A 56,125-nucleotide genomic window follows, 5' to 3' on the forward strand; every position below is an offset into this window, starting at 1 on the left:
CCATCAACGGCCGCGACATGCCCGGCTTCTTCCTGAGCCGCCAGGACCAGGCCCACACGCTGATCGCCGAGATCGGCGCCGCCAACGTCAAGGTGCAGATGGACCTGTACCACTGCCAGATCGTGGAAGGCGACCTGGCCATGAAGGTGCTCCAATACCTGCCCACCGGCAACGTCGGCCACTTCCAGATTGCCGGTGTGCCCGAGCGCCACGAGCCCGATGTGGGCGAGCTGAACTACACCTATTTGTTCAAGCTGCTGGACAGCCTAGGCTACGACGGCTGGATTGGCTGCGAGTACCGCCCGGCGCGCGGCGCGGCGCCCCATGCCACATCCGACGGGCTAGGCTGGCTCCAGCCCTGGCTGTAAGCCGCACGGCTACCGGCAGCCTACGCGCCATCAATACGCCTTGAAGTTCGCCGCCACCCGCTGGTTCAGGTAGTCGCCCGCGGCAATCGCCGGGTACTTCTTGCCGGGCCCCGCGATGATGGCGTCGCGGTTGGCCTGGGCAAAGAAGGCAATGCTGTAGCGCGGGCCCATGTACTCGCCCGGCAGCGGGTTCTTCACACGGTGGAAGTTGCTGGGCAGTTGGTCGTCGCTCCAGCGCATCAGCATGTCGCCGATATTGCAGGTGATGGCCTGCTCGTCGGGCTCCACCGAGGTCCAGGCCTGGGTGTCCATTTCCTTGCCCGGGCATACCTGCAGGCCGCCCTGGCCCTGGCGCTGAAAGAGCAGGGTCAGGCAATCAAAGTCGGTATGCGCCCCGGCGCGCCACAGGCCCAGGCTGGCTTGTTGCTCGGGCAGGGTCGCAAAGTAGTGCAGCAGGCGCAAGGTGCTTTGGTAGCTGGCCTGTGCAGGGTCGTGCGCGCGGGCAAAGAAGGCCTCGTCAAACCCCAGCTTCCACGCAAAACACGACAGCACCTGCATGGCCACCTGCCAGCACTGGCCCTCAAAGTTCAGCATGGTGGATTGAAAGCCCGCCAGCTCCTCGTCAGTGGGCCAGAGGCCCGCCATGTGCGGGCGGGTGATCTGGTACGACTCCTTCTGGTCCGGTGTGCCGGTGGAGGGGCGCACCTGCGCGCGACTCTCCCAGCCCACGTTGAGCGCCTTCTTGAGCGGGTACTGCGCCTTCACGGCATCCGGCAGCGCAAAGAAGCGCTCGGTCATCGCGAAGGCGTTGTGCACCTCGACCAGGTCAATGCCGTGATTCACGATCTGGAAAAAGCCGACATCGACTGCGGCGTCCCACAGCTGGTTGGCAATCTCGGTCTTGCGCTGAGCAAAGTGGCTGAGGTCGATGCGGCGGATCTCGCGGCTCGCGGTTTCCGAGCCCATCGCGCCCATGCGCGTTTCTTTTTGCAGCTCGGCGAGGTCGTAGGTGGCGGTGGTGGTGGTCATGCAGTTCTCCTGAAGACAAGTGGAAGGAAGAAAGGCCCTCCCGCTGGGTGCTTCAAGAGCGTCTGGCACCACCTGCTGCGGCCGTCCGTTCAACCCTTGAAGCCCCGGTGTGCAAGCGCACACCGCTGTGCGCACAGCGGGCTTCAAGAGCAATTTCCGACTGGCATCGCGTCGTGCAGGACTGCACAGGGGGCAACGCAGTGAACGCTTCTACTCTTGCCAATGGCGATGCAAGAAGAATGCCCACAACGCCTTGCGTTTGTGCCCGCGCAAAGTCAGAGCGCTTGTGTACAGCGCGCCGAAAGCCATGCACACATGTCACTGATTGTGATTGGCATGCCAAATGCATAGCGCCCCGCACCACAACGGCGGGCGTGCAGACGGCCTGGCGTTGCACAACGACAGCCACCAACCCACCATCGACGGAGACACCCCATGCACGCGCTCATGTCTGCACGCCCTGCCAGTTTTGACGACCCCACGTCCATCAACGACACCGACGGCACCTACCTGCGCCAGGCCATCGTCTGGTCATGCACGGCACGAGCGCGCGGCAATCGTCCATTTGGCGCCGTGGTGGTGGGCGCAGGCGGCGAACTGCTTGCCGAGGCCTACTGCAACACCACCGAAACCGGCGACTGCACGGGCCATGCCGAAACCAACGCCGTGCGCCAGCTCAGCCCCCGCGTGGGCCGCGATGCACTGGCCAAGGCCACGCTGTACTCGTCGGCCGAGCCCTGCGTGATGTGCGCAGGCGCAATTTTCTGGTCTGGCATCGGTCGCGTGGTGTTTGGCATTGACGCCGTTCGCCTGCGGGTCTATCGCGGCGAGCGAGCGGAACAACGCGATGCAGAGCTGTCCTGCCGCGATGTGTTCGCAGCATCGCCCCATCCCATCGAGTGCATTGGCCCCGCGCTGATCGAGGAGGCCAGCGTTCCCCACATCGGCTTCTGGAAAGCGTGAAGCGAGCAGTAGCGCGCAAAATCGCTATCTTCTACCTGTTGTCTCTTGCAAGCCGCGCATCCCGCACCCCGCCCGTCCATGACTGAAACCGAAACCGATGTCGCCTCAGGCGCACTCCTGGGCCGCGCCAAACAAGGGCGCGAGCGCATCCTCACCGCCATCCGCGAGGCGGCGGTTGCCGAGTTCAGCCGCCATGGGTTCAAAGGGGCATCCACCAAGGCCATTGCCGAGCGCGCGGGCCTGACCAAGCCCCAGCTGCACTACTACATCAGCAGCAAGGAAGAGCTGTATGAAGAGCTGCTGTACTCGGTGCTCAACGGCTGGTCGGGCGCCTTCATTTTTGACAGCAACAGCGACGACCCCAAGAAGGTGCTGAGCAGCTACGTGCGCAAGAAGCTCGACTACGCGCTGGACAACCCGGGGCTTTCGCGCATCTTCACCACCGAGGTGCTGGGCGGTGGGCGCAACCTGGGCAAATACTGGCCCGTGGCCGTCAAGTCCACCCAGCAGAAGGTGGACCTGATCAACCGCTGGATTACCGAGGGCCGCATGCGCGCCGTGAATCCCACGCTGCTGCTCATGCAGATCTGGGGCATGACGCAGCACTACGCCGACTACGGCGTGCAGGTGCACATCATGCTGGGCCTGGCGCCCGACGAGCCCATCGACCGCGAGCCCATCGTGCGTGAACTCACCAGCTTTGTGCTGCTGGGCTGCGGCCTCGCACCAGACTAAGGCCCCCGCCCCATTCTGGGCATCCCTCGGGTGCCCGAGGGACGAGTCCCGGGAAATTTGCACCAGCGCGCGGCGTCAAAAGCCGCTTTCAGGCCGCGTTGATCCACCACAGAGACGTTTGACCGCTTTTTGTGGCTGGCACAGCCTTTGCAATAGTTTGACCAATCGATCAAATCACATGGTCAAACAATGCAGACAGCCCCTGACACCGCCCGCACAGAACACACGTTCGAGCTGATCCTGCAGCGCAGCCATATGCGCTTGCCCGTTGCCTCCGGCGAGAGCATGGCCGACGTGCTGCAGCTCGCTGGCGTGCCGCTCGAAACCCTGTGCGAGCAGGGCGTGTGCGGCACCTGCGTGACCCGCTGGCTGGACGGCGAGCCCGACCACCGCGACAGCTGCCTGAGCACTGCAGAGCATGCCACCCACGTCGCCGTGTGCTGCGCACGCAGCCACAGCGCCACGCTGACGCTGGACCTCTAGGCCCATCCCCCACAACCCGAAGGACCCCCGCCATGCGCATCCTCGTGATCTATTGCCACCCGGTAGAGACCAGCTACAACGCAGCCCTGCACACCGAGGTGGTGCAGCAGCTGCGCGGCGCGGGCCACGAGGTTGACGACTGCGACCTGTACGCCGAGGGCTTCAACCCCGTGATGACACGCGAAGAGCGCCTGGGCTACCACGAGGTGCCCAGCAACCAGTTGCCCGTGCAGGGCTATGTGGACCGCCTGCTCTGGGCCGAAGCCGTGGTGTTCTGCTTTCCCACCTGGTGCTTTGGCATGCCGGCGATGCTCAAGGGATTTTTCGACCGCGTGCTCATGCCCGGCGTGGCCTTTGACATCAGCGATCCGCACAACGTCAAGCCCTCGCTCACGCACATCCAGCGCATCTCGGCAGTGGTCACCTACGGCCGCCCGCGCTGGACGGCCCTGTTCATGGGCGACCCGCCGCGCAAGTCCATCACCCGCTACATGCGCCTGCTCACGGGCGGCAAGGCGCGGGTGGACTACCACGCCTATTACCACATGAACGTGGCCACACCGCCCCGGCTGGCGGCCTTCAAGGCCCGCGTGGGCCAGGCGATGGCGCGCTTTGCATAAGACAACGTTCTAAGGGCCACGGCATGCACGCATCCAACACCCCCGACCACATCCTGCGCGCCCGGCTGCCGCGCTGGCTGCTGCCCTCCGCGTGGCCGCAGCAGGGCCACCAGCCCGCACTGGCCGATCTGCGCCTGGCCCAGGGCCGCATCTTGCAAGTGCTGCCCCACGGCACCCAGCCTGCGCTACACGGCGCTGTGTGGGACGTGGCAGGCGCGCTGGTGCTGCCCGGCCTGGTCGATGCGCACACCCACCTGGACAAGGCCTTCACCCTACCGCGCATGGGAGAAGTCAAACCCGGCCTGCTGGGCGCCATCGAGGCCATGATGGTGGACCGCCAAAGCTGGACCGAAGCAGACATCCACGCCCGCGCCAGCCGCGCGCTGCAATGGGCCTACGACGCAGGCACCGTGCACCTGCGCACCCACTGCGACTGGTGGGAGCCCGACGCGCAGCCACTGGCCTGGAACGTGTTGCGCGCACTGGCCCACGACTGGGCCGACCGCATCACGCTGGAGCGCGTGAGCCTGATCCCCTTGCACCTGTATGCGGACCGCAGCGCCGCGATGCGGCTGGCCGCCACCGTGGCCGCCAGCGGCCCTGGCGCACTACTGGGCGGCTTTGTGCATTCCACCAACTGGGACCCGCAGGCGCTGCGCCACCTGTTTGAAGCCGCACAACACCACGGGCTGAACGTGGACCTGCATGTGGACGAAGAACTGCACCCAGGCGCCCGGGGCTTGGCGACCACGGCCGCACTGCTCAAGGAGCTGGGTTTCGACGGCCATGTGGTCTGCGGCCACACCTGCGCCCTGGCCGCACAGGACGAGGCCACCGCCCTCGCAACGCTCGACGCGGTGGCACAAAGCCCGATCACGCTGGTCACGCTGCCCATCACCAACCTGCTGCTGCAGGACGCCACCACCGGCCGCACGCCGCGCCAGCGTGGCCTGACGCTGGTGAAGGAAGCCCGTGCACGTGGCATCCCGGTGCTGGTCGCCAGCGACAACGTGCAAGACCCGTTCTGCCCCGTGGGCAGCTTTGACCCGCTGGAAGCCCTGGCCACGGGCGTGCTGGCTGCGCAGCTGGATGCACCTTTCGACCAATGGAGCGAATCGCTGTGCCGCACCGACTGGCTGCGCACCGGCCGCACTGGCACCACGGCGCTGCCGCTGCAGCCTGGCACGGTGGCTGACCTGCTGGTCTTCACGCAGGCCGACCACTGGGGCTTTCCATCGCGCGCACAAAGCCGTGTGGTGCTGCGCCAGGGCCGCGTCGCCAGCGGGCATGCACCGGCTGCCTGGCATGTGCCAACCACCCAATCCGCAAGGAGCCTCGCATGAGCCCCACATCTGCGCCCGTACCTGCGCCAGGTATCGCCCAGCCCCTGGCCCGCTACGCCGCGTGGCGCCGCGCAGGCGACTTCATCTACCTGAGCGGGATCATTGCCGTGGACCCTGCCGCCAGCCGCATCGTGCGTGGCTACGACGACATCCCGCATGAGGCCGCCACGTTGATTGGCCGCACGGGCGAGTTCAGCAGCGACATCAAGGAGGGCCCCATCCTCGCGCAGAGCTGGTATGTGCTGGACCGCATTCGCCAGACCATTGAAGCGGCGGGCGGCCAGATGTCCGACGTGTTCAAGCTGGTGCAGTACTTCAAGAACCTGGACCACTTCCCGCAGTACAGCCGCGTGCGCAAGCTGTTCTTCCCCGGCGAGCCCCCTGCATCCACCGTGGTGGAAGTGAGCGGCATGTTGCCCACGCCCGACATCCTCATCGAGGTGGAGGCCACGGCCTACCTCCCTTTGCGCTGACAACAGCTTCCTTCACGAAAGAACCACCCATGCTGCACGGCTACAACCCGCCCCACCGCTACCTGCCTTACCTGAGCTGGACCGAGATCGCCGACCTGCCAGACAAGGAAAACACCGTCATCGTGCTGCCCACGGGCGCCACAGAGCAGCATGGCCCGCACCTGCCGTGTGCGGTGGACACGGTGATCAGCGCGGGGGTGGTGGGCCATGCACTGGCCCGCCTGCCGGCCGATGTGCTTGCGTTTGCGATGGCCCCCATCACCTACGGCAAGTCCGAAGAGCACCTGCACTTCCCCGGCACCGTCACGCTGAGCGGCGAGACCCTGCTGGCTACCATGAACGAGGTGGGCGAATCGGTGTACCGCGCAGGCTTTCGCAAGCTGCTGTTCGTCAACGGCCACGGCGGTCAGCCGCAGGTGATGGAGATGTGCGCGCGCGAGCTGCGCCTGCGCCATGGCGACTTCATCGTGGTGCCCAGCTTCACCTGGCGTGTGCCGCATGTGGCGGGCAAGTACCTGTCCGACACCGAAAAGAAGCTGGCGATGCACGCAGGCCACGCCGAGACCGCGTTGATGCTGGCGCTGGCCCCCGACACCGTGCACATGGAGCGTGCGGTAGTCAACTACCCGCCCGTTTTTGATTCGCCCCTGCTCTCACCCGACGGCCGCCCGGCCTGCGCCTGGAGTGCGCGCGACTTCGGCCCCAGCGGAATCATTGGCGACCCGCTGCCCGCCACGGCCGAACAGGGGCACGCCATCCTCGACTCGCTGGCCGTGAGCTGGGCCGCCGCCATTACCGAGCTGCATCGGTTGCAGTGGGCGCCACGCCCAGAGCCCACCTGGGGCCGCGCCAATCACACCGGCCACGTGGAGCACTCCAGCGCACTGGCCTGAAACCTGCGAACGCCACCGCAAAACCTTTTCGCCTTCCCCTTCGTTCCACCTCCACCACCCTACCGGAGTACCACCATGATGAAGACCGCCTCCCGCCTTTCCAAACTTGGTGCAGCCGCGCTGCTCGCTGTTGGTGCCGTCGGCACCATGCAGGCCCACGCGCAGGAAAAGTTCACCTACATGACCAACTGGTACGCGCAGGCCGAGCATGGCGGCTTCTACCAGGCGGTGGCCACGGGCCTGTACAAAAAGTACGGGCTGGATGTGACCATCAAGATGGGCGGCCCGCAGGTCAACATCGTGCAGATGATGGCCGCCGGCCAGGCCGAATGCGTGATGGGGTCGAGCGACCTGCAGATGATCCAGATGCGTGAAGGCGGCGTGCCCGTGGTCAACGTGGCGGCCGTGTTCCAGAAGGACCCGCAGGTGCTCATCGCGCACGAGGACGTGAAGAAATTCGAAGACCTCAAGGGCAAAACCATCCTGATCGCATCGTCGGCCCAGCGCGGCTACTGGCCCTGGCTCAAGGCCAAGTACGGCTTCACCGACTCGCAGACGCGCCCCTACACCTTCAACATCCAGCCCTTCGTGGCCGACAAGAACACCGCGCAGCAGGGCTACCTGACATCCGAGCCGTTTGCGATTGCCAAGGCGGGCGTCAAGGCCAATACGCTGATGTTCAGCGACCAGGGCTACCCAGCGTACGCCACCACCATCTCGTGCATGGAAAAGACGGTGAAGGACCGCGGCGCCGCCGTGGCCTCGTTCGTGAAGGCATCGATGGAAGGCTGGAAGAGCTACCTGGCCGACCCCGCACCCGCCAACGCGCTCATCAAGAAGGACAACCCCAACATGACCGACGAGCAGCTCGCCTACAGCGTGGCCAAACTCAAGGAAATGGGCATGGCCACCGGGGGTGACGCGGCCACCATGGGCATCGGCATCATGACCGACGCACGCGCCAAGGCCAGCTACGACTTCCTGGTGGACGCCAAGCTCATCGACCCTGCCAAGGTGAAGCTGGCCGAGACCTACACAACTTCGTTCGTCAAAGACCTCAAGGTTCTGCCCTGAGCCTGACAGCCCTGAAACAGCGGCCGGTGCGACCCTTTGCCCGCCCGGCCGCATCCATCGAAAGGCGACCATGACATCCCCCGCTGACTCTCCGCCGCTGGTGCACACCCCGATGCCAGCCACCTATTCCACACCCGCCGTGGAGGTGCTCTCGGCCGAAAAAACCTACCCCAATGGCACCCAGGCCCTGCTGCCGGTGGACCTGACCATTGAGGAAGGCGAGTTCGTCACCCTGCTGGGCCCCTCGGGCTGCGGCAAGAGCACGCTGCTGAAAATGGTGGCAGGCCTGCTGGAGCCCACCGACGGCCGCCTGCACCTGTGGCGCAAGCCCGTGGCGCAGCTGGAAGAGAGCGGCAAGAAGATGGCGTTTGTCTTCCAGTCGCCCACGCTCATGCCCTGGGCCAGTGTGCAGACCAATGTGCGCCTGCCGCTCGACCTGGCGGGCGTGCCCCGCGCCGAGGCCGATGCGCGCGTGACCGAAGCGCTGGCGCTGGTGGGGTTGTCAAAGTTTGCCAACGCCCTGCCCCGTGCGCTGTCGGGCGGCATGCAGATGCGCGTGTCGATTGCGCGCGGCCTGGTCACCCAGCCTGACCTGCTGCTGATGGACGAGCCCTTTGGAGCACTGGACGAAATCACGCGCCACAAGCTCGACGCCGACCTGCTGGATCTGTGGCGCAAGAAGAAGCTCACCGTGATCTTTGTGACGCACTCGATCCACGAGGCGGTGTTCCTCTCCAGCCGCGTGGTCATGATGGCCGCGCGCCCGGGCCGCGTGGTCGAAGAGTTCCGCATCGACGCGCCCTACCCCCGCACGGCCGACTTCATGGTGTCGCCCGAATTCAGCCGCTACGCCAAGCTGCTGCAGGACAGCCTGCTGCGCGCCAGCGTGGACACCGAGGAGACCGTGGCATGAGCACCCCCTTCCCTTCCGCACCGATGGCGTCGCCCGTGGTCACCGCCCACCCCGCAGCCGCCCCGCGCTCAGCGCCTGCACCAGTCGCTGCCAAACCTGCCGCCAAGGCCACACCCAAACGCCCGCCGCTCATGGCCCAACCCCGCGTGCAGCGCGTGGTCTACCCCGTGCTGGTCGGCCTGGTGCTGATCGCGCTGTGGCAGGGGCTGGTCACGGCCATGGAGCTGCCACCCTACCTGGTGCCCTCGCCCATCCTGATGATGAAGACGCTGTTCACCGACTGGGCCGCCCTGGGCGGCTCGCTGTGGGTCACCGTCAAGATCACGGTGCTGGCCTTTGTGGTGGCCACCGTGGCGGGTGTGCTCATCTCGTTCCTGTTTGTGCAGAGCAAACGCATCGAGACCGCGCTCTTCCCCTACGCCGTGCTGCTGCAGGTCACGCCCATCGTGGCCGTGGCGCCGCTCATCATCATCTGGGTGAAGGACCCGACCGCGTCCATGGTGATCTGCGCCGCACTGGTCGCCCTGTTCCCCATCATCAGCAACACCACGCTGGGTTTGCGCAGCGTGGAGCCTGACCTGCAAAGCTACTTCCAGCTCAACCGCGCCACGCGGCTGCAGACGCTGCTGCGCCTGCGCATCCCGAGCGCGCTGCCCTACTTTTTTGGCGGGCTGCGCATTTCCAGCGGCCTGGCGCTCATCGGCGCCGTGGTGGCGGAGTTTGTGGCGGGCACCGGGGGCCAGGGTGCGGGGCTGGCGTACCAGATTCTGCAGGCCGGCTTTCAGCTCAACATCCCGCGCATGTTTGCTGCACTGCTGCTGATTTCGCTCACTGGCGTCGCCTTGTTCGTGCTGATGGCCTGGCTCACCCGTGTCGCCCTGGGCGGCTGGCACGCCAGCGAAACGTCGCACGACTAGCCCTTTCAACCCCATCGCCAACACACTGCGCGCAGCCACTGGCGCGCGGCAAGGGCTTCCTTTTGCCCAAAACGGCCACCAGCGGCCAAGGAGATACCGACATGACCACCACCGCCCATCAACTGCCCGACCTGCTGCCCGACCTCGACTGGATTGCTGACCCGCTGCGCGTGGGCCGCCTCTCACAGGACTTTGCCTGGTTCAGCCCCGTGCTCAAACGCGACCTGGCGGGCAAGCGCGGCGACATCGCCGTGCGCCCGCGCACCGAAGCAGAAATCCGGCAGGTGGTGGCCGCCTGCGCCAGTGCGGGCATTCCCCTCACCGTGCGCGGTAGCGGCACCGGCAACTACGGCCAGAGCACGCCACTGCACGGCGGCGTGATCCTGGACCTGTCGGGCTACAACGCATTTGGCTGGGTGCGCGGCGGTGTGGGCCGCGCGCAGTCGGGCATCCGGCTGGCAGACTTTGATGCGCAGGCCAAGCCCCATGGGCAAGAGCTGCGCTGGCTGCCCAGCACCTACCGCAGCGCCACGCTGGGCGGGCTGTTTGGCGGCGGCTTTGGGGGGGCAGGCTCCATCAACCACGGCCCGCTGGCCGCGCCTGGCAACGTGCTGGCCGTGCGTGCGATGACGGTGGAGCCCGAACCGCAGATCATCGAACTGCACGGCCCCGAAGCCATGCTGCTGCACCACACCTACGGCACCAACGGCATCGTGCTGGAGCTGGAAGTAGCCCTGGCCCCTGCCGTGGAGTGGACCGAATGCATCGCTACCTTCGACAAGTTTGACGACGCGCTGGAATTTGCCGACCGCTTTGGCAGCGCCCCCGGGCTGGAGAAAAAAGAGGTGTGTTTTCTGGCCGCACCCATCCCGCAATACTTCACCAGCCTGGCCGAGCACTTGCCCGCCGACCAGCACGCGGTGCTGATGCTGGTAGCCCCGCACTCCGAAGCCGGCATGCGCGATATGGTGGCTCAGCACGGCGGCCAGATTACCTACCGCAAGACCGCCGACGAAGTGGCCGGCAGCCACAAGACGCTGCTCGAATACACCTGGAACCACACCACCCTGCACGCCCTCAAGGTGGACAAGGGCCTGACTTACATCCAGAGCGGCTTCAACCCCATGCACCGCCTCAAGCAGGTGAAGGCGCTGGAGGCAGCGCTGAAGGGCGAGGTCATGATGCACCTGGAGTTCTTGCGCACCAAGGAAGGCGCCTTCAACTGCAGCGGCCTGCAGATCATCCGCTACACCACCGAAGAACGCCTGAACCAGATCATGCAGATCTACCGCGACCACGGCGTGCAGATCAACAACCCGCACGTGTACATCGTAGAAGACGGCAAGCAGAACCACCTGGACCCGGCCGTGGTGGGCATGAAGCGCCGCTTCGACCCGCAGGGCCTGCTCAACCCCGGCAAACTGCGCAGCTGGTATGCGGAAACACAACTGGCGCCCGAGACAAAGCCAGCGCGACAAACTGCCTGAGAGCGCCTCACAAACTTCCCTGGCGTCGTTGTCCCACCTTGCCGTACTCCTTGTACGGCCTGAGGCCGAACGCCTAGGGATGGCCGCTTCGCTGAGTTTTTTGAGCCGCTCTAAGTCCATCCCGCCCACCACTGCGCCCTCGTCCACAAGGCGAGAGGAAGGAAGCTCAGGTCAGATCCATCCGCTGCGCGCCAACCACTGCACCAGCAGCCGTGTCACCGTTTCAGGTTGCTCCATGGTCAGCATGTGGCCGCTGTCCGGCAAGAGGTGGTGCTCAGCACCGGGCACCAGCGCCGCAATCTCAGCCGAACATTCGGGCGGCGTGAGCTGGTCAGCCTCGCCGCATACCACCAGCACCGGGCAGGCCACGCCGGGCAGGTGCTGGCGGGCATCGGGCCGATGGATGACGGCGCGGTTCTGGCGAACCAGGTGGGAGGCGCCTGCGTCCAGCACAAAGTCGAGATAGGCCTGCACCAGCTCAGGCCGCGTGGCGTTGTCAGGATGAAAGGCAAAGGCCACGTTGGGCTCGATCACTTCGCGCAGGCGGCCTTGTTCAAAGAGTTCGATAGCGGCTTCGCGCAGCGCCCGCATATCCGGCGTCTCGGGCCGCGCGGTGGTGCCCAGCAGCGCCAGCCCTGCCACACGCTGCGGCGCCTGGCGCGCGGCTTCCATGGCGATCATGCCGCCCATCGACGCACCGGCCAGCACCAGTGGCCCCGCGTGTTGTGCCAGCAGGCGTGCGGCAAAGTCTTCGATGCGGTGCAGGTTCACATCCTGGTGGGCGGTGGCGACCTCGGGGCGCAGCGCGGCGGGCAGCAGCGGCAGCACGCCGCGCCACATGCGTTCATCGGCGGCCAGGCCGGGGAGGAGCAGCAGTTGGGGGGATTGGGACATGGGTGAATCAGGGCATCACCAAGTTGGTGCGCAGTCAGAAAAACAGGCGGCCCCGGCAGCGGGGTACGGACCGCACATTGTGAACAGCCGATGACCGCTTGTCACCGCCCCCGGAATAGTTGCCCGCGATGGCTCGGGACTTGCTAGCATGGCCTGCATATGCCCATCCACGCCGCGCTCCACCACGTCACGCATTACCAATACGACCGGCTGGTAGGCCTCGGGCCACAGACCATCCGATTGCGGCCCGCGCCCCACTGTCGCAGCAATGTGATTTCGTACTCGCTCAAGGTCGAGCCCGCGCAGCACTTCATCAACTGGCAGCAGGACCCGTTTGCCAACTACCAGGCGCGGCTGGTCTTCCCCGAGAAGACGCGCGAGTTCAAGGTCACGGTGGACCTGGTGGTGGAAATGGCGGTGTACAACCCCTTCGACTTCTTCCTGGAGCCCGAGGCCGAGAACATCCCGTTCAACTACAGCAGCGATGTGCAGCAGGAGCTGGCGCCCTACCTGGCTACCGACCCGATGACACCGCTGGTGCAGGCCTATCTGGACAAGGTGGACCGCAGCAAGCAGCGCACCATCGATTTCCTGGTCAAGCTCAACCAGCAGGTATCGCAAGACATCCGCTACCTGATCCGCATGGAACCCGGCGTGCAGACACCCGAGGAAACGCTGCAAAAAGCCAGTGGCTCGTGCCGCGACTCGGGCTGGCTGCTGGTGCAGCTGCTGCGCCACCTGGGCCTGGCGGCGCGGTTTGTGTCGGGCTACCTGATCCAGCTCACGCCCGACGTGAAGGCGCTCGATGGCCCCAGCGGCACCGACCACGACTTCACCGACCTGCACGCCTGGTGCGAGGTCTACCTGCCCGGCGCAGGCTGGATCGGCCTGGATGCCACCAGCGGCCTGATGGCGGGCGAGGGCCACATCCCGCTCGCTTGCACACCCCAGCCCTCGGGCGCCGCGCCGATTGAAGGCGGTGTGGACAAGGCCGAGGTGGAGTTCAGCCACGAGATGCGCGTGACGCGCATCTTTGAATCGCCCCGCGTGACCAAGCCCTACACCGAAGACCAGTGGCAGGCCGTGCTGGCGCTGGGCGAGCAGGTGGACGCCGACCTGGTGGCGGGCGACGTGCGGCTGACGATGGGCGGCGAGCCCACCTTTGTGGCCGTGGGCGACCGCGACGCGCCCGAGTGGAACACCGACGCGCTGGGCCCCACCAAACGCGGCTTTGCCACCGAACTCACGCACAAGCTGCGTGCCGAATATGGACAGGGCGGCTTCCTGCACTTTGGCCAGGGCAAGTGGTACCCGGGTGAGCAGCTGCCGCGCTGGGCGCTGTCCATCTGCTGGCGCGCCGACGGCCAGCCCGCGTGGCAGAACCCCGCGCTTTTTGCTGACGAACGCAACCCCTCGCACTACACCAGCGCCGACGCCGAGCGTTTTGTGCGCCACCTCACGCGCAAGCTGGGCGTGACGGACCGCTACATCCAGCCCGGTTACGAAGACACCTTCTACTACCTGTGGCGCGAGCGGCGCCTGCCGGTCAATGTGGACCCGTTTGATGCGCGCCTGGACGATGAGCTGGAGCGCGCACGCCTGCGCCGCGTGTTCGAGCAAAAGCTCGACAGCGTGGTGGGCTATGTGCTGCCGCTGCAGGCAGGCGAAGGCGCGGGCACGCTGGCGGGCAGCGTGTGGAGTACCGGGCCGTGGTTCTTCCGCGACGACCGCATGCTGCTCATCCCCGGCGATTCGCCCATGGGCTACCGCCTGCCGCTGGACGCCCTGCCCTGGGTGAAGGCATCGGACACCGAGCACCTGATCCCGCAAGACCCGACCGCGCCCCAGAGCCCGCTCGCCGCTGCCACCACGCTGCGGGCGCGATATTCCGTGCCAGCAGGCCCGGTCACTGGCGACCGCGACCTGCCCTACCTGGCAGGCGCCACCGCACCGGGCGAGGCACGCCGCATGGCGCAAGGCACTGCGGGCGGCGACCACGCGCGCCAGGCAGGGCAGCCCGACCCCCATGCGGGCGTGCAGCCCCCGGGCAAGTTCCAGTCGGCCGCAGGCCTGTCACGCACCGCCCTGTGCGTGGAGGTGCGCGACCCGCGCCGCGCCAGCGGCCCCAAGGCCGAGAAGGTGGGCGAAAAGTACGGCGTGCTCTATGTCTTCATGCCGCCGCTGTCGCGCCTCCATGATTATCTGGACCTGCTGGCCGCCATCGAAGCCACGGCCGAAGAGCTGGGCATGAAGATCGTGCTCGAAGGCTACCCGCCCCCGCGCGACGCACGCCTGAAGGTGCTGGCGGTCACGCCCGACCCGGGCGTGATCGAGGTGAACATCCACCCCGCCAGCCACTGGAAGGAGCTGGTGCAGCACACCGAGTTTTTGTACCAGGCCGCGTGGGAGACGCGCCTGTCGGCCGAGAAGTTCATGACCGATGGGCGCCACACCGGCACCGGTGGCGGCAACCACTTTGTGATGGGCGGCGCCACACCGGCCGACTCGCCGTTCTTGCGCAAGCCCGAGTTGCTGGCCAGCCTGCTGCTGTACTGGCACAACCACCCCAGCCTGAGCTACCTGTTCAGCGGCCTGTTCATCGGCCCCACCAGCCAGTCGCCGCGCGTGGACGAGGCGCGCAACGACCAGCTGTATGAGCTGGAGATTGCACTGCGCGAGATCGAAACCAACCGCGCAACCTATGGCCAGGACATGCCGCCCTGGCTGGTGGATCGCACACTGCGCAACATCCTGGTGGACGTGACGGGCAACACGCACCGCAGCGAGTTTTCCATCGACAAGATGTTCTCGCCCGACAGCAGCACCGGCCGGCTGGGCCTGCTGGAGTTGCGCGCGTTCGAGATGCCGCCCCACGCCCACATGAGCGTGGTGCAGCAGCTGCTGCTGCGCGCCCTGATCGCCCGCTTCTGGAAGGCGCCCTACCGCGCGCCCGCCGCCCGCTGGGGCACCGAGCTGCACGACCGCTGGATGCTGCCCACCTTCATCCAGCAGGACATGCACGACGTGGTGGCCGAGATGAACGCCGCAGGCTACGCGTTTGACGCGGCCTGGTTTGCACCGCAGTTCGAGTTCCGCTTCCCCATGGTCGGCACCGTCCAATCGATGGGTGTGGAGCTGACCCTGCGCAACGCGCTGGAGCCCTGGCATGTGATGGGCGAGGAAGGCTCCGCCGGGGGCACCGTGCGCTATGTGGACTCGTCGCTGGAGCGCATCGAGGTGCGCGTGACGGGCATGAACGAAAGCCGCCATGTGGTCACCGTCAACGGCCAGCCGCTGCCGCTGCAAAGCACCGGCACCACCGGCGAGTTTGTGGCCGGTGTGCGCTACAAGGCCTGGAACCCGCCCTCGGCCCTGCACCCGACCATTGGCGCCCATGCGCCACTCACGTTCGACATCGTGGACACCTGGATGAACCGCTCGCTGGGCGGCTGCCAGTACCACGTGGCGCACCCGGGCGGGCGCAATTACGACACCTTCCCGGTCAACGCGTACGAGGCCGAAAGCCGCCGCCTGGCGCGCTTCTCGCGCATGGGCCACACGCCGGGCAAGCTGGCGGTGCCGCCTGCGACGATTGAACTGCCGGGCAGCCGGGAGTTTCCGTTCACACTGGATCTGCGGCGAAAGATGCGGAGGTAGAGAAGCCCCCCTTGAGTCGCTGCGCGCCTTCCGCCCAGGGGGACGACGCCCTTGCTGCAGGGCGGCCCTTGCTTGGCGTCTCTGGCATCGGCCCCGCCAGTTTCGACGGTGCGGGTTACCCGCAGAGTGTTGTCGACCAAATGCCCGAAAATCGAGCGCAGTGAACCACCTCAACGACAGCCTCCCCACCCCCGACCCTTCTGACAGCGCAGCCCAGTTGGCGGCTGCACTGGCGCCTGCTGCGGCGGCCGGGCATTTTGACGAGTTGCGGGGTGCCAGCGTGGCGGACGCCCCCGGCGCTGCCACTGCATCAACCACTCCCAAATCAATAGCAAACAAGCCAGATATCACTAGCGCCTGGGGCCAATTCTTTGATCAATTAGGGCCCGAGGGCTTCCAGGACCTGGACCGGCGCATGCAGAGCCTGCAGCGCCAGGTGCGCGACAACGGCATCACCTACAACGTCTATGCCGACGCCGACGGCCCGCAGCGGCCCTGGTCGGTGGACCTGTTTCCGCTGATCCTCTCGCAGGGCGACTGGGCACACATCGAGCGCGGCGTGCTGCAACGCGCGCGCCTGCTCAACCGCGTGATGGCCGACGTGTATGGCCCGCAGGAGCTGCTGCGCAAAGGCCTGCTGCCCAGCGCGCTGGTGCAGGGCCACCCGGGCTACCTGCGCGCCATGCATGGCGTGCAGCCCGTGGGCGGCACCCATTTGCACATCGCGGCGTTCGACATGGCGCGCGATGCGCAGGGCGACTGGTGGGTGGTGACGCAGCGCACGCAGGCGCCCTCAGGCCTGGGGTATTTACTGGAGAACCGGCTGCTCATCTCGCGCCTGTTCCCCGAGGCGTTCAGCCAGATGCATGTGCAGCGCTTGGCCGCCACCTACCGCGCGCTGCTCGACGGGCTGCGGCAGATGAGCCCTGCGGGAGCGGATGCACGCATCGTGCTGCTCACACCCGGCCCGTACAACGAGACCTACTTCGAGCACGCCTACCTGGCGCGCTACCTGGGCCTCACGCTGGTCGAAGGCAACGACCTCACCGTGCGCGACGCGCGCCTGTACCTCAAGACGCTGCACGGCCTGCAGCCGGTGCACGGCATCCTCAAGCGCCTGGACGACGAGTTTCTGGACCCACTGGAGCTGCGCAGCGACTCGCGCCTGGGCGTGCCTGGCCTGCTGCAGGCCATCCGCGCGGGCAACGTGCTGGTGGCCAATGCGCCGGGCTCGGCGTTCCTCGAATCGTCGGCGCTGCTGGGCTTCATGCCTGCCCTGTCGCGCCACCTGCTGGGCGAAGAGCTGGCCCTGCCGTCGCTGCCCACCTGGTGGTGTGGCGAGCGCTCGGCCATGCAGGCGGTGCTGCCGCAGCTCGCGCACAGCGTGATCCGCCCCACCTGGCCCATGGCGCAGCGCGTGCCCGTGCTGGGCGGTGCGCTGCCGGCGCAAGACCTGGCGCAGTGGTCCGCTCGCATCGAAGCGCAGGGCGATGAATACACCGTGCAGGCCCACCTGCCGCTGTCGCAAATGCCCACCTGGCGCAGTGAAGCCGCTGAGGGTGCGGGCCAGGACAGCGGCCCCATCGCCCCCCGCTCGGTGATGCTGCGCGTGTTTGCGGTGTGCGACGGCCCCGGCTCGTGGCGCGTGTTGCCGGGCGGGCTGGCCCGCCTGGCCCAGGGCGACAGCGGCATCACGTCGATGCAGCGCGGCGGCAGCAGTGCCGATGTGTGGGTGCAGACCGATGGCCCCGTGGACACCACCACGCTGCTGGCCCACAACCAGGCCGCGCCCGCCGTGGTGCACCGCAGCCGCCAGGTGACCAGCCGCGCGGCCGAAAACCTGTTCTGGCTGGGCCGCTACACCGAGCGCACCGAGAACGTCACGCGCCTGGCGCGCATCACGCTGCAATGCCTCAATGGGGAGGACCAGACCTCGCAGCCGCTGCTGACCTGGCTGAGCGCCATGGGCGTGAGCCAGGGGCTGGTGCTGCCGACCGTGCCTGCGGCCGGGCAAGCACGGCGCGTGTTTGAGCGCTCGCTGATCGCCGGGCTGACGCAGCCCGCGCAGGTGACCAGCGTGGGCTACAACCTGCGCGGCATTCTGGGTGCAGCCTCGGCCGTGCGCGACCGCCTGTCGCAGGAACAATGGAACCTCATCGTGCGCGCCGAGGCGGAGTTTTTTGCGCCCCGCACAGGGGCCGAAGACGACGGCGACTATTCGCCGCTGGACGCGCTGCGCCAGCTGGAAGGGCTGAGCGGCCACACCGCAGCCATGACGGGCCAGCAGACCGACCGCATGACCCGCGACGACGGCTGGCGCCTGCTGTCCATCGGGCGCCATCTGGAGCGCCTGGGCTTTCTGGCCTCGGCGCTGGAAAGCGGCCTGCAGACCGGCGCCGTGCACGATGAAGGCGGCTTCGAGGCCATGGTGGCGCTGTTTGACAGCACCATCACCTTCCACGCGCAGTACCAGCAGCGGCGCGACATGCCCGCCCTGCTGGACCTGCTGGTGATCGACCGCGACAACCCCCGCTCGCTGGCCTGGGTGGCACAGACGCTGCGCGGGCGCATTGCCAAGATCGAAGCGGCCGCGGGCACGCCCGGCGAATCCGCCGCCACGGGCATCCCCGAAGCGTCCGACCTCTCGCTGGTGGCGCTGTGCGCACAGGATGCCGAGGGGCGCCATGCCGCGCTGGAGGAATATCTGGGCCGGTGTGTGCGGGGCGTGATGGGCTTGTCGGATGTGCTGGCCACGCGCTACTTCACGCATTCGGCGGATGCACTTCGGCACAGCGTAGGAGCTTGACCATGAAGCTGCGCGTCATCCACGAAACGGTGTACCACTACAGCCCGGCGGTGCAAAACGCCCAGCACATGGCCCATCTGCGTCCGCGCACCGGTGTGGTGCAGCGCGTGCTGACCCACAGCCTGCAGGTGGACCCCGCCCCAACACAGTGCAACATGGTGCAGGACGTGTTTGGCAACACCCGCGCGTTCTTCAGCCTGCCGTTCACCCACGAGCAACTGCGGGTGCGCGCCGAAAGCCTGCTGGAGACCCTGCCCGTGCCCGCCGCACCGCCCGGCGAGCCCTGGGAGGCCGTGCGCGAGCGCCTGGGTTATCGGCGCGGCCAGCCCTACCACGCGGCCACCGAGTTCAGCTTTGCCTCGCCCTACATTCCCCGGCATGCCGACTTTATGGCTTATGCCGCCGAGAGCTTTGCACCCGGCCGACCGCTGATGCAGGCCGCCCGCCACCTGATGTCGCGCATCCATGCCGACTTTGCCTACACCGCCAACGCCACCGACGCGGGCACGCCCGCGCTCGAATCGTTGCGGCTGCGCCGGGGCGTGTGCCAGGACTTTGCCCACGTGATGATCGGCTGCCTGCGCAGCCTGGGCCTGGCGGCGCGGTATGTGAGCGGCTACCTGCTGACCGAGCCCCCGCCCGGACAACCCCGGCTGGTGGGGGCCGATGCCTCGCACGCCTGGGTGTCGGTGTGGTCACCGGCAGCCGACGAAAGTAATGGCGCATCAGACGACAACACCTGGTTTGACCTGGACCCCACCAACGACCGCGCGGCGGGCGAGGACTATGTGACCCTGGCCATCGGCCGCGATTTTTCGGATGTGTCGCCGCTGCGCGGCGTGATCCACGGCGGCGACCACCATGTGCTGCAGGTGGGCGTGACGGTGGAGCCGGTGCCGGCCGCTATGGCCGCTGCGCCAGACGCACCAGATACACCCCTCACACCGCCGCAGGCACCAGAAAGTCCCGGCTGATCCGCGCGCCCAGGTCGTTCACCCGCTCCAGGAACTGGGTGAGGTAGGCGTGCAGTCCATGGGTCAGGATTTCATCGATGCGTGCGAACTTCAGGTGCGCCAGCAGCCGCCCCGCGTGCCGCTGGGTCTCGGCCGACTGGCCGCTGCCCAGCATGTCGAGGTTGCCCAGCACCTCTTTCATGCAAGCGTGCAGTGAGCGGGGCATGTCGGCCCGCAGGATCAGCAGTTCGGCCACACGTTCGGGCGTGATCACGTCGCGGTATACCTTGCGGTAGGTCTCGAAGCCCGACACGCTGAGCAGGATGGCGCTCCAGTGGTAGAAGTCGTAGTCTTGGTCCTGCGCCGTGGCCGCGCCCATGAAGTCGCTTTGCACCGCGTGAAACTTCACATCCAGCAGCCGCGCCGTGTTGTCGGCCCGCTCCAGAAAGGTGCCCAGGCGCATGAAGTGCAGCGCCTCGTCCTGCAGCATGGTGCCCACCGTCACACCCCGCGAGAGGTGCGAGCGGAACTTCACCCATTCGAAGAATCGCGCCGGGTCCTGCTCCAGTGCACCGCTGGCGATCAGGCGGTTCACTTCGAGCCAGGTCTGGTTCTGGATCTCCCAGGCCTCGGTGTTGAGCGCACCGCGTACGGCCCGCGCGTTCTCCCGCGCGGCCTGCAGGCAGGCCAGAATGGACGAGGGGTTGGAAGGGTCCTTGACCATGAAGTCCAGCACCTTCGCCGGAGTCACTTCGCCATGCTGGGCGGTGTAGGCGGGCAGCAGCTCGCTGATGGACAGCAACCCTTGCCAGCCCTGCTTGGCGACCTCGGTCGATTGCGGCAGCAGCGCGCTCTGGTAATTCACATCCAGCATGCGCGCCGTATTTTCGGCGCGCTCGGTATAGCGTGCCATCCAGAAAAGATGGTCAGCGGTGCGGCTCAGCATGGTCGCGCCCTCCCTTGGCGTCGTGTGTGGCTCGGTACTGGCTGCTCAAGGGGTTTCAACAGCCCCATGGCAGACACCTAGCAAGTTCCAGGCCGCCACCCTTGCCGCTCTTTGATGCAGGCAAAAAACCAAGGAAAAAATGGCGCTAGCGCACGTCCTTACTGGTTGTTTTGCTATTTTTTTTGACGTTTTGTTTGGGAACCGGTGCGGGCTGCGGAGCCGGAGCGGCGACTGGGGCGGGCCGCCGGGCGGCTTCGCGCACCACGTCATGCACAAACCGCAGTTTGGCCAGCACCTCGCCTGCCAACGCAAACGGATAGGCATCTGGCTGCCCCAAGCTGCGGGTGAGGCTGTTGAGCAGCAGTGTCAGCGGCACCAGGTGCTGCACCATCGACTGGAAATCAGGCGCCGGGCTGGCAAACGGGTCGATGGCGCTGCTGCGCTGCGCCCCATAAATGCCCGGGATCGTGACCTCGGTCGCGTAGCTGGCCGACGTCTCCAGCAGATCGATCATGTGCAGATAATGGGCCCATGTTTCGGCCCAGTCTTCCCAGGGGTGGGCAGTGGCATAGGCGCTGACATGGTGGTCAGCCCAGTCGCCCAGGTCGTTGCCCTTGGCGTAGTGAGCCTCCAGCGCGGCGGCGTAGTCCTGGCGCTCATCGCCAAACATCTGGCGAAAATCTTCCAGGCGGCCGCCGTCGCGCACCAGCTGATCCCAATAAAAATGGCCGGACTCATGGCGCAGGTGGCCAATCAGCGTGCGGTAGGGCTCACCCAGCGCGATGCGGCGGCGTGCGCGCTCATCGTCATCGGCCTCGGCCACATTCAGCGTAATCGTTCCGCTGTGGTGGCCCGTCAACACCGGCGGACCACCGGGCACCTCGGCCAAAAATTCAAAAACGGGTCCGGTGCGCCCGGGGGCGGGCTCCAGGCCCAAGCGGGCCAGGCTGTAAAACAGGCGCCGCTTGGCGGCCTCGATCTGCATCCAGCGGCCCATGTTCGCGGGCTCCGACAGATCGGGCAACACCCGGGTCTGGCGGCACGAGACACACAGTTCTGCATAGTCGTTGGCAGGCACGGCAAAGTTGCAGGCCTGGTGTTCGGTATGGTTGCGGCACATACGGTACAAGCGACCGCTGTAATCCGAGCCACCGCGCCCGCCCCGGCGGCGCCACAGGTCGGCGCCATCCTGCGGCGCAGGCGCCAGGGCCGCGATGGTCAACACATCGGGCAAAAATGCCAGCGCGCTGCCACAGTGCAGACACTGCACGCTGTCGAAAAAAACCAGATGACCGCAATGGTCGCAATTGAATACCCGCATGGTGTGGAGCTTATACCCGGTGGGGTGTGGCAAACGAGCAAGACCCAGGGGTATGCCTGCTGGCGCCCCATGAAAAAAGCAGGCCCCAGGAGGTACCCGGAGCCTGCTCAGCGGTCAGTGCCTATGCGCTACCGGCAGGAAGCCCGCAGCGCAATGTTCAGGCATCCGGTCAGGGACGAACCACGATGCTGTTGCGCACTTCACGCACATTCTTGGTGTTGCGTGCGATGGCTTCAGCCTGGTTCTTTTCAGCTTGCGACTTGGCAAAGCCCGAGAGCTGCACCGTGCCGTTGAGCGTTTCCACGCTGATCGAGGTGGCGGAGACGGATTTGTCTTCAGCCATTTTTGCCTTGACGGCGGTGGTGATGCCGGCGTCATCTACATAGGCGCCAACGGTCTGTTGTTCACGGGCCACCGAGCAGCCCGTGGCCGTGATGATGGTGATGCCAGCGACAGCGGCAAAGGCGAGTGCACGTGCGTATTTCATGGTGTTGTCCTTGTTTGAAAATGGTTGGGAACGCGGGTGCTGGAAGATTGCAATCTGCCGGTCTGTTGCACCCTCCGCGACCGGCGGACTGTAGGGATAGAGACAGGCTTCAGTAGGCGTGCTTGCGGCGCGACATCCAGAGCACCAGGGTTGCGAGCACGGCACCCGATGCTGCGGCGATTACGATCGATTTGCCGGGTTGCTCCGCCACATACTTGGTGGTGGCGTCTGCTGCATGCTGCATCTGGCGACGGGCACGGGCACTGGTTTCTGCGCAATAGCCGATGCTGCGGGCTGCCAGATCCTGGGCACGCGCTGCCAAGTCGTCAATGACGGGGTCGGTCTGGCTGCGGAGGGCACGTACGCCTTCTTCGGCTTTTTCCAGCGAGGTGTTGGCGGCCGTGCGGGTGGACTGCACGGCGTCTTGGGCGCTTTGCAGCACATCATCTGCGAGATGGCGTGCGCCGTTGGCAACTTTGTCGGTAGCGGTCTGGATACTCATGCGGAAACTCCTTGAAGGGGTGGATGCGGAATGCTTGGTTTCACGGCCGGGGCGTCAGCCCTTTTTGAGCAGACCCAGTACGAAGGTCACAACCGCCATGATGACGAACACGAAGAACAGAATCTTGGCGATGCCCACGGCACCGGCAGCAATACCGCCAAAGCCGAACAGGGCTGCGATCAGCGCGATCACCAGAAAAACAACTGCGTAGTGCAACATTTCTTTCTCCTTCTCCTCTTGAGGGGGCCGGTTGCCGGCGGGTGGGTTGGCACATGAATTTCAGCGCCTGGAATCGACTGTAAGGAGCATGGAGAGTCAAAGATGCCGGTGCCCGGCGCGCCAGCCTGTCGGCGGCACAGCGGGCCGCCTGTAGGACGGCGCGCTGCGGCTCGCTATCCCTGGCCCAAGGCCGCTAGGTCAAGCGGCCAGAGAGGGCGGCTGCGACGACGCCTCGGCGCCATGGCGCTGCAGCGGGAGCACGGCAGAGACCAGGGTGCCGTTGCCCGGGCGCGAGGTGATGGACAGCCTGCCGCCCGCAGACTCCACGCGGTGGCGCATTCCCGACAGCCCGTGCGAGGTAGGACGCACCGTGGCGGGATCGAACCCCTCGCCATCGTCGCGCACCTGAACTGCCACATGCGTGGGGTAACCGTGTACCGACACCAGCACCTTGCTAGCTTTGGCGTATTTGCCGATGTTGGTCAACGCCTCCTGCACCATGCGGTACACCGTGAGTTGCGAGGCATCAGGCAACTGCACGGATTCCAGGCTCGTTTCCACTTCGATACCTGCGCGTTCGGCATATTCGCGGGTGAGGATCTCGATCGCGGCCGTCAGTCCGAGGTTGGAGAGCGATGAGGGCCGCAGGTCTTCAATGATGCGGCGCTTGAGCGCAATACCGCTGTTGAGCGTTTCGGTCAGGTGCTTGAGCCGCTCTGCCACCTCGGGAGCGTTGGCGTCGATCCTGGACTTGAGCCGCGCAACATCCAGCTTGGCCGCAGTGAGCAGCGCACCCAGCTCATCGTGCAGCTCGCGCGCAAGGTGCCCACGCTCATCTTCACGTACTTGCTGCAGATGGTTTGCCAGCTCGGAAAGAGTTGCGGTACGGGCCTTTACAAGGCCTTCGAGGCGGTCCCGTTCGCGCTCCAGCAGGGCCTGTTCGCGCTGGTTAACGACCTGCAGCGCCTGCGCCTGGCGCAGATACATGTAGAACGCCAGCAAGCCAATGACCGTCACCGTGGCAATACCAATGCGCGACAGCATGAGCGACTGCTCGATCTGGTCCTGGCCTTGTTTCACGTGCATGTCGCTGCGGGCAATCAACTCCAGCGCGTGCTTGCGGATGGCCTCCATGTGCTCCTTGCCCACGTCGGTATGCAGGATGAACTTCCAGGCATCTTCATTGCCCTGCCGGCGCAAACGCAGGCTCAGTTCCATCTCCGCGAGCTTGCGGGATATCTGCCGCGACAGCAGCGCAAATTCCTGCATGTCTTCGGGGGCATCCATGAACAGCCCGCGCAAGCCGTCCAGGTTGGTCTGCACGGTAGCCACCGCCTTGTCGTAAGGCTCCAGATAAGTCTCGTTGCCGGTGAGCAGATAGCCACGCTGCCCGGTTTCTGCGTCCAGCATGCTCTGCAGCAACAGGTTGACGGCCTTGCGCGTGTTCTGACCGTGGCTCATCTGCTCCACCGCATCTTGTGAGCGCATGTGACCCGTTTCGTTGATACCCACCAGCACCATCGCCGCCAGCAACGCCATGGGCAGGCTCAAGGCCATCTTGCGGACCTTGGGCAGCCAGATGCGGGTGTTTTCTTTAAGACTCATACGCGGTATTCTGGATAATGTGTGAAGACCGGGCACCACCCTGCCAACAGGGATGACGTGCCGGAGAAGCTTTCCAACCAACAAACATCAGGAGCGGCATCACCGCCCTGCGAAAGAAAGATCGATGATCAAGATTGGCATTGTGGATGACCACGCGATAGTTCGTTCCGGGCTGCGGCAGTTCCTGTCCGAGCATGTGGATCTGCGGGTGGAGGGTGAGGCCTCCAACGGCCGTGAAGCCATCGACCTGGTGCGCAACAAGGAAATTGATGTCCTGCTCATGGACCTGTCGATGCCCGGACAGAGCGGGCTGGATGCGCTGGCCATGCTGCGGGCCAAGGCCCCGGACATGGGTATCCTGATTCTGAGCGGCTACCCCGAAGAGCACTACGCGATCAACCTGATCCGCCAGGGCGCGAGCGGCTACCTGAACAAGGAGTGCGAACCCTCTGAAATCGTGGAGGCGATCCGCACTATTGCGCTGGGCCGCCGCTACCTGACGCCTGCCGTGGCCGAACTGCTGGCCCAGCAACTCAATCGCAAGGACGACGCACCGCCCCACGAGCAGTTGTCGGAACGCGAGTTCCAGGTGTTCCTCAAGCTGGCCAAGGGAGAGACGGCAGGCGATATCGCCAAGGCCTTGTCGCTCAGCGTCAAGACGGTGAGCACCTACCGCACGCGATTGATGGAAAAGATGAGCCTGTCGTCCAACAGCGATCTGACCTACTACGCGCTCAAGAACCGCTTGATTGACTGACATGGAGCAGTGGCCTCAGTCCGGGGTCATTGGGCCTGACTCAGCCCGCTGGCGAGAAGAGTAGAAAATAAAAAGCCCCGCCGCGCGCGCCCGCACTGCAGGGCGCAGCATCACAGCGAATGGCCAGGCGACGACAGGGACTGGCCAGCTTCCATTCCCGCAGGACTGCTGCTGTGCTGGATGCAGTAGTCCACCAGCGCATCAATTTCGTTGGATTTGTCGAAAACCGCATCTACCCCCAGCTGTGCGCAGCGCATGCGCACATCGGGTGTCGCGTAGTTGCTCAGCACCACCATCTTCTGGCCAGGGCGGCGCGAGCGGCATGCTGCCAGGACCCCCAGCCCACTGCCTTGGCGTAGAAAAAGATCCACTATCGCCAGATCCCACTGTTCACCATGGGTGGCGAGCCAGTTCTTGCCCTCGTCCTCGGTCTCAGCGACCCCTACCGCCTCTACGGACGCCAATTCTTCGAGCGTCCCGATCAGGTTCTCTCGAATGGTGGCGTTGTCTTCAACGATATAGGTGCGGAGTTTCACAGAAGGGTCCCGTTTCACTACCAACGCACATTTACGCTGGTCGAGCCTCAAATTTAGTGGCTCAGCTGAGCGGATTCTGCCAGCCGCCGCACGCGGACGCTGTAGGAGTAATCCTACCGAGCAACACACACCGTGCAGTGCGGCGCACGCGCCACGTTCATCGTGCTCCACTCCATGGACCGTCCATCCAGCATCAACAAACGCCCAGCCAGTGACGTCCCAATGCCTGCAAGCAGCTTGAGCGCCTCGGCCGCCTGCAGGGCACCCACCACGCCCACCAGCGGGGCAAACACGCCCATGGTGGAGCAACGCACCTCTTCAAAATCCGCCTCAGGCGGAAAAATACAGGCGTAACAGGGCGACGCAGCCTGGCGCGGGTCCACCACCGTGATCTGGGCATCAAAGCGGATGACGGCCCCCGCAACAAGGGGCTTGCGATGGCGCACACAGGCCGCATTGACGGCGTGGCGTGTTGCGTAGTTGTCGCTGCAATCGAGCACCACGCAGGCGTCTTGCACCAGGGTATCGAGCACAGCGGCATCTGCGCGCGCCTGGAGCACGGTCACCTGCACTTCGGGGTTGATAGCTGCCATGGCGCTGGCTGCAGACGCCACCTTGGGCTGGCCGACGCGCGCGGTGGTGTGTGCGATTTGGCGTTGCAGGTTGGTCAGGTCCACCACATCGTCGTCCACCAGGGTGATGTGCCCCACACCGGCAGACGCCAGGTACAGCGCGGCAGGCGAGCCCAGGCCACCCGCACCGATGATGAGGGCATGGGACGCCAGCACCTGCTCCTGCCCCTCGATGCCCATCTCATCGAGCAGGATGTGGCGGGAGTACCGCAGGAGCTGGTCATCGGTCATGGCGAGAGTCTCAAGAAAAGAAGAGCAAGAAGGACAAGAAAAAAGGCCGGACTTCGCTGGAAATCCGGCCTTCAGCACAGGGAGCGAAAGCTCAATTTTCTTTCTTTTCGTCCTTGCGTTCCGTCAGTGTCTTGCTGACCAGCACGGGGCGGCCCTTGAGCTGGTTGAGCGCCTGCACGAGCTGGAAGTCCTTGTCCGAACCGAACTCTGGAGCCTTGCGTTCTGCTGCAGGCTTTTTGGCTTCTTCTTCCATGCGCTTGAGGGCGCTTTCACGGGCCTTTTCACGGGCCTCATCCTTCTTTTCCTCGCCTTGGCCGCTACCCAGGTGCTTGTCCAGATCGGCCTCGCGCATGCGCAAAGCAGCGAAGATGTTGCCTTCTTCCGATTCGTCGATCATCACGTCGGGCACGATGCCCTTGGCCTGGATCGACTTGCCGCTGGGGGTGTAATAGCGAGCGGTGGTGAGCTTGATGCCGGTATCAGGCCCCAGCGGACGCACGGTCTGCACCGAGCCCTTGCCAAAGGTCTGGCTGCCCATGATGGTGGCGCGCTTGTGGTCCTGCAGAGCGCCCGCCACGATCTCGCTGGCCGACGCAGAGCCTTCATTCACCAGCACCACGAGTGGCACGGACTTGAGGGCTGCGGGCAGGCGGCGCAGCGGGTCACCCCCGCCACGGCGCTGGTAGAAGTCGGGCGAGGCCTTGTAAGTGGCCTTGCTGTCCGCCAGTTGGCCGTTGGTCGTGACCACCGTGACGTTTTCTGGCAGGAACGCGGCCGACACGGCCACAGCCGCATCCAGCAGGCCGCCGGGATCGTTGCGCAGGTCGAGCACCAGGCCCTTGAGGTTGGGTTCCTGCTTGTAGACCTCTTCCACCTTGCGCACAAAATCATCGACCGTGCGCTCCTGGAACTGCGACAGGCGGATCCAGGCGTAGCCGGGCTCCACCACCTTGCCCTTGACGGACTGGGTCTTGATCTCTTCGCGCGTGATGGTGACCGGGAAGGTGCGGCTCTCGTCCTTACGGAAGATGGTGAGCGTGACCTTGGTGTTGGGCTCGCCACGCATGCGCTTGACGGCATCGTTCAAGGACAGCCCTTTGACCGCCGTTTCGTCGATCTTGGTGATCAGGTCATTGGTCTTGAGGCCAGCGCGGAAGGCGGGAGAACCTTCGATGGGCGACACCACCTTGATCAAGCCGTCTTCCTGGGTGATTTCGATGCCAACCCCCACAAAACGGCCCGAAGTGCCTTCGCGAAATTCCTTGAAGGACTTCTTGTCGAAATACTGGGAGTGCGGGTCCAGGCTGGCGACCATGCCGGAGATGGCGTCGGTGATGAGCTTCTTGTCATCCACCGGTTCGACATAGTCGGTCTTCACGAGGCCAAACACCGCCGACAGCTGCTGGATTTCTTCCAGCGGCAGCGGAGTCATCGCACCACGCGCGACCGTCTGCAACGAAACCGTCGTCAGAGCCCCAGCCACGACACCAACCGATACCCATCCCGCAATTTTGAGTTTGTGGCCCATACAACACCTTTACCGCTTCAAAACCAATATACACCTTGGAAGGACCAAACCCGCTGCAGTTCCGCGCAGGCACTCACTTTAGACAGGGTATCGGCGGGTTTTCCCCGTCTTTACCCAGGCTTTACGCCTTGCCTTGCGATGCCACTGCCGCAGCTGCCTTGGCAGCCGCTTCTGCATCGCCCAGATAGTAGTGGCGGATGGGCTTGAGGTCGGCGTCCAGTTCATATACCAACGGGATTCCGTTGGGAATGTTCAGGCCCACGATGTCCGACTCGGAGATGTTGTCCAGGTACTTCACCAGGGCGCGGATGGAATTGCCGTGCGCGGCGACCACCACGCGCTTGCCTGAGCGGATGGCCGGTGCCATGGCATCGTTCCAGAACGGCAGCACGCGGGCCACGGTGTCCTTCAGGCATTCCGTGAGCGGCACGCTGCCTTCGGCCAGAGCGGCGTAGCGGCGGTCGCTGCGCTCGCTGCGGGGGTCGGTGGCTTCCAGCGCTGGCGGCGGGGTGTCATAGCTGCGGCGCCACACCAGCACCTGCTCGTCGCCGTACTGCTTGGCCATGTCGGCCTTGTTCAGGCCCTGCAGGGCACCGTAGTGGCGCTCATTCAGGCGCCAGTCCTTGACCACGGGCAGCCAGGTGCAATCCATTTCGTCCAGCGTGTACCACAGGGTGTGGATGGCGCGCTTGAGCACGCTGGTGAACGCCAGGTCGAACTCGTAGCCCTCGGCCTTGAGCAGCTTGCCGGCCGACATGGCCTGGGAAACACCGGTGGGCGTGAGATCCACGTCGGTCCAGCCGGTAAAGCGGTTTTCAAGGTTCCAGGTGGATTCGCCGTGGCGAATCAGAACGAGCTTGTACATGGTTTCCCCAGGAAAGGCAGGTCAAAAAAATGCGGGCCAAAACCCAGCATTCTAGAATTACGCTGTTCGCCAACCCAAGGAAGCTTCGTGAAATTCATTATTGATAACTGGTATCTGTTCCTCGTTGCACTGGCTTCGGGCAGCATGTTGCTGTGGCCGGTCCTCAAGAACGCCAGTGGCGGCTCGCTGACGCCAGCGCGCGCCGTGCAGCTCATCAACCGCGAAAAAGCGGTGGTCATCGACGTCTGCGAAACCGAGGAATTCGCCGCCGGCCACGTGAACGGAGCCAAGAACGTGCCCCTGGGCCAGCTCGAAGAGCGCCTGCCCACCGTGGTCAAAAACAAGGCCCTGCCCGTGGTGCTGGTGTGTGCCAGTGGCGCCCGCTCCAACCGCGCCGTCGCAATTGCCAAAAAGCTGGGCTACGAAAACGCCCAGTCGCTCGCTGGTGGCCTGAAGGCCTGGCGCGAAGCCAGCCTGCCTGTGGAAAAAGCCTGATCCGCCCCCAGTTATTGGGTCCGCGATAGTCTTGCCACTGATTTTTAGCCCCACAGGAAGAAAGAGGAAGCTCCGCCATGCAACCCGTGAAGATGTACACCACCGCCGTCTGCCCCTACTGCATCCGGGCCAAGCAGATCCTCAAGTCCAAGGGTGTGGAGCAGATCGAGGAGATCCGCATCGACACCGACCCCGCCGCGCGCAGCCACATGATGGAGATCACCGGCCGCCGCACGGTGCCGCAGATCTACATCGGTGACACCCATGTGGGCGGCCACGACGATCTGGTGGCGCTGGACAGCCGTGGCGAGCTCATGCCCTTGTTGGGCGCCTGACCCCCTCCCCGGGCGCTGCATAATGCAGCCCCATGTGCCCGCTGCGGGAGCTGCTCCCCGGCGGGTTTTGTTTTGCTAGCAATTTTGTAAGCTCAAAGAGACTTCACCATGGCCGATCAAGAAAACCCAGTGTTCCAGATCCAGCGCGTCTACCTCAAGGACCTGTCGCTGGAGCAACCCAATTCCCCCGGCATCCTGCTCGAACAAGAGCAACCCAGCGTGGACATCCAGCTGGGTGTGGAAGCCACTCCCGTGGCCGAAGGCATTTTTGAAGTGGCCGTGACGGCTACCGTGCAGACCAAGATCAAGGACAAGACCGTGTTCCTGGTCGAAGCCAAGCAGGCCGGCATCTTCGAAATCCGCAACGTGCCCGAAGACCAGATGGGCCCCATCATGGGCATCGCCTGCCCACAGATCGTGTACCCCTACCTGCGCGGCAACGTGGCCGACGTGATCAACCGAGCTGGCTTCCCGCCCGTCCACCTGGCCGAAATCAACTTCCAGGCCATGTACGAGCAGCAGCAAGCGCAGGCTGCCGGCCAAGCCTCGCCCATCATCACGCAATAAGAAGAGAACACCCCCTGAGGCGCTTCGCGCCTTCCCCCTCTCTCGTCGCGCTACGCGCTCGGGAGGGGGACGCAGCCAGCGGCCTGGCGAAGCCAGTTCCGCGGCTACCTCGCTTGGGCCGCGCCGGTGGCATAGGCAGTAGGCGACGCGTAGCGCGGAGATCATCAAATCAAAAACCTTTTTGGCCTCCAGCGCTTGATAGATAAGCGTAAGCAGCTATGAAAATCATAGTATTGGGTGCAGGCGCCTGGGGTTCTGCGCTCGCCATGAGTGCGGCAGAGCACCCTGCCGGACATGCGGTCACGCTATGGGCGCGCGATGCGGGCCAGGCAGAGGCCATGCGCGCAGCGCGCCAGAATGCGCGCTACCTGCCAGGCATCGGCTTCCCCCCTTCTCTCACCGTGGCTGACGGCTCCTTTGGAGCATTGCTGCCGGGCGCCGACCTCGTCATCTTGGCGACTCCCATGGCAGCGCTGCGCGGCATGTTACGGGCGCTGACGGGTTGCGCGGCACCGGTGGCATGGCTGTGCAAGGGGTTTGAGGCGGTGCCTGCCGGTGCCAATTCAGCATCTTTTGGGCTGCTGGCGCACGAAGTACAAGCCCAAGTAGCTCCTGATTTAATAGCAGGCGTATTCAGCGGCCCGAGCTTTGCGCAGGAAGTCGCCCTGGGGCAGCCCACAGCCCTGGTGGCCGCCAGCGCCCATGCCGCCGTGCGCGATGCGCTGGTCAACGCCTTTCACAGCCCGAGCGTGCGCGTGTATGCCAACGAAGACATCGTGGGCGTGGAAGTGGGCGGCGCGGTGAAGAACGTGCTGGCCATTGCCACCGGCCTGTGCGACGGGCTGGCGCTGGGTCTCAACGCCCGCGCCGCACTCATCACGCGCGGCCTGGCTGAGATGACGCGGCTGGGCCTGGCGCTGGGCGCGCGGCCCGACACCTTCATGGGCCTGTCCGGCCTGGGCGACCTGGTGCTGACCGCCACCGGCGACCTGTCGCGCAACCGGCGCGTGGGCATGCTGCTGGCACAGGGCCAGACCCTGGCGCAGGCGGTGGAATCCCTGGGCCATGTGGCGGAAGGCGTCTACAGCGCCCGCACCGTGGTGCAGCGCGCGCAGACACTGGGTGTGGACATGCCCATCGCCGAGGCCGCCGTGGCGTTGCTTGACGGCCGCCTGCAACCTGCCGAGGCCGTGGCGCAGCTCATGGGGCGCGGCCCCCGGGGCGAGCTCTGACGGTAGAGGCCCCGCGCAAGACCTGACGGCTACCCCACCGACAGGCGCCGCAGCAGACCCTCTTCATCGTCCGGGTGGAAGAAATAGGGGTAGAAGCTGCGCTCCACGCTGGCCAGCTTGGGCTGGCCGCCAAATTGGTCGATGAGGCGGCGCCCCTTGTCGGCGCCGATGTGCAGCAACACGGCGGGCGCCCCCACACGCTCGCACATGCGTTCGGGGCCAATCTGGTCAAAACACAGCATGCGCCGGTAGAACGGGGCGTGGCGCGGGTTCACCTCGATGACGATGTCGGTGGCGCGCCGGGCGCGGAAGGCCACGATCCACGCAATGTGGAAGATGGCACCCAGCACATGCTTGGAACGCACCCCGGGGTCCATTGCGAGCTTGCCCATTTCGCAGATGCGCGCGCCGCGCTGGCGCAGTTCGGCGATGAACTCGGGGTACTGCTCCTCGGCCGCCAGGTGCCCGTCATCCATGCGCACCGAAATCGTCCCCTGCGACTGTCCATCAATCTGCACCACCAGGCTGCTCAGGTCGCAGTCGTGCGACAAGGTGGCCTGCATGCTGTAGCCCTTGCGGGCGTACATGCGGGCCAGCAGCCCCTGGCCCTTGCGGGACAGGCGGATCTTGCAGGTCTTGGTTTCGGCACAGCCCAAGCGGCTCAGGTATTCGCCGGGGTAGTCCAGCTCGACAATGGTCTGTTCTTCGGCGTCCATGGCGGCTCCAGGGGTGGGCAAAGTGGCCTCTACCCGCCCGCGCGCCGTGCGTGGCGCGAGGCAGCCGGGGGGCCTCGTCGCTCCGTTGAAAACAGGGCGAAAGGCCAGCTTAGCGGCTTCTCTCGTTCCCTGGAGCCCGGGTTGGCATGGCAAGCGGACGAACGGACGCACGACCTTGGCGAAAGGCATGCCCAGCAAAAAAGCCGCAGGGCACCATGGATAGGCGCCCTGCGGCTTTTTTGGCAATCCCCTTGCGGGGCAGAATCAGAACACGCCGAACAGCATGAGCAACAGAACAACGGACAGTGGGACGCCGAGCAGCCAGGCAATGATGGGCATAGTGATCTCCTGAAAAGGGTTGAAGGGGATAAGTGATTTCACTGTAGGGCCCTCCTTTTCCCGCCCGTGTGCGCCAGCACGGCGCGTGGCCGTAGGCGCGCGCCTACCGGCTGTGGGAGCGGCACCCGCCCCACAGCACGATCAAAGCCCCAGTTCCAGCGCCAGCAGTTCGTCCACCGTCTGACGGCGGCGGATCAGGCGCGCCTGGCCACCGTCAACGAGCACCTCGGCAATCAGCGGACGCGTGTTGTAGTTGGAGGACATCGATGCGCCATACGCCCCGGTGTCGTGGATCACGAGCAGGTCGCCCACCTGGGCGGCGGGCAGGTCCCGTGGCAGCACCACGCCGCCGTCGCCCTGGGTAAATACGTCGCCCGATTCGCACAACGGGCCTGCCACCACCGTGGGCTGCTCTGCCGCCGTGGAGCCATCGCGGCGCAGCACGCTCATGGCGTGGTAGCTGCCGTACATCGAGGGGCGCATGAGTTCGTTGAAGCCGGTATCGACCAGCACGAAGTGGTTGTTGCCCGCGTTCTTGGTGGCGCGCACCTGGCCCAGCAGCACGCCGGATTCAGCCACCAGATAGCGGCCGGGCTCGATCTCCAGGCCCAGCTTGTGGCCCACGATGGCCTCGGCCTGCTGGCGCGCGGCGTCCCACAGGCCGTGGTAGTGCTGGGTGTCGACCACCGGGTCGCCACCGCGGTAGGGGATGGACAGGCCACCACCGGCCGAGATGGCGTGCAGGTCATGCCCGGCCGCATGCGCCGTGCGCACCAGGTTGACCATCGCACCACACACCTCCTGCAGGTGGCTGTAGTCCACGCCCGAGCCGATGTGCATGTGCAGGCCCACCAGCTTCAGGCCGTGCTGCTTGATCGCATCCAGTGCGGCAGGCAGGTCGGTGTGCCAGATGCCGTGCTTGCTGTGCTCGCCGCCGGTGTTGGTCTTGTTGCTGTGGCCATGGCCAAAGCCGGGGTTGATGCGCAGCCACACCGCATGGCCCGGCGAGCGCGCGCCCAGCTGGTGCAGCATGTCGATCGAGCCAGCGTTGACCGGCACGCCGTGTTCCACCACGCAGTCGAGCGTGGCGGCGTCGAACAGGTCGGCGGTAAAGACGATCTCCGACGGCCCTTCCCCGCCTTTGCCGGCCGTGTAGCCGGCCGCCAGCGCACGCAGGATCTCGCCGCGCGAGACCGCATCCACCTTCACGCCCTGCTCGCGCATGAGCTTGAGGATGTGGATGTTGGAGCAGGCCTTTTGCGCGAACCGGATGGTCTCAAAATTGGACACCTGCGCAATGCGCTGGCGGATGGTGGCCGCGTCATACACCCACAAGGGGGTGCCGAACTGGTCGGCCAGGGACCACAGCTGGGCGGGCGAGAAGGGGTTGGACATGGGGACTCCGAAGGCACAAAGACTGATAGGACTTACGCAAATCGGGATGCAACAACCGCCTCGCCCTGGGGTGAACCGCTTGCCTGAACCCTGTTTTGCGTAAGTCATGACTGAATGGAAGCGCGGATGATGCCCCTTCCAAAGTATTTGGTCGAATGCTTTGATTTACATCCTCTATTCAATATGGATATGCTTTGCCCATGACCGACACCGCACTGGCCCACCGCATCACCCACCGGCACATCGAGGTGTTCCGCGCCGTGATGGCCGCTGGCAGCGCCACCGGCGCCGCCGACCTGCTGCACAGCTCGCAGCCCACGGTGAGCCGCGAGCTGGCCAGGCTTGAATCGTTATTGGGCTATGCGCTGTTCGAGCGCATACAGGGCCGCCTGCGCGCCAACGCGCGGGCGCTGGCGCTGTGGGACGAGGTACAGCGCTCGTGGCAGGGGCTGGAGCGCGTGGTGGACCGCGCCGTGGCGCTGGGCCGGCCCGACGCCGTGCAGCTGGCAGTGCTGTGCCTGCCCGCGCTGGCGCATGCGCTGCTGCCCGGCGCGGCGGCGCGGCTGATGCAGGGGCAGCCCCACGCGCGACTGTCGGTCACGCCGCAGGATTCGCCGCTGCTCGAAGAATGGATGAGCGCCCAGCGTTTTGACCTGGGCCTGTGCGAGCAGACCGCCGCCCCGCCCGGCACCCGCGCCGAGGTGCTGCTCACCCTGGACGAAGTGGCCGTGCTGCCCGCAAGCCACGCCCTGGCCCGCCAACCCGTGCTGCAGCTGGCGGACTTTGCTGACCAGCCCTTTGTGAGCCTGTCGGCCGACGACCCCTATCGCCGCATCATTGACGCGCGCTTCGCCGAAGCCGCCGTGCCACGCACGCTCCGCATGGAAACCCACAGCGCGGCTGCCGTGTGCGCGATGGTGGAGCATGGCCTGGGGCTGGCCATCGTCAACCCGCTGACGGCCCTGACCGCCGCAGCCAATGGCCGGCTGGTGGTGCGTCGGCTCGCGTTGTCGATCCCGTTCAGCGTGGCGGCCGTGCTGCCACTGTACCGCCCCCCGCTGCCCGAGGTAGTGCCCATGCTGGAGGCCCTGCGGGCAGAGGCGGCGGAGGTGGCGCGCCGCCTGGAGGCCGTGGCGTGACCACTGCCGCTGTAGAGATTTCGCTACTATTTATATAGCTTCTCGCGCCTACCAGATAAGCGCCAGAGGCTATTTAGGCCAAAAATCAGGGCGGCGTGAGCGTGCGCACCTTCTCGGCCAGCCGCTGCTCCACCGAGGGCGACACAAACTTGGTCACCTCGCCGCCGAGCACGGCGATCTCGCGCACAAAGGTGCTGCTGATGAACTGGTACTTGTCGCTGGGGGTGAGGAACACGGTTTCCACCTGCGGCATCAGGCTGCGGTTCATGCCCGCCAGCTGGAACTCGTAGTCAAAGTCGGTCACGGCGCGCAGGCCACGCACCATGGCCTTGCCTCCACGCTCCACGACAAAGTCGCGCAGCAGGCCCGAGAAGGCCTCGACCTGCACTTGTGGGTAGTTCTTGACCGCCTCGCGGACCATGTCGATGCGTTCTTCCAGGGTGAACAGCGTCTTCTTGTGGTGGCCCGCAGCCACGGCCACGATCACGCGTTCGAACAACTGGGTGGCCCTGCGCACCACGTCTTCATGGCCCAGCGTGATGGGGTCAAAGGTTCCGGGGTACACGGCGAGCACGTTCTGGGCCATGGCTGGTTGTCTCCTGTCTGGCTGTATAGACGTTGGCCCGGGCCCTGGGAGCGGATGAACCACCCGTGCCGCAGGGCCTGCGGGCCGCGTGCGCGCATTATGCAGTGCACTGCAACATGAACCGGCGGGCCGCCCTCTCCCAACGAGATCACACCACCGCAATCCCCTGCAGTGCCACGTTGCCCGGTGCCAGCAGCATCAGCCGGGCCACCAGCGCCACCAGATCCTGCTGGCGCTGGGTGCGCGTCTTGGCCAGCAGCGCGCTCATCTGCGTGCGCACGGTCGAGATGCGCGAGCCGCGCGCGTCCGCAAAATCCTGCGGGGTCTGGCCGCGCATCAGCGCCAGCAGCAGGTCGGCCTCGGACGGGCTCAGGCGGTAGGCCTGGCGGGCCAGGGCGACGGCGGCCTCGCTACACAGGCTGCGCTCCAGCACCACCCAGGCGATGCCTGGCGCGCGGTGGCACAGGCCCAGCGCAGCCAGATCGCTCAGGGGCAGCGTCACCAGCAGCAAGCCGCCCTCGGTGCCGGGCAGCTCCACACAGCCGCTGCGGCCCTGCAGCGATTGCTGGAACAGCGCGCGCAGCGCGGCATCGGCCGTGCTGGCCAGCACCGGGCGGCGCAGCAGCGTGCGCAGGGCCACGCTTTCGGGCCGGGCGCTCAGCAGCCGGGCGCGTGCATTGGCGTGCAGCAGGCGGCCGGCGGTGTCAAAGAACAGCAGGCCCATGGGCATCTGCTCCATCAGCGACTCCAGGCCCTGGGTGCGCGCGCGCAGCGCCACCATCTCGCGGTGCAGAAAGGCCGCGCGCTGCACGCCGCCAAACTCTGCGCGAAAACGCGCGACTTCCTCCGGTGTGAAGCCCTCGTCGTCCCCCTGGCGGTACACCGACATGAACAAATTGCCCACCGGGTGCGACGCGCCCTGGCTGCCGCCAAACATGCGGGTGCCGATGCCGTACTCGCGCAGGAAGTCGCTGTAGATCTCGCTGCGGCGAAAGCCGCGCGTGGCGTGCACGGGCGCGTCCGTGGCCACCCAGGTGCCCGACGGGCCCGTGCGCGCACGCTGCGCCATGGCGTCGTCCCACAGCGGGTCTTGCAGGCGAAAGTGCGTGGCGTAGCGCTGCGCCGCCTCGGGCGTCACGCCCATCGCCAGCAGCGCGGGCGCGCCGTCGCTCGATGGCGACTGCAGCCAGTAGTCCACCTCGGGGTGCGCGGCAAACTCCGCGCCCCACTGCGCCAGCTGGTCCAGATCGCTGGCCAGAAAGGCGCCGCCGAGCAGGTCCGCGCGAAAGCTGGCGGCGTAGCGGGCCAGCGTGTCGCCAAACCGGGTGCCGTCCGACACCGATGCCAGCAGATCGCAAAAAGCAGGATGCAAACCCATTCCCTTTATGCAAAGCCTGCGCCCGCCGGAATGCTGCCCCAGCGTTTGCCCCTGCCCGTTACCTTTTGCAAAAGGCAGGCAGGCGGGCCGGACGCAGGCACCCGGCTTCGCACAGGCCATGTGTTTCATAGAACGCGGCGGATCGTAGGAGCCGCCCCTGGCTGCCGTCATCATCTACCCGAATGAGAACATAGCGAGCGAGGCTCCTCCAGGTAGCGGATGGGCAAGGGCGCCGGGGCTTTCTACAGTCCCTGCGTGTCGCCGCTCGCGCCAGCGGGCGGCATGGTCCATTTTTTTCCAAGCCTCGCACCCATGAAACTCCGCCGCCGCATTTTCCGCGTTGCCCTGTTCCGCTCCGTGTCCGTCAGCGCCTGCCTGGCCGCAGGAAGCGCCCAGGCCCAGTGGGCCACCATCAACACCATCAGCAACCCGCCCGGCGCGTTCACCATTACCTGCACCGATTTCCCGGTGCCCGGCCCCCAACAGGTCTGCGCCGTTTCGCCGCCACTCCCCGTGGGCAGCACGGTCCGCGGCAACTGCGGCGGCAACGTCCGCATGGTCGATGACCCGGCCCGCCCCAACACCTGGCTGTACCAGGTGGGCCCCCGGCCCGCCAACCCACCCACGGCCACCTGCGACTTCACGGTGAACGCGCCCAACGTTCCCCCCGTCGGCGCCACCGCCGTGCCCACCCTGGGTGAATGGGCGCTGATCCTGCTGTCGCTCGCGGCGGCCATGCTGGGCATGGGGGCACTGCGTCGCAAGAAGTTCTAAGGTTTTTTGGGCGCCAGCGCTTATCCATCAAGCGCTAATAGCTACACAAAACATAGCAAATCCACGCAGCGCCGTCGCTCATCGTCGTTCATGTGAACGATGGCGGCTGCCGGGCCACAGCCTACGATCCGCAGCCCACCCCAGCCCGGCCTGCACCGTTCCTTCCTTGTGATTCCCCGTCCGCCCCAGCCCACTCCCACCACCGTCAGCGACGCGCTGTTCGACACCCAGGCATGCCTGAACTGCGGCGCGGCGCTCTCTGGCCCGTTTTGCGCGCAGTGCGGGCAGAAGAAGGCCGCGCGCATGGGCAGCAGCACCGTGCGCAAGGAAGCGTGGGAGCGTTTTCGCTGGTTTGAATGGAACACCCTCCGCAACGCACTGCGCGTGCTGCCCCAGCCCGGCACCACCGCACGCGAATACGTGCTGGGCCAGCGCAAGGACCACCCCCACCCGCTGACCCTGCTGTGCCTGGCCATCGGCTTCCTGCTGATCGTGCTGGGCCACACCGACTACTTGCGGCCCGAGCTACCCAGCGAAGAGGCGCAGCGCATGGTCGCTCTGGTCACGGGCTACTCCAAGTGGTCGTTCTCGCTGGGCGCGGTGGCGGCGTTTGCCAGCATGTGGCTGGTGTTCCGCCGGTGGGGCTACAACGTGGCCGAGCTGCTGACCCTGGCACTGTATTGCCAGGCGGTGTTCATTGCGCTGCAGATGGTCAACCAGCTGCCGCTGGTGCTGGCGTCGTCGCCCGAGCTGTTCAGGTGGCACAAGGCCTGGTCTCCCTGGTACATGACGGCGCTGCAGACGCTGATGCTCATGGTGGCGCTGCGGCAGTTTTTGGTGCTGGATTGGCGGCGTGATGGCTGGCGGCTGCTGCTGGCCGGTGCGCTGTTCGCGGCGCTCAAGTGGCAGGCCACCCAGCTCTATGCCCGCGCAGTGGTCGAACTCGTGCTGTGGCAAATGGGCGCGTGAAAAGCGTGAACAAGTTCATGAAAACCTGTCGGGCCGCAGCCACATCCTTCACCTGAATGATGTTGCGGCGCAGGCATCAACCCTACCATCCGGCGCAGTTCATTCAACCTGATGAGGAGCACCCATTGAGCGGTGAAGAGCGGGACCCGCAGCCTGTGGGAATACCGGGTTTCGAGACCCTGATGGCCGAAAGCCTGGAGGCCCTGGGCGAGCCCGGCATGGTGGAGCGCCTGCTGCACCGCGTGGGCGAATCGCTGGGCAGCCACAAGGTGGTGCTGTTTTGCCCCCTGCCCGGCTCGGACGACCCGCTGGCCGCCTACCAATGGGGCATGCCCGATGATTTTCTGGCGCGCTATGCGAACCTGATCCAGGGCAGCGATGCGTGGAGCGAAGCGCTCGTGCGCCAGCAGGGTGAGGCGCTGGCACGCGGCGGCTCGCTGAGCCAGCAGCTCGTCAGCACCCCAGCCCTGCGCCGTGGCGCGTTCTATGCCGACTACCTCAAGCCCCTGGGCATCGATGCCATGGTCAACAGCATTGTGGAGGCCTCGCCCGAGGTGGGCATGCACGTGCTGGCGATGTACAACGACCTGGGCCAGAGCGAGTTCACCCCCGAACAATTTTCCCGGCTGCGCGCCGTGACGCCCTGGGTGCGCAGCCTCATGCGCGCCCAGCGCCGTCTGCAGCAGGCCCGCCGCCACAGCAGTGCGCTGGAGCGCACGCTGGACCAGCTGCCGCTGGGGCTGATGCATGTGAACCAGCGTGGCGAGGTGCGCTACCTGAACGAACACGCCCGCGCCTGGCTGGGGGTGGAGGACGAATGCCGCATCCTGCTGCGCAACGCCACGGGCTGGCAGGCGCGCCAGCCCTTGCAGCTGGCGCAGATCCACCCCGGGCTGACGCCACTGCTCTCCGCCAGCCTGAGCACACGCTCGCCCGTCTCGGCCCGGCTGCAGACCCAGCACGACACCGCGCCGGGGACGCTGGTGGCACTGGCCGCGCCGCTGCGCAATGGCCCAGGGCCCGCCGCCGAGCCGCTGGCCCAGTTCATCCTGGTGCCCGAGGCACCACCCCACGCGGGCGCCACGGTGTCGGTGTGCAGCGCGCTCTATGGCCTGACCCCCGCCGAAGCCGCCCTGCTGCCCCTGCTGCTGCAGGGCATGACCCCGCGCGAAATGGCCGACAACCGGCACGTGAAGATGCCCACCGTGCGCTCCCAGCTGGCCAGCCTGTACGCCAAGACCGGCACACGCGGCCAGGCCGAACTGGCCCAGCGCGTGCTGCGCGTGGCGGCACTGGTGACGGCATGAGACACCCCCCTGAGTCGCCTTCGGCGCCTTCCCCCCGCTCTCGCATGGCTGCGCCATGCGGGCAGGGGGACGCGGCCCTCACTGCGGGGCGGCCCTTGCTCGGCCGCCCTGGCTTGGGGCGCGACAGTATCGACGGCTGCGCGCAACACGCAGCGCAACCGGCCACCGCATTCACTGATCCCAACCCAAGGAACCCATCCCCATGAAACACCGCATTGTTCGCCCTGTCGCCTTCGCCTGCGCCACCATGCTGGGCCTGGCCGTGGGCGGCCTGGCCATGGCCCAAAAGACGGCTGCCGTGGCCAAGCCCAGCAAGGCCCAGCTGGCGGCCGAGCTGGCCGCTACGCTGCAGGCCTGCTCGTACGACGGCAGCCCACTGGCCTTCTCGCCACCCGACCTGTCCAAGGGCGGCGGCACCGGCAAACAGGTGGTGGCCGAGATCATGAAATACACCGGACTGCCCGCCAACTTTGTGGTGGTGGAGGGCAAGGTGCCCAACGCAGCGGCGGTGATCATGCAGGGGCCTGACAAGGTGCCGCGCCGCGTGATTGCCTACAACCCGGCCTTCATGGGCGAAGTCATTCAGGCCACCAAATCCAACAACTGGGCGCCCGTGAGCATCATGGCCCACGAGATCGGGCACCACCTCTCGGGCCACACCATCGTGCCCGGCGGCAGCCAGCCACCCATCGAGCTGGAGTCGGACAAGTTCAGCGGCTTTGTGCTCTACAAGATGGGCGCGCCGCTGGCCGATGCCCAGCGCGCCATTGCCACGCTGATCCCCGAGAAGGACGGCGAAACCCACCCGGGCCGCAAGAAGCGCCTGGCCGCCATTGCCAGCGGCTGGACAGAAGCCTGCGAGCTGCAAGGCGGTGGGCCGCAGTGCTCTGGCGGATTGCCGGTGCGCACCGCAGCGGCTGCCCCCGCTGCACCGGCACCGGCTGCCGCATCGCCCGCCCCGGCACCCGCCACCACGGTCGCCAAGGCGCCAGCGCCCACGGCAGCACCGGCGGTCCCCTCGGCCAAGACGCCCGCCCCAGCCCTGGCCGCCGCTGCCGAAACCCTGCCCAAGGCAGACGCGGCCGCCATCCCGTCCAAGGGCACACAGTTCATCTACGACGAGTTCGGCATCCTGGACCCGGCCATCCGCGCGCAGTTTGAAAAGCAGATGTACGAGCATGCGCAGAAAACGGGCGTGGAGATCGTCACCCTGCTGGTGAAGGACCTGGGCGGCAAGAGCGCCAATGAATATGCCCACGCCATGATGCGCCAGCTGCGCGTAGGCAAGCTCGATGTGGGCAACGGCGCCGTGCTGGTGGTGGCGCCCGAGCAGAACCAGGCCGCCGCCGTGCTGGGCGCGGGCGTGGCGCTGGAGATGGGTGGCCACCAGGACAAGGCCGAGCAGCTCAAGCGCTGGATCAGCACAGCCTGGCCGCTGTGCAAAAAGAAGAACGCCTGCGGGGGCTGGACGGAAACCCTGATGCTCGCCGCCGACCACCTGCGCCGCGATACCAGCCACGCGGACTGGACCATCGCCTACCAGTCGCTGGGCGACATTCAGAAGGCCGATGCCGCAGAAAGCGGCAAGGTCACCAACCCGAAGGACAGCAAGGTCTGGCGCAAGATCGTGCGCCTGTCGGGTACCGTGGAAAGCCTGAACCCGCCCACCGGCAACAAGGCGGCCTGGGTGAGCGATATCAAGGTGAAAAACGGCAAGCAGGCCGTGCTGCTTCGCAGCGCCGAAGGGTTCACGGCCATGCTCTACGTAGACCCGCGCACCGCCGCCCTGCAACCTGGCGGCAAGCTGGAACAGGGCAGGGTGTACACGGTGATCGCCCGTGCGGACTGGATCTCGGGCAACCCCCAGCACACGCAGTCGCTGGATGTGCTGAGCTACGCCGTCACGGAGTAAGCCGCAGGCCCACCGCATGTCAGCCACGACCCTCACCATGCTCCTGGCGGGCGCTGCCAATCTGCTGCCCGCGCTGTTTTTCATGTTTACGGCACTGCTCGGCAGCAACGGGATGAACTCCACCCAGGGCGGAAAGCTGCTGGGCGCCTTGGCCGTGCTGCTGGTGCTGGGCTGGCTCGCCGCGCTGGGGCTGGCCCGCCACCTTGCCCACTGGGGCCAGGCGCGCGGCTGGTCCACCGTGGTCAGCGTGGCAGCGGCCAGCGGAGGCGCGGTAGTCGCTTTCACCGTGCTGGCGCTGCTGTCCACCCTGGCAGCGCTCCTGTGGGTGGGCGCATGAGCTCCGTGCACTCCCCCTGAAAAGAGAAGAACGCCAGAAAGAAGGCCCCCCCCCATGCCCCCCCCCCCGCACAAGCCCTTGTACAACACCACCCTTGCACTGCTGGCCGCACTCACCCTGCTGGCCGCCGGGACACACACAGCCCACGCCGCCGAACACTTCTGCGGCCAGACCTCTGCCCACCCCATCGACAAGGCCCTGGCTGCGGCCGCCGAACGCAGCGGTGGCGTGACGGTGGACCTGCGTGACGCGCAGTCGGCCGCCTACGCCGCGTGGGACAAGGAGCTCAACCGCGTCTACGCCCAGGCCCTCAAGGCCGCTGGCCCCGCACGGCGTGACGCCCTGCGTGCGGCGCAGCGCGCATGGCTGGCGTTCGACACCGCGCAGGGCCAGTGGGACGCCATGCTGCATGCCGACCAGGGCACATCGGCCGCGCTCAACATCGCCGGTGCCGCGCTGGAACGCCGACGCGCGCGGGTGTGCGACCTGAGCAGGGACCTGCAAAACCTGAAGGATTCGGAATGATGCGCCGCACACTCCTGCGGCTGCTGCCCGTGCTGGCACCCGGACTGGCCCACGCGCAGGACCACCCCACGGTGTGGCTGCGCGTGCGCAACAACAGCCAGGAGGTGTTCGAGCATGTCTGGCAAGGCCTGCCGCGCACCCGCAGCGATGTGGACCTGGGCCCCTTGCGGCCCGGCCAGACCAGCCGGTGGCACGCCGTTCCGGCCACGCTGGCGCACTACCGCAAGACGCGCATCCAGCTGGCCCAGCGCCAGCTCACCGACGTGACCGACACCTCCTTCCCACAAGGCCGCGCCACCCTGGAGCCGGGCCGCTACACCTTCGCCTACACGCTGGAGAGAGATGCACTGCGGTTGACGGTGATACCGGAAGCCGAGACCACCGCGCCGGACAGATCACATCAAAAACAATAGCGGCTAGCGTTTATCAGATAAGCGCTAGAGCCCAATTTCATTCAAAAAATGGCATCCATGAACACCCTCAGCACCTTGCACCCCGTCCGCATGGCGCGGCTCACGGCCCTGGCGGCCGCCCTGTTTGCGGCGGCCTGTGGCGGCGGGGACGCCAACGAGGCTCCCACTCCCACTCCCACGCCAGCCCCAGGCACGGCGCCCGCACCAGGGCCCACGCCGGAACCCCCACCACCGCCCCCGCCGGCCCCCACAGCACCGCCGGTGAAGCCCCCGTCTGCACCACCCCCATCGCCGCCGCCGTCGCAGCCACCTCCAGCGCCCCCCCCGCCCAGCGCGGGATGGAGCGTGGTTTCAGTGAACTCCCTGCTCGCGCCCCTGGCCATCGCCAGCGACCTGACCCCCAACCCCGGCCGGGGCTACTACCAGTGGCGCTCGGACCCGGGTGACGTGCCGCTCGCACAATCGGCACCACCCCAGGCCGCCTACCAGCGCTACCTCTGGAAAGACCTGGAAGGCAACACACCCGGCCAATACACCCTCGGCAACCTGGTGGCCGCGCGCGATGCCGCCCGGGCCGCTGGGCGGCAGTTTGCGTTTCGCATCCAGGCCATGCGTGGCTACGGCACCAACACGCTGGACGTGCCCACCTACCTGCACGGTGCGGGCACGGCGCAGCCGCAATGCTCCGCACCCAACCCCGCCTGCGTGTGGGCGGCCCCGATGCCCGCCCCCACCCCGCCCGCGCCCGCATTGCCTCCCACGCTGGTGCCCAACTGGAACCACCCCTATGTGCTGGAGCGCATGCAGGCCCTGCTGCAGGCCGTGGCCGCCGCGCTGGGCGACACGTCGGACCTGGCCTGGATCGACGTGGGCCTGTACGGGCAGTACGGCGAGTGGGCCATGAACACCACCAACGTGGTCTACACACCGGCCCTGGAAACCCAAGGCATCACCCCGGCCTCCAACGCCACCAAGCGCAGCATTGCGCAGATGCATTTCGACAGGTTCCCGGATGCGCAGCATGCGATGTTCATCCCGCATGCCAACCTGGACACGCTGCAGTACGCGTTCTTCCAGCAGACCACCACCACGCTGCCGGTGGGCCTGCGCTGGGACTGCCTGGCGCAGGACGGCTTCATGAAGCAGTGGACCGATCGCCCGGGCGACTGGGCACAGATCTCGGACCGCTGGAAGACCGCCCCCTGGATCGCGGAGTTCTGCCCCTTCGGCCCCGGCGAGTCCAAGACCAACGCCGCCACCGCGCTGCAGCAGGTGCGCGACTTCCATGTCTCCACCGTGGGCAATGGCAACCTGAACGCGCCGTGGTCCAGCTTTACGGGCACCGAACAGGCCCACCTGGCGGCCGTGGGGCGCGAGGCGGGCTACCGCTTTGCGCTGGGGCCCATCACTGTCACGGCCCCCACGCCCAGCACGGTGCAGGTGCAGGTGCGCGTGGACAACACGGGTAACGCACCGCTCTACACCCCTTGGCAACTGCAGGCTCAGCTGCGCGATGGCACCGGCCAAGTGGTGGCCAGCCGGGAGCTGCTGAGCACCGCCCAGGCGCGTGCCATTCTTCCGGGTGTGCCCGCGCAGATCAACACCACCTGGACCTTGCCGAGCCCACCTGCGGGCAGCTACACGGTGCACCTGGCCTGGGTGCGCCAGCCCACGCTGGCGGGGCTGCCGCAGACGCTGCGCTGGAACATGGCGGGCATCGAGGCCGACGGCAGCATCCGGCTGGCGACGTTGAAAAGGTAGGTCGCTGCGGGTCTGCGGCCCTGCGTGCTTCAGGCGCTGCGCTGAAGCAGGTGCGCGTGCACGGCGCCGGCCTTGAGGTGGCGGTACAGCACCAGGCCACTCGCTGCCAGCTCCTCGTCCGTCCAGGCGCGGGGCGCTTCGAGGTAGACAAAGCCCTGGGCGGCCACAGCCTTGGAAGCGGCCTGCAGGGCAGCGACGAACAGGTCGCTGTCAAACGGCGGGTCCAGCAGCACCAGGTCGATGCTGGCGGGCGCCGCCTGTTTGAGGGCGGCAATCCCGTCGCCACGCTGCACGCGCACGGCCGTGGCCGAAAGGCGCTGCTGCAGGGTGTGCAGCTGGGCCACCAGAGCGGCATCGCTTTCCACCAGCTGCACGGCGGCCGCTCCACGCGACGCGGCTTCAAGCCCCAACGCGCCCGTGCCCGCAAAGGCATCCAGGCAGCGCCAGCCGGTCAGGTCCTGGCCCAACCAGTTGAACAGCGTTTCGCGCACGCGGTCGGGCGTGGGGCGCAGGCCGGGGCGCTGGGCCACGGGTAGGCGGGTGCGTTTCCATTGCCCGCCAATGATGCGGATTTCGCCCGCGCCCTTGGGCGCTGCTGCGGCAACGGCCTTGTCCTTGGGCGCGCCCTTTTTGCCAGCGGCAACCGCCGGGGTGGCCGCTGCGGCCTGGGCTTTGCGGATCTCGGCGTTGATGGCGGTGGTTTTCAGGGTCGAGCGGCTCATGGCTTGCCCCCCACCACCACGGTCACCATGCGTTCGGGTTGCAGCTTCTTGGCCATGGCCGTGCGCACGTCGGCCACGGTGAGAGCTTCGACCTTCTTCGTCCACTGGTCCAGGTAGTCCAGCGGCAACTCGTTCCAGGCGATGTTGGCCACGTTGCCCAGGAGCTTCTTGTTGCTGTCGATGCGCAGCGCAAAGCCGCCGATGAGGTTGTCCTTGGCGGCACGCAGCTCGCCCTCGGTGGGGCCTTCGGCCACAAAACGTGCGATCACGTCGCGCGAAACCTTCACGGCCTGGGCCGCCTGGTCGGGGCGCGTCTGCAGGCCCACGGTGAAGGCGCCGGCGTGCATGCCAGCGGCAAAGTAGCTGTACACGCTGTAGCTGAGGCCGCGCTTTTCACGCACCTCGTTGGTCAGGCGCGAGACAAAACCGCCGCCGCCCAGGATGTGATTGCCCACCAGCAGCGCCACAAAGTCCGGGTCGCGCCGCTGGAAGCCCGGCTGGCCAATCAGCACATGGGCCTGGGCCGAGGTGAAGGGGATGTTCTGCTCGGCGGGTGCAGCGAGCGCTGCGATCTCGCCCACGGGCGGCAGCGGCGCGCAGCCGGTGCTGGCGGGAAGGCGCGACAGCAGCGTGGCCACCAGCGCCTGGGCCTGTGTGCGCGACACGGCGCCCACAATGCTGACCTTGGCGCGGCAGGCGCCGATGTGCTGGGTGTGAAACGCCTGCATGTCGGCCACGCTGATGCGCGCCAGCGTCTCTGCGGTGGTCTGCACGCCGTAGGGGTGGCTGCCGTACACGGCGGCTTCAAACGCGTGGTTGGCCACGGTGGCCGGGCGTGTCAGCGACTCTTTGATGCTGGCGCTCCAGCGGGCGCGGTCGCGTGGCCACACGTCGGCCGGAAAACTGGGCTCGCCGATCTGGCGCGCGGCCAGACGGGCGGCCTTATCGAGCAGCGGCGGGTCGGTGAGCGAGCGCAGTGAATACTGCAGCCTGTCGTTGTCGGCGGCCACCTCGAAACTGGCGCCCAGGTCGGCCCAGGCCTCGCCCAGGCCGTTTTCGTCCAGCGCGGGTTCGGTGCTGGTGTCGCGCCCGGCCTTCACGCCCTTGCTGGCCATGGCGGCCACAGCGCTGGCCAGGCCCGACTGGCCCGCCGGGTCGCGGCGGCTGCCAGCATCAAAGTCGATCTGCACGTCCACCATCGGGATGACCGGGCTTTCGACCAGGTAGACCTTGGCGCCGTTCCCCTCCGTCCAGTGCTGGATGGGCAGCAGCGCCCAGGCAGAATTTGAATAAAAAATGGCTCCAGCGCTTATCAGTAAAGCGCGAGCAGCTATGTTTTTAATAGTAATCATGGAATAGGGCGCAAAGCGGGTTCAGTGGCGGGACGCACCGGGTGCGGGCTGTGCGCGGGGGCGGGGGGAATCCAGCGGCTGGGGCAGCAAGGTGGCCACCGTGAGCTGGTCGTCGCCAAAATATTTGGCGGCCACGGCCTGCACCTGGGCGGGCGTCACGGTGCGCAGCAGCTCCAGAAGGCGTTCGTTGGCGTCGAGCGGGAAGCCCTGAATCCAGTTGCCCCCCAGCTCCTGCGCCTGGTTCATCACCGAGTCGCGTTCGTACACGGTCGAGGCGATCCACTGCGTCTTCACGCGGGTCAGCTCAGCCTCGCTGACCCCATCGCGGGCGACGCGGGTGACCTCGGCGCGCAGCGCGTCTTCCACCTGCTGGGCCGTCTTGCCGGCAGCGGGCACACCGCTGAGCATGAACAGGCTGGGGCCACGGCCCGTGACCATGGCGCCGCTGCTGGCGCTGTCGGCCACGCGGTGTTCGCCCTGGGTCAGCGCACGGTCGAGCCGCGCGCCGTCGTAGCCGTTGAACACCGCCGACAGCACCATGAGCGCCAGAGCGTCGCGGTCGGTTTCGGTCAGGTTCTCCACACGGTTCAGGCTGGGCGCACGAAACGCCAGCGCCACGTAGGCCTGCTCGGCCGGGGCCTTCACGGCAATGCGGCGCAGGCCCTGCTGCGCGGGCTCGGTGCGGGGCTTGCGCTCGGGCAGCGCGTGGGCGGGCAGGCTGCCGTAATACTTCTCGGCCAGTGCGCGGACCTGGGCCACGTCCACATCGCCTGCCACCACCACGGCGGCGTTGGTGGGCGTGTACCACTGGCGGTAGAAGGCGCGCGCATCATTCGGTGTCATGGCATCCAGGTCGCTCATCCAGCCCACGATCGGTCGGCGGTAGGGCGATGCGGTGAAGGTGGCGGCAAACAGCTGCTCGGCCAGCATGGCGCGGGGCTGGTCTTCGGTGCGCAGGCGGCGCTCTTCCTTGACGACCTCCAGCTCCTTCCTGAACTCGTCATCCGGCCAGTGGTTGTTGGCAAACCGGTCGGATTCGAGCTTCATCACATCTTCGAGCCGGTTGGACGGGATCTGCTGGTAGTAACCCGTGTAGTCGCGGCTGGTGAATGCGTTTTCGCGCCCGCCCAAAGCCGCCACACGCCGCGAGAACTCGCCCGGCGGCAACGTCTTGGTGCCTTTGAACATCATGTGCTCCAGCACATGGGCCACACCCGTGGTGCCATCCACCTCGTCCATGGAGCCCACGCGCACCCACACCATGTGCACCGCAGTGGGGGCACGCCGGTCGGGCTGCACGATAAGCTGCATGCCGTTCTTGAGCGTGAACTGCTGCGCGCCAGAGGCCGTGGCGGACGGCGTGGTGGAAGGCGCAGCGGGGGGTTGAGAGGCGGGAGGCGTTGCCGCAAAGGCAGCCCCGGACGAGAGGCAGGCCAGCAGGCCCAGTAGGGTGAAAGCACGTTTCATAGAATGGATGATTCTAAGAACCCTCCAATGTTCAGTTTTTTCAAGAAAAAGCCCGCCGCTCCGCCATCGACGCCTGCACCGTCCGATGCGCCCTCCCCGGCCGTTTCGCACGGCGCTCCGGCGCCTGCCGCCCCCCACACCCCGGTCGTGCCAGCGGCGACAGCTGCGGTGGCGCAGCCGCCGTCTCCGGCTACTTCGCCCGCCCCGGCACCCGTGCCCGCGCCACCGCCCGTCGAAGCCCCGGCTGCAGCACCGGCAGCGTTTGGCTGGCTGCGCAACCCGTTTGCCCCCAAGGCGCCCGAGGCAGCTCCGGCGCCCACGCCCGTAACAGCGCCAGCCCCACCGCCTGCGCCAGTGCCAGCCGCAGCGCCCCCAGCCACACCCGTTCCCACACCTGTGCCGGTGGCAGCCCCGGTTCAGGCAACTCCTGCGGCACCCGTGCCGGTGGCAGCCCCCGCCATCGCTGCCCTAGCACCCGCTTCCGCACCGGCAGCCGCCCCCACGGAACGCAAGGGCTGGCTGGATCGCCTCAAGGCCGGCCTGCGCAAAACCGGCAGCAGCATCACCACGGTGTTCACCGGCACGCAGATCGACGATGCGCTGTATGAAGAGCTGGAAGAGGCCCTGCTGATGGCCGACACCGGTGTCAAGGCCACCACCCACCTGCTGGCCGACCTCAAGCGCCGCGTGAAGGAGGCCAAGGCAACCGACCCCGCCGCCGTCAAGGGCCTGCTGGCCGATGCACTGACCGACCTGCTGCGCCCGCTCGAAAAAGCCCTGGTCATCGGCGAACACACACCCACGGTGATCATGGTGGCGGGCGTCAACGGCGCGGGCAAGACCACGTCGATTGGCAAACTCACCAAACACCTGGCTGGCGAAGGGGCGGCCGTGCTGCTGGCGGCGGCCGACACCTTCCGCGCGGCAGCGCGCGAGCAGCTCGGCGTCTGGGCCGACCGCAACACGGTCGAAATCGTGAGCCAGGAAGGCGGCGACCCGGCCGCCGTGAGCTTTGACGCCGTCACGGCCGGCAAGGCGCGCGGCAAGGATGTGGTGCTGGTGGACACGGCGGGCCGTTTGCCCACCCAGCTGCACCTGATGGAAGAGCTGAAAAAGATCCGCCGCGTGGTGACCAAGGCCGACGCCACGGCGCCGCACGAGGTGCTGCTGGTGATCGACGGCAACACTGGCCAGAACGCCCTGGCCCAGGTGCGGGCGTTTGACGACGCGCTGCAGCTCACAGGCCTCATCGTGACCAAGCTCGATGGCACGGCCAAGGGCGGTGTGCTGGCCGCCATCGCGCAGGAGCGCCCGATTCCGGTGTATTTCATCGGCGTGGGCGAAAAGCTCGAAGACCTGGAAACCTTTAACGCGCGCGAGTTCGCGCAGGCGCTGCTCACCTGATGCAGCCCGGCGGTCCGGGCCGCCCCCTTCCCCCGCCAGCGTGATCCATGGCCCCTTCGGGGGCCATTTTCACGTTTACGAACTGCGGCAATTCCCCCATGATGGGCTTCCCCCTGGAAAGGCACGGAGGCCCATGTTCATTGAGCTGGTCAAAGGTGTTGCCCTGCTGTTGGCGCTGTGCTTTCTGCATGGGTTCAACATCCGCGTCTGGCGCCAGCATCCGCGCACCGGGCAGGTGTTCTCGGGCATTCTTTTTGGCACCATCTGCGTGGTGGGCATGCTCACACCGGTGGTGCTGATGCCCGGGGTGATCTTTGACGCCCGCTCGGTGGTGCTGAGCATGGCGGGTCTGTTTGGCGGCCCTCTGGTGGCCTGCATCGCCGCCGCCATGGCCGCCACCGGCCGCCTGTGGCTGGGCGGCGCGGGGGCAGAGGTGGGCTTGATGGTGATCGCACTGTGCACCGCACTGGGCCTGGTCTACCGCGAGGGCCGGGCGCGTGGGCGCCTGGGAGTCGAGCCCGTGACGCTGGCGCTGTTCGGGCTGCTGGTGCACACCGCCGTGCTGGCGGTGTTCCAGCTGCTGCCGACCGAAGTGGTTCAGCGCGTCAACCAGACCCTGGCCCTGCCCTTTCTGCTGACCTTCACACCCGCCACGGTGGCGCTGGGCCTGCTGCTGCACGACGTGGAAGAACGCCTGGCCACCGAACGCGCACTGCACGGCACGGCCGCCCGGCTTCGGGCCATTGCGCAGGCCATTCCCGACGTGCTGCTGGTGCTGGATGCCCAGGGGCGCTATGTGGAAGTGCTATCGCCCGACGACGCCCCGCTGGCCGCCAGCCCCGCCCAACTTGTGGGCAAGCGGATGCATGACGTGCTGCCCGCAGAGGAGGCCGACAGATTTGTGGAACTGATCCGCAGCACCTTGCTGTCGGGCCAGACGCAGAGCGTGGAATACGAGATGCAAACCCTCTCGGGCACGCGGCAATTTGAAGGGCGCGCACAGCCCCTGGGGGTGACAGTGGGTGGCCAGGCGGCCGTGGTCTTCCTGGCGCGGGACATCACCCAACGCAAGCGCGCCGAAAGTGCGCTGCGCGAGTCAGAGCTTCGCTTTCGCTCGCTGCTGCGCAATATCCCGTCCATCTCGGTGCAAGGCTATCTGGAAGATGGCACCACGAGCTACTGGAACCAGGCCTCCGAGGAGCTGTATGGCTACACGGCCGAGGAGGCACTGGGCAGCAACCTGCTCGACCTCATCATTCCGCCCCCCATGCGCGACGCCGTGCGTGAACACGTACGCCACATGTTCGCCACGGCCGAGGTGATTCCCGCTGGCGAGCTGCAGCTGCAGCGCAAGGACGGTACGCCCGTGCATGTCTTCTCCAGCCATGCCTACATCCGGGTGCCGGGCCACCCACCGGAGATGTTCTGTATCGACATCGACATCTCGGGCCGCAAGGCGGCCGAGGACGAGGCCCGCTACCTGGCCTTCTACGACGCCCTCACGCAGCTGCCAAATCGGCGCCTGCTGGTAGACCGTCTGCAGCAGGTGTTGGCCAGCGGCGCGCGCTCGGGCTTGACCACAGCCGTGCTGTTTGTGGACCTGGACAACTTCAAGACCCTGAACGACACCCGGGGCCATGAGGTGGGCGACCTGCTGCTCAAGGAAGTGGCCCTGCGCCTGCGCGGCTGCGTGCGCGAGCAGGACACGGTGGCCCGGCTGGGGGGCGACGAGTTTGTGGTGGTGCTGCAGAACCTGAGCAGTGACCCGCCGGAAGCCGCCGCCCAGGCGCGCACGCTGGGCGAACTGATCCTGGCCCAGCTGCGCCAGCCCTACGATCTGGCCGGGCATGAACACCACTTCACAGCCAGCATCGGGGTGACGCTGCTGCGCGAGCACCGTGACTCGGTGGACGAGGTGCTCAAACAGGCCGACATGGCCATGTACCGCGCCAAGGACGCGGGCCGCAACACCCTGCGCTTTTTTGACCCTGACATGCAGCAGGCCGTGAACCGCCGCGCGCTGCTGGAAACGGAGCTGCACAACGGCCTGCGCCAGTCGCAGTTCCTGCTGCTGTACCAGCCCCAGGTGAACGCGCAGGGGCGGGTTACCGGCGCAGAGGCGTTGGTGCGCTGGCAACACCCCGCGCACGGCATGGTGCCGCCATCGGAGTTCATCCCGCTGGCAGAGGAATCCGGCCTCATCCTGCCCTTGGGTTATTGGGTGATGGAAACCGCCCTGCGCCAACAAGCCCGGTGGCGGCTGGACCCGGCAATGGCCCACCTGAGCCTGGCCATCAACGTCAGCGCGCGCCAGTTTCTGCAGGAAGACTTTGTGGCACAGGTGCTGGCCTTGCTGCAGCGCACTGGCGCCGACCCGGCGCACATCAAGCTGGAGCTGACCGAAAGCCTGCTGCTGGACAACGTGGACAGCGTGATCGCCACCATGCGCGCACTCAAAGCCCAGGGCCTGGGCTTTTCGCTGGATGACTTTGGCACCGGCTATTCGTCCTTGAGCTACCTCAAGCGCCTGCCGCTGGACCAGATCAAGATCGACCAGGGTTTTGTACGCGACGTGCTGCTGGACCCCAGCGACGCGGCCATCGCACGCTCCATCATCGCGCTGGCCGGCAGCCTGGGTCTGGACGTGATCGCCGAGGGGGTCGAAACGGCGGCGCACCACCAATTTCTGCTGGCGCACGGCTGCAAGGCGTTTCAGGGCTATCTGTTTGGCAGGCCGATGGCGCTGGAAGACTTTGATCGGGTCGCGCGGGAGGTGCTGGGCCCGGAAGGCACCTCCAGCTGACCTTGGGCCGGTATCGGGATTGCATTCAAGGTACCGCGCAGAAGTGCCGATAACCAGGGGCCACGCCAGCCCGCACCGCGCCGGACCTCCGTGGAAACCATGGAGGTGCCCCATGAGAATCGAGTCGTCCACCCTGCAGATGCAGTCCCAGCATGTCGCCACGCGCATGCACAGCCAGACAAGCCGCCTGGAAATGTGGGTGGGCGACCGCCCCGCCAGCACGCCCCTCGCCCGCCAGGCACCGCCGCTGCAAATCTCCACCGCTGCCCGCCTGGCCCAGGCCGCCCATGCACCCCATGTGGCCACCACCTCGGTCGAGCCTCTGCCGGAGCGCGCCCGCGACGAGGGCCTAACGCCCCAGCTCGCCATGATCCGCGATCTGATCGAACGCATGACCGGGGTGCTCGTCCGCGTCTATGCCGGGCCGCAGTCCACCGACGCGCCCGCAGCTCCCCCGCCCCCCTTGGCCCCAACGAACAGCATGGCCGCAGCCCCGCGCCAGCGCGCGGGCTTTGGCCTGATCTATGAGCAGCGCGAAGTGCTGGAAGAAGCCGAGCGCACCCAGTTCGCTGCAGCGGGCACGGTGCGCACCACCGATGGCCGGGAGATCCGGTTCACGCTGCAGCTGGATATGCAACGCAGCTACCGCGAGGAATCCTCCGTGAGCCTGCGGCTGGGCGACGCCGTGGCGGTGGACCCGCTGGTCATCAACTTCGACGGCACCGCCGCCCAATTGCAGGACCTGCGCTTTGCCTTCGACCTGGACGGCGACGGGCAGACCGAACAAGTGCCGCTGCTTGCCGGCAACCGGGGTTATCTGGCGCTAGACACCAACCAGAACGCGCGCATCGACAGCGGCCTGGAACTCTTCGGCCCGGACACGGGCAACGGCTTTACAGAACTGGCCCGGCATGACAGCGACGGCAACGGCTGGATCGATGAGGCCGACCCGGTCTTCCATCAGCTGCGCGTGTGGACCCCGAATGCAGATGGCAGCGGTAGCCTGCAGACCCTGGAGGAACTGGGCGTGGGCGCGGTGCAACTCACCGCCCAGGCAACGCCCTTCGCCCTGCGCACGGCGGACAACCACAGCCTGGGCGCCGTGCGCTCCGCCAGCATCTACCTGCGAGAAAACGGCAGCGCGGGCACGGTGCAGCAGATCGACCTGAGCGTGTGATCGCGATCCGAGAGTTTGAGCGACCCGTACCAGCGGCCGAGACGTCGGCAAACTGGGGAATGCCCAAGCTTCATGCCAGCACCGTAGCGTCGGCCACCTGCGCATCCACCCAGTCAGCATATTCCGCGGACCCCTGCAGCGCGTGCGTGACCAGCTGCGGCAGCGCATAGGGATGCTGCGCCCGCAGCAGCGCCAGCAAAGGGTGCAGCGCACGGGGCACGGTCTTGCACACCAGCCGGAGCTCGCGGTCCTCCTGCAACGCGCCCTGCCAACGAAAGTAGGCCGTGATGGGCTCCACCTGCACACAGGCCGCCAGCCGCGCCTGCAACACCAGCTGCGCCAGCCGCCGCGCTTCCGCTTCGGTGGCCACCGTGGTAGTGACAACGAGAATGTCGCAAAGTGCGGTCGGCTCAGTCATGCGCGTCTCCCGAAGGCGTTGGGCGGTGCAGTCTGCCATAGCGGGGGATGCAATGCCAGCGGCGCGAAAACCGCTGGATCATGAAAAGACTGCTCTATTTTTCGCAACAATCGCAAAAAACTTGGCTACAAAGGGCTGGAACCCCGTACCGGGAACACGCTCTGACAACGAGATATTGGATTCGCCGCGACCTCTGCAGCCATCAAATTCCCCTTTGAATCAATGGCTTAGCACAACCATCCTGCCATAGCGCCTTCTGATTCCTGGGCCGATGGCCCAGGCGACTGTCGATGTGCACTGAGCGTTGTACTGCCGAATTTGAGAAATCAACCGCTTAGAACGACACGAGGTGCATACCTTTGTACTTTTTATTCCCTCAGGGTTGTACTTTTCCGATCGGTCTTCACTGAGTCTTGTATTTTTCGTGCAGGTCAATTCGTTGCGCCTTCCGCACAGGATTTTTCCACTCTGCACTGTGCTTAAACGCTTGCCGCAAAGGCCTTCGATTTGGCCTTGCGGCGGCTTCAGGCTGATCTGAGTCATCCTCAGGTGCTGGACTGAGCGACCGCTTCGGCCGCAAATGGACGATGGACTAAACCGCTCGCGCGGTAGGCCGCCGCGAAGGCCCTGACGCCAAGTAAACATCGCGCCCCTGTCTATGTTGGCGAGCGAGACAATCGGCCTCGTTCTTGGACAGGAGCGCGATCATGATCCCTTCGACCCCCTCCATCTCGACGCTGCGCAAATACCGGCTGAGAAACACCACCTAGTTGGCGGCAAGGCAGCCGTCCAACTTCTGGGGGTCAGTTCAAAACTGGGGCGATTCAGGACAGCATTTGGCAAGGGAGAACTGCTGGTGTTCGAGCATAGGTCGGCGGTTGCCTCTCTGAGCCCAGGCGGACACTGTGAGTGTCTCAGCTCCAAAGAATCTCGTACTCCCAAAGCAAAAAACCCCAGTCTTTATGAGACTGGGGTTTTCTGGGCTGTAAGAGCCTGACGATGACCTACTTTCACACGGGAACCCGCACTATCATCGGCGCAAAGTCGTTTCACTGTCCTGTTCGGGATGGGAAGGAGTGGTACCAACTTGCTATGGTCATCAGGCATAACTGGGTGCTGGGCTGTTCGAGGAACAGCTCGGCGAATTCATAGAGTTTGGAATCAGATTTTTGTGTTTTTTGACTGCGTCAACTTGGCATAACAATCTTTGAGCTTTTCACACATTCCTTACGGTTTGCATATTGGCTATCAAAGTTATAGGGTCAAGCCGCACGAGCAATTAGTATCAGTTAGCTTAACGCATTACTGCGCTTCCACACCTGACCTATCAACGTCCTGGTCTTGAACGACTCTTTAGGGGGCTCA

Annotated in this window: 52 protein-coding genes and 2 rRNA genes (2 of these 54 running past the window's edge); 32 read left to right on the top strand and 22 right to left on the bottom strand. The window is 66.2% G+C overall.

The features are described from left to right. Positions 1–368, top strand: the end of a protein-coding gene (gene otnI / locus ACT89O_RS19080; protein WP_487260872.1) for a 2-oxo-tetronate isomerase. 430 nt of this gene lie to the left of the window's left edge; the window shows 368 of its 798 coding nt (coding positions 431–798); its start codon lies beyond the left edge, outside the window; its stop codon occupies positions 366–368. Positions 369–398: 30 nt separating this feature from the next. Here otnI and ACT89O_RS19085 read toward each other — a convergent pair whose 3' ends face one another. After that, positions 399–1,397 (bottom strand): isopenicillin N synthase family dioxygenase, encoded by a 999-nt coding sequence (locus ACT89O_RS19085; protein WP_487260873.1) that lies wholly within the window; start codon positions 1,395–1,397, stop codon positions 399–401. A gap of 435 nt (positions 1,398–1,832) precedes the next feature. On the opposite strand from ACT89O_RS19085, the gene ACT89O_RS19090 reads away from it, so the two are divergent. From ACT89O_RS19090 to ACT89O_RS19140, 11 genes are all read left to right on the top strand, one after another. Next, positions 1,833–2,360 carry a nucleoside deaminase gene (locus tag ACT89O_RS19090; protein WP_487260874.1) on the top strand — a complete coding sequence of 176 codons (528 nt, stop codon included), beginning with the start codon at positions 1,833–1,835 and terminating at the stop codon, positions 2,358–2,360. A gap of 78 nt (positions 2,361–2,438) precedes the next feature. Then, entirely contained in the window at positions 2,439–3,095 is a 657-nt protein-coding gene (locus tag ACT89O_RS19095; RefSeq protein ID WP_487260875.1) for a TetR family transcriptional regulator C-terminal domain-containing protein, read from the top strand. Positions 3,096–3,284: 189 nt separating this feature from the next. Continuing rightward, entirely contained in the window at positions 3,285–3,578 is a 294-nt protein-coding gene (locus ACT89O_RS19100; protein WP_121505603.1) for a 2Fe-2S iron-sulfur cluster-binding protein, read from the top strand. A 32-nt stretch (positions 3,579–3,610) separates the two neighbouring features. Continuing rightward, positions 3,611–4,198, top strand: coding sequence for an NAD(P)H-dependent oxidoreductase (locus ACT89O_RS19105; RefSeq protein WP_056641493.1), 588 nt, complete (start codon positions 3,611–3,613; stop codon positions 4,196–4,198). A gap of 23 nt (positions 4,199–4,221) precedes the next feature. Next, entirely contained in the window at positions 4,222–5,541 is a 1,320-nt protein-coding gene (locus ACT89O_RS19110; protein WP_487260876.1) for an amidohydrolase family protein, read from the top strand. Beyond that, positions 5,538–6,014 (top strand): RidA family protein, encoded by a 477-nt coding sequence (locus tag ACT89O_RS19115; RefSeq protein WP_218300429.1) that lies wholly within the window; start codon positions 5,538–5,540, stop codon positions 6,012–6,014. Before ACT89O_RS19110 ends, ACT89O_RS19115 begins: the two co-directional genes overlap by 4 nt. A gap of 29 nt (positions 6,015–6,043) precedes the next feature. Further along, positions 6,044–6,907 (top strand): creatininase family protein, encoded by an 864-nt coding sequence (locus tag ACT89O_RS19120; RefSeq protein WP_487260877.1) that lies wholly within the window; start codon positions 6,044–6,046, stop codon positions 6,905–6,907. A 75-nt stretch (positions 6,908–6,982) separates the two neighbouring features. After that, entirely contained in the window at positions 6,983–7,981 is a 999-nt protein-coding gene (locus ACT89O_RS19125) for an ABC transporter substrate-binding protein (protein WP_228896478.1), read from the top strand. Positions 7,982–8,093: 112 nt separating this feature from the next. Further along, complete coding sequence (locus tag ACT89O_RS19130) at positions 8,094–8,894, top strand: ABC transporter ATP-binding protein (RefSeq protein ID WP_306554739.1); 801 nt, start codon at positions 8,094–8,096, stop codon at positions 8,892–8,894. Then, positions 8,891–9,811, top strand: a complete 921-nt coding sequence (locus ACT89O_RS19135; protein ID WP_370641382.1) for an ABC transporter permease — start codon at positions 8,891–8,893, stop codon at positions 9,809–9,811. Before ACT89O_RS19130 ends, ACT89O_RS19135 begins: the two co-directional genes overlap by 4 nt. Before the next feature lie 101 nt (positions 9,812–9,912). Further along, entirely contained in the window at positions 9,913–11,298 is a 1,386-nt protein-coding gene (locus ACT89O_RS19140; protein WP_228896474.1) for an FAD-binding oxidoreductase, read from the top strand. 171 nt (positions 11,299–11,469) lie between these two features. Here ACT89O_RS19140 and ACT89O_RS19145 read toward each other — a convergent pair whose 3' ends face one another. Next, positions 11,470–12,192: an alpha/beta fold hydrolase gene (locus ACT89O_RS19145; protein WP_121505597.1), complete on the bottom strand. Its 723-nt coding sequence runs from the start codon at positions 12,190–12,192 to the stop codon at positions 11,470–11,472. 159 nt (positions 12,193–12,351) lie between these two features. Here ACT89O_RS19145 and ACT89O_RS19150 point away from each other — a divergent pair, with 159 nt between their 5' ends. The 3 genes from ACT89O_RS19150 to ACT89O_RS19160 all read left to right on the top strand — a co-directional run bounded on the left by ACT89O_RS19150 (position 12,352) and on the right by ACT89O_RS19160 (position 19,629). Continuing rightward, positions 12,352–15,849, top strand: a complete 3,498-nt coding sequence (locus ACT89O_RS19150) for a transglutaminase family protein (RefSeq protein WP_487260878.1) — start codon at positions 12,352–12,354, stop codon at positions 15,847–15,849. A 160-nt stretch (positions 15,850–16,009) separates the two neighbouring features. Continuing rightward, positions 16,010–18,655 carry a circularly permuted type 2 ATP-grasp protein gene (locus tag ACT89O_RS19155; protein WP_487260879.1) on the top strand — a complete coding sequence of 882 codons (2,646 nt, stop codon included), beginning with the start codon at positions 16,010–16,012 and terminating at the stop codon, positions 18,653–18,655. Between the two features lie 2 nt (positions 18,656–18,657). Continuing rightward, entirely contained in the window at positions 18,658–19,629 is a 972-nt protein-coding gene (locus ACT89O_RS19160) for a transglutaminase family protein (RefSeq protein ID WP_487260880.1), read from the top strand. On the opposite strand, the gene ACT89O_RS19165 is transcribed toward ACT89O_RS19160, so the two are convergent. The 6 genes from ACT89O_RS19165 to ACT89O_RS19190 all read right to left on the bottom strand — a co-directional run bounded on the left by ACT89O_RS19165 (position 19,595) and on the right by ACT89O_RS19190 (position 24,688). Then, the gene (locus ACT89O_RS19165; RefSeq protein WP_055395479.1) at positions 19,595–20,554 is read right to left on the bottom strand and encodes an alpha-E domain-containing protein; all 960 of its coding nucleotides are present in this window, start codon (positions 20,552–20,554) and stop codon (positions 19,595–19,597) included. The genes ACT89O_RS19160 and ACT89O_RS19165 overlap by 35 nt on opposite strands. A 145-nt stretch (positions 20,555–20,699) precedes the next feature. Then, positions 20,700–21,875, bottom strand: a complete 1,176-nt coding sequence (locus ACT89O_RS19170) for a zinc-binding metallopeptidase family protein (RefSeq protein WP_121420922.1) — start codon at positions 21,873–21,875, stop codon at positions 20,700–20,702. Between the two features lie 169 nt (positions 21,876–22,044). After that, positions 22,045–22,362 (bottom strand): BON domain-containing protein, encoded by a 318-nt coding sequence (locus ACT89O_RS19175; protein WP_055395483.1) that lies wholly within the window; start codon positions 22,360–22,362, stop codon positions 22,045–22,047. Between the two features lie 109 nt (positions 22,363–22,471). Further along, complete coding sequence (locus ACT89O_RS19180) at positions 22,472–22,864, bottom strand: hypothetical protein (protein WP_436131704.1); 393 nt, start codon at positions 22,862–22,864, stop codon at positions 22,472–22,474. A gap of 54 nt (positions 22,865–22,918) precedes the next feature. Next, positions 22,919–23,083 (bottom strand): DUF1328 domain-containing protein, encoded by a 165-nt coding sequence (locus ACT89O_RS19185; RefSeq protein WP_010463174.1) that lies wholly within the window; start codon positions 23,081–23,083, stop codon positions 22,919–22,921. A 198-nt stretch (positions 23,084–23,281) separates the two neighbouring features. After that, positions 23,282–24,688, bottom strand: a complete 1,407-nt coding sequence (locus tag ACT89O_RS19190; RefSeq protein ID WP_121420923.1) for a sensor histidine kinase — start codon at positions 24,686–24,688, stop codon at positions 23,282–23,284. A 124-nt stretch (positions 24,689–24,812) separates the two neighbouring features. On the opposite strand from ACT89O_RS19190, the gene ACT89O_RS19195 reads away from it, so the two are divergent. Beyond that, complete coding sequence (locus ACT89O_RS19195; protein ID WP_010463169.1) at positions 24,813–25,445, top strand: response regulator; 633 nt, start codon at positions 24,813–24,815, stop codon at positions 25,443–25,445. A gap of 110 nt (positions 25,446–25,555) precedes the next feature. Here the strand turns inward: ACT89O_RS19195 and ACT89O_RS19200 are convergent, their stop codons facing one another. From ACT89O_RS19200 to gpmA, 4 genes are all read right to left on the bottom strand, one after another. Next, on the bottom strand, positions 25,556–25,981 hold the full coding sequence (locus ACT89O_RS19200; RefSeq protein ID WP_055395489.1) for a response regulator: 426 nt from the start codon (positions 25,979–25,981) through the stop codon (positions 25,556–25,558). Positions 25,982–26,094: 113 nt separating this feature from the next. Beyond that, a complete protein-coding gene (locus tag ACT89O_RS19205; protein WP_055395491.1) occupies positions 26,095–26,844 on the bottom strand; it encodes a HesA/MoeB/ThiF family protein in 750 nt (249 codons plus the stop codon). A gap of 91 nt (positions 26,845–26,935) precedes the next feature. Further along, positions 26,936–28,372, bottom strand: a complete 1,437-nt coding sequence (locus tag ACT89O_RS19210; protein ID WP_055395496.1) for a S41 family peptidase — start codon at positions 28,370–28,372, stop codon at positions 26,936–26,938. Positions 28,373–28,493: 121 nt separating this feature from the next. Beyond that, positions 28,494–29,237 (bottom strand): 2,3-diphosphoglycerate-dependent phosphoglycerate mutase, encoded by a 744-nt coding sequence (gpmA, locus tag ACT89O_RS19215; protein ID WP_055395498.1) that lies wholly within the window; start codon positions 29,235–29,237, stop codon positions 28,494–28,496. Between the two features lie 87 nt (positions 29,238–29,324). Here gpmA and ACT89O_RS19220 point away from each other — a divergent pair, with 87 nt between their 5' ends. The 4 genes from ACT89O_RS19220 to ACT89O_RS19235 all read left to right on the top strand — a co-directional run bounded on the left by ACT89O_RS19220 (position 29,325) and on the right by ACT89O_RS19235 (position 31,866). Beyond that, entirely contained in the window at positions 29,325–29,732 is a 408-nt protein-coding gene (locus ACT89O_RS19220) for a rhodanese-like domain-containing protein (protein ID WP_121420926.1), read from the top strand. A 77-nt stretch (positions 29,733–29,809) separates the two neighbouring features. Continuing rightward, positions 29,810–30,067 carry a glutaredoxin 3 gene (gene grxC / locus ACT89O_RS19225; protein ID WP_015015481.1) on the top strand — a complete coding sequence of 86 codons (258 nt, stop codon included), beginning with the start codon at positions 29,810–29,812 and terminating at the stop codon, positions 30,065–30,067. A 108-nt stretch (positions 30,068–30,175) separates the two neighbouring features. Next, on the top strand, positions 30,176–30,634 hold the full coding sequence (secB, locus tag ACT89O_RS19230; protein ID WP_055395502.1) for a protein-export chaperone SecB: 459 nt from the start codon (positions 30,176–30,178) through the stop codon (positions 30,632–30,634). Between the two features lie 218 nt (positions 30,635–30,852). After that, positions 30,853–31,866: an NAD(P)H-dependent glycerol-3-phosphate dehydrogenase gene (locus tag ACT89O_RS19235; RefSeq protein ID WP_487260881.1), complete on the top strand. Its 1,014-nt coding sequence runs from the start codon at positions 30,853–30,855 to the stop codon at positions 31,864–31,866. A gap of 29 nt (positions 31,867–31,895) precedes the next feature. Here the strand turns inward: ACT89O_RS19235 and ACT89O_RS19240 are convergent, their stop codons facing one another. Further along, positions 31,896–32,582, bottom strand: coding sequence for an N-acyl amino acid synthase FeeM domain-containing protein (locus ACT89O_RS19240; RefSeq protein WP_218300419.1), 687 nt, complete (start codon positions 32,580–32,582; stop codon positions 31,896–31,898). Between the two features lie 480 nt (positions 32,583–33,062). Further along, positions 33,063–34,316, bottom strand: a complete 1,254-nt coding sequence (gene lysA, locus ACT89O_RS19245; RefSeq protein WP_487260882.1) for a diaminopimelate decarboxylase — start codon at positions 34,314–34,316, stop codon at positions 33,063–33,065. A gap of 200 nt (positions 34,317–34,516) precedes the next feature. Here lysA and ACT89O_RS19250 point away from each other — a divergent pair, with 200 nt between their 5' ends. Continuing rightward, entirely contained in the window at positions 34,517–35,455 is a 939-nt protein-coding gene (locus tag ACT89O_RS19250) for a LysR family transcriptional regulator (protein WP_487260883.1), read from the top strand. Positions 35,456–35,540: 85 nt separating this feature from the next. Here ACT89O_RS19250 and coaD read toward each other — a convergent pair whose 3' ends face one another. Continuing rightward, positions 35,541–36,041, bottom strand: a complete 501-nt coding sequence (gene coaD / locus ACT89O_RS19255; protein ID WP_055395514.1) for a pantetheine-phosphate adenylyltransferase — start codon at positions 36,039–36,041, stop codon at positions 35,541–35,543. A 148-nt stretch (positions 36,042–36,189) separates the two neighbouring features. Next, the gene (locus ACT89O_RS19260) at positions 36,190–37,419 is read right to left on the bottom strand and encodes a helix-turn-helix transcriptional regulator (protein ID WP_487260884.1); all 1,230 of its coding nucleotides are present in this window, start codon (positions 37,417–37,419) and stop codon (positions 36,190–36,192) included. A gap of 312 nt (positions 37,420–37,731) precedes the next feature. Here ACT89O_RS19260 and ACT89O_RS19265 point away from each other — a divergent pair, with 312 nt between their 5' ends. The 8 genes from ACT89O_RS19265 (at position 37,732) to ACT89O_RS19300 (ending at position 45,417) form a co-directional block, all read left to right on the top strand. Beyond that, the gene (locus tag ACT89O_RS19265; protein ID WP_487260885.1) at positions 37,732–38,193 is read left to right on the top strand and encodes an IPTL-CTERM sorting domain-containing protein; all 462 of its coding nucleotides are present in this window, start codon (positions 37,732–37,734) and stop codon (positions 38,191–38,193) included. A gap of 168 nt (positions 38,194–38,361) precedes the next feature. After that, positions 38,362–39,162: a hypothetical protein gene (locus ACT89O_RS19270; RefSeq protein WP_487260886.1), complete on the top strand. Its 801-nt coding sequence runs from the start codon at positions 38,362–38,364 to the stop codon at positions 39,160–39,162. A gap of 125 nt (positions 39,163–39,287) precedes the next feature. Beyond that, positions 39,288–40,469 carry a helix-turn-helix transcriptional regulator gene (locus ACT89O_RS19275; protein WP_487260887.1) on the top strand — a complete coding sequence of 394 codons (1,182 nt, stop codon included), beginning with the start codon at positions 39,288–39,290 and terminating at the stop codon, positions 40,467–40,469. 202 nt (positions 40,470–40,671) lie between these two features. Beyond that, positions 40,672–42,381 (top strand): TPM domain-containing protein, encoded by a 1,710-nt coding sequence (locus ACT89O_RS19280; RefSeq protein ID WP_487260888.1) that lies wholly within the window; start codon positions 40,672–40,674, stop codon positions 42,379–42,381. 16 nt (positions 42,382–42,397) lie between these two features. Next, positions 42,398–42,718, top strand: coding sequence for a hypothetical protein (locus tag ACT89O_RS19285; RefSeq protein WP_306554689.1), 321 nt, complete (start codon positions 42,398–42,400; stop codon positions 42,716–42,718). Positions 42,719–42,772: 54 nt separating this feature from the next. Continuing rightward, positions 42,773–43,243: a lysozyme inhibitor LprI family protein gene (locus ACT89O_RS19290; protein ID WP_487260889.1), complete on the top strand. Its 471-nt coding sequence runs from the start codon at positions 42,773–42,775 to the stop codon at positions 43,241–43,243. Continuing rightward, positions 43,243–43,656, top strand: coding sequence for a hypothetical protein (locus ACT89O_RS19295; RefSeq protein WP_487260890.1), 414 nt, complete (start codon positions 43,243–43,245; stop codon positions 43,654–43,656). The genes ACT89O_RS19290 and ACT89O_RS19295 overlap by 1 nt, the downstream gene beginning before the upstream one ends. Before the next feature lie 57 nt (positions 43,657–43,713). After that, positions 43,714–45,417, top strand: coding sequence for a DUF4832 domain-containing protein (locus ACT89O_RS19300; RefSeq protein ID WP_487260891.1), 1,704 nt, complete (start codon positions 43,714–43,716; stop codon positions 45,415–45,417). 29 nt (positions 45,418–45,446) lie between these two features. Here ACT89O_RS19300 and rsmD read toward each other — a convergent pair whose 3' ends face one another. From rsmD to ACT89O_RS19315, 3 genes are read right to left on the bottom strand one after another with little or no spacing between them, the layout of a single operon-like run. After that, a complete protein-coding gene (rsmD, locus tag ACT89O_RS19305; protein WP_487260892.1) occupies positions 45,447–46,139 on the bottom strand; it encodes a 16S rRNA (guanine(966)-N(2))-methyltransferase RsmD in 693 nt (230 codons plus the stop codon). Continuing rightward, positions 46,136–47,491 carry a M16 family metallopeptidase gene (locus ACT89O_RS19310; RefSeq protein ID WP_487260893.1) on the bottom strand — a complete coding sequence of 452 codons (1,356 nt, stop codon included), beginning with the start codon at positions 47,489–47,491 and terminating at the stop codon, positions 46,136–46,138. Before ACT89O_RS19310 ends, rsmD begins: the two co-directional genes overlap by 4 nt. A gap of 21 nt (positions 47,492–47,512) precedes the next feature. Next, complete coding sequence (locus tag ACT89O_RS19315; protein ID WP_487260894.1) at positions 47,513–48,958, bottom strand: M16 family metallopeptidase; 1,446 nt, start codon at positions 48,956–48,958, stop codon at positions 47,513–47,515. A gap of 27 nt (positions 48,959–48,985) precedes the next feature. Between ACT89O_RS19315 and ftsY the strand changes: the two genes are divergently transcribed. The 3 genes from ftsY (at position 48,986) to ACT89O_RS19330 (ending at position 54,342) form a co-directional block, all read left to right on the top strand. Beyond that, complete coding sequence (gene ftsY / locus ACT89O_RS19320; RefSeq protein ID WP_487260895.1) at positions 48,986–50,362, top strand: signal recognition particle-docking protein FtsY; 1,377 nt, start codon at positions 48,986–48,988, stop codon at positions 50,360–50,362. Positions 50,363–50,495: 133 nt separating this feature from the next. Then, positions 50,496–53,165 carry an EAL domain-containing protein gene (locus ACT89O_RS19325; RefSeq protein WP_487260896.1) on the top strand — a complete coding sequence of 890 codons (2,670 nt, stop codon included), beginning with the start codon at positions 50,496–50,498 and terminating at the stop codon, positions 53,163–53,165. 112 nt (positions 53,166–53,277) lie between these two features. Continuing rightward, positions 53,278–54,342 carry a hypothetical protein gene (locus ACT89O_RS19330; RefSeq protein ID WP_487260897.1) on the top strand — a complete coding sequence of 355 codons (1,065 nt, stop codon included), beginning with the start codon at positions 53,278–53,280 and terminating at the stop codon, positions 54,340–54,342. A gap of 70 nt (positions 54,343–54,412) precedes the next feature. On the opposite strand, the gene cutA is transcribed toward ACT89O_RS19330, so the two are convergent. The 3 genes from cutA to ACT89O_RS19345 all read right to left on the bottom strand — a co-directional run. Continuing rightward, positions 54,413–54,760 (bottom strand): divalent-cation tolerance protein CutA, encoded by a 348-nt coding sequence (gene cutA, locus ACT89O_RS19335; protein WP_487260898.1) that lies wholly within the window; start codon positions 54,758–54,760, stop codon positions 54,413–54,415. 991 nt (positions 54,761–55,751) lie between these two features. Beyond that, positions 55,752–55,864 (bottom strand): 5S ribosomal RNA (rrf, locus tag ACT89O_RS19340). 154 nt (positions 55,865–56,018) lie between these two features. Beyond that, positions 56,019–56,125: ribosomal RNA gene (locus tag ACT89O_RS19345) — 23S ribosomal RNA — on the bottom strand; it runs 2,772 nt beyond the window's last position.

This window comes from Acidovorax sp. NN32, assembly GCF_057597245.1.

What these genes read in the sequence shown, in the direction of transcription:
- ACT89O_RS19100 (WP_121505603.1), top strand. Translation starts at nt 3,285, where the DNA reads ATGCAGACAGCCCCTGACACCGCCCGCACAGAACACACGTTCGAGCTG.
- ftsY (WP_487260895.1), top strand. Translation starts at nt 48,986, where the DNA reads ATGTTCAGTTTTTTCAAGAAAAAGCCCGCCGCTCCGCCATCGACGCCT.
- ACT89O_RS19150 (WP_487260878.1), top strand. Translation starts at nt 12,352, where the DNA reads ATGCCCATCCACGCCGCGCTCCACCACGTCACGCATTACCAATACGAC.
- gpmA (WP_055395498.1), bottom strand. Translation starts at nt 29,237, where the DNA reads ATGTACAAGCTCGTTCTGATTCGCCACGGCGAATCCACCTGGAACCTT.
- coaD (WP_055395514.1), bottom strand. Translation starts at nt 36,041, where the DNA reads ATGGCCCAGAACGTGCTCGCCGTGTACCCCGGAACCTTTGACCCCATC.
- lysA (WP_487260882.1), bottom strand. Translation starts at nt 34,316, where the DNA reads ATGTCCAACCCCTTCTCGCCCGCCCAGCTGTGGTCCCTGGCCGACCAG.
- ACT89O_RS19330 (WP_487260897.1), top strand. Translation starts at nt 53,278, where the DNA reads ATGAGAATCGAGTCGTCCACCCTGCAGATGCAGTCCCAGCATGTCGCC.
- ACT89O_RS19290 (WP_487260889.1), top strand. Translation starts at nt 42,773, where the DNA reads ATGCCCCCCCCCCCGCACAAGCCCTTGTACAACACCACCCTTGCACTG.
- ACT89O_RS19260 (WP_487260884.1), bottom strand. Translation starts at nt 37,419, where the DNA reads ATGGGTTTGCATCCTGCTTTTTGCGATCTGCTGGCATCGGTGTCGGAC.
- ACT89O_RS19295 (WP_487260890.1), top strand. Translation starts at nt 43,243, where the DNA reads ATGCGCCGCACACTCCTGCGGCTGCTGCCCGTGCTGGCACCCGGACTG.
- cutA (WP_487260898.1), bottom strand. Translation starts at nt 54,760, where the DNA reads ATGACTGAGCCGACCGCACTTTGCGACATTCTCGTTGTCACTACCACG.
- secB (WP_055395502.1), top strand. Translation starts at nt 30,176, where the DNA reads ATGGCCGATCAAGAAAACCCAGTGTTCCAGATCCAGCGCGTCTACCTC.
- ACT89O_RS19315 (WP_487260894.1), bottom strand. Translation starts at nt 48,958, where the DNA reads ATGAAACGTGCTTTCACCCTACTGGGCCTGCTGGCCTGCCTCTCGTCC.
- ACT89O_RS19115 (WP_218300429.1), top strand. Translation starts at nt 5,538, where the DNA reads ATGAGCCCCACATCTGCGCCCGTACCTGCGCCAGGTATCGCCCAGCCC.
- ACT89O_RS19125 (WP_228896478.1), top strand. Translation starts at nt 6,983, where the DNA reads ATGATGAAGACCGCCTCCCGCCTTTCCAAACTTGGTGCAGCCGCGCTG.
- ACT89O_RS19250 (WP_487260883.1), top strand. Translation starts at nt 34,517, where the DNA reads ATGACCGACACCGCACTGGCCCACCGCATCACCCACCGGCACATCGAG.
- ACT89O_RS19210 (WP_055395496.1), bottom strand. Translation starts at nt 28,372, where the DNA reads ATGGGCCACAAACTCAAAATTGCGGGATGGGTATCGGTTGGTGTCGTG.
- ACT89O_RS19165 (WP_055395479.1), bottom strand. Translation starts at nt 20,554, where the DNA reads ATGCTGAGCCGCACCGCTGACCATCTTTTCTGGATGGCACGCTATACC.
- ACT89O_RS19310 (WP_487260893.1), bottom strand. Translation starts at nt 47,491, where the DNA reads ATGATTACTATTAAAAACATAGCTGCTCGCGCTTTACTGATAAGCGCT.
- ACT89O_RS19180 (WP_436131704.1), bottom strand. Translation starts at nt 22,864, where the DNA reads ATGAGTATCCAGACCGCTACCGACAAAGTTGCCAACGGCGCACGCCAT.
- ACT89O_RS19160 (WP_487260880.1), top strand. Translation starts at nt 18,658, where the DNA reads ATGAAGCTGCGCGTCATCCACGAAACGGTGTACCACTACAGCCCGGCG.
- ACT89O_RS19285 (WP_306554689.1), top strand. Translation starts at nt 42,398, where the DNA reads ATGTCAGCCACGACCCTCACCATGCTCCTGGCGGGCGCTGCCAATCTG.
- ACT89O_RS19325 (WP_487260896.1), top strand. Translation starts at nt 50,496, where the DNA reads ATGTTCATTGAGCTGGTCAAAGGTGTTGCCCTGCTGTTGGCGCTGTGC.
- ACT89O_RS19120 (WP_487260877.1), top strand. Translation starts at nt 6,044, where the DNA reads ATGCTGCACGGCTACAACCCGCCCCACCGCTACCTGCCTTACCTGAGC.
- ACT89O_RS19170 (WP_121420922.1), bottom strand. Translation starts at nt 21,875, where the DNA reads ATGCGGGTATTCAATTGCGACCATTGCGGTCATCTGGTTTTTTTCGAC.
- ACT89O_RS19085 (WP_487260873.1), bottom strand. Translation starts at nt 1,397, where the DNA reads ATGACCACCACCACCGCCACCTACGACCTCGCCGAGCTGCAAAAAGAA.
- ACT89O_RS19175 (WP_055395483.1), bottom strand. Translation starts at nt 22,362, where the DNA reads ATGAAATACGCACGTGCACTCGCCTTTGCCGCTGTCGCTGGCATCACC.
- ACT89O_RS19205 (WP_055395491.1), bottom strand. Translation starts at nt 26,844, where the DNA reads ATGACCGATGACCAGCTCCTGCGGTACTCCCGCCACATCCTGCTCGAT.
- ACT89O_RS19140 (WP_228896474.1), top strand. Translation starts at nt 9,913, where the DNA reads ATGACCACCACCGCCCATCAACTGCCCGACCTGCTGCCCGACCTCGAC.
- ACT89O_RS19280 (WP_487260888.1), top strand. Translation starts at nt 40,672, where the DNA reads ATGAAACACCGCATTGTTCGCCCTGTCGCCTTCGCCTGCGCCACCATG.
- rsmD (WP_487260892.1), bottom strand. Translation starts at nt 46,139, where the DNA reads ATGAGCCGCTCGACCCTGAAAACCACCGCCATCAACGCCGAGATCCGC.
- ACT89O_RS19130 (WP_306554739.1), top strand. Translation starts at nt 8,094, where the DNA reads ATGCCAGCCACCTATTCCACACCCGCCGTGGAGGTGCTCTCGGCCGAA.
- ACT89O_RS19235 (WP_487260881.1), top strand. Translation starts at nt 30,853, where the DNA reads ATGAAAATCATAGTATTGGGTGCAGGCGCCTGGGGTTCTGCGCTCGCC.
- ACT89O_RS19135 (WP_370641382.1), top strand. Translation starts at nt 8,891, where the DNA reads ATGAGCACCCCCTTCCCTTCCGCACCGATGGCGTCGCCCGTGGTCACC.
- ACT89O_RS19185 (WP_010463174.1), bottom strand. Translation starts at nt 23,083, where the DNA reads ATGTTGCACTACGCAGTTGTTTTTCTGGTGATCGCGCTGATCGCAGCC.
- ACT89O_RS19190 (WP_121420923.1), bottom strand. Translation starts at nt 24,688, where the DNA reads ATGAGTCTTAAAGAAAACACCCGCATCTGGCTGCCCAAGGTCCGCAAG.
- ACT89O_RS19265 (WP_487260885.1), top strand. Translation starts at nt 37,732, where the DNA reads ATGAAACTCCGCCGCCGCATTTTCCGCGTTGCCCTGTTCCGCTCCGTG.
- ACT89O_RS19195 (WP_010463169.1), top strand. Translation starts at nt 24,813, where the DNA reads ATGATCAAGATTGGCATTGTGGATGACCACGCGATAGTTCGTTCCGGG.
- grxC (WP_015015481.1), top strand. Translation starts at nt 29,810, where the DNA reads ATGCAACCCGTGAAGATGTACACCACCGCCGTCTGCCCCTACTGCATC.
- ACT89O_RS19300 (WP_487260891.1), top strand. Translation starts at nt 43,714, where the DNA reads ATGAACACCCTCAGCACCTTGCACCCCGTCCGCATGGCGCGGCTCACG.
- ACT89O_RS19095 (WP_487260875.1), top strand. Translation starts at nt 2,439, where the DNA reads ATGACTGAAACCGAAACCGATGTCGCCTCAGGCGCACTCCTGGGCCGC.
- ACT89O_RS19240 (WP_218300419.1), bottom strand. Translation starts at nt 32,582, where the DNA reads ATGGACGCCGAAGAACAGACCATTGTCGAGCTGGACTACCCCGGCGAA.
- ACT89O_RS19110 (WP_487260876.1), top strand. Translation starts at nt 4,222, where the DNA reads ATGCACGCATCCAACACCCCCGACCACATCCTGCGCGCCCGGCTGCCG.
- ACT89O_RS19145 (WP_121505597.1), bottom strand. Translation starts at nt 12,192, where the DNA reads ATGTCCCAATCCCCCCAACTGCTGCTCCTCCCCGGCCTGGCCGCCGAT.
- ACT89O_RS19090 (WP_487260874.1), top strand. Translation starts at nt 1,833, where the DNA reads ATGCACGCGCTCATGTCTGCACGCCCTGCCAGTTTTGACGACCCCACG.
- ACT89O_RS19105 (WP_056641493.1), top strand. Translation starts at nt 3,611, where the DNA reads ATGCGCATCCTCGTGATCTATTGCCACCCGGTAGAGACCAGCTACAAC.